The organism is Micromonospora sp. NPDC005172 (genome assembly GCF_040608555.1).
Taxonomy (GTDB): Bacteria; Actinomycetota; Actinomycetes; order Mycobacteriales; family Micromonosporaceae; genus Micromonospora.
In genome coordinates this window covers 1-57091 of sequence record NZ_JBEXIL010000017.1, presented here as the reverse complement: position 1 = coordinate 57091, position 57091 = coordinate 1, and the positions used below count along the sequence as shown (strand labels likewise).

The following is a 57091-nucleotide window of genomic DNA, read 5'->3' as shown; positions in this document are numbered from 1 at the left end:
CGTCGGGTCGTTGGCGACGATCAGGCACTCCACGCCCTCGACGACGCCGATGCCGGTGACCACGCTGGCGCCGACCGGGAAGTCCGTGCCGTAGGCGGCGACCGGCGACAGTTCGAGGAACGGGCTGTCCGCGTCGACAAGGAGTTCGATCCGCTCCCGGGGCAGCAGCTTGCCGCGCGCGTGGTGCCGGCTCACGTACTTTTCGCCGCCGCCGGCGCGCGCCTGATCGAGCGCGGCATCCAACTCGGCCAGCCGCTCCAGCAGGGCCGCCCGGTTCGCCGCACAGCCCGGCGCGGCCGGGTCGATCACGCTGTCCAGAATCGTCACCGTTCCTCCTTCGTTTGCGACTGCGGGGCTCGCAAACCCGGCTCACTCCTCGCGCTCACAGGCCCATGCCTTTTGCGATGATCTCGTTCATGATCTCGGTGGTGCCGCCGCCGATGCCGAGGATTCGCGCGTCGCGGTAGTGCCGCTCCACCTCGGCGTCGCGCAGGTAGCCGAAGCCACCGTGCAGTTGCAGCGCCTGGTCGACGACGTGGTCGCAGGCGGCCACGGCCACGTTCTTCGCCATGGCCACCTCGGTCACCACGGGCTCGCCGGCCGCTACCCGGGCGGCCACCTCGTGCACGTACGACCGGGCCGCCTCGGCCCGCGTGTGCATCTCGGCCAACCGGTGCCGGACCACCTGCCGGCCGACCAGCGGACGCCCGAAGGTCTCCCGGTCCCGACACCAGCGCACCGCCAGCTCCACGCAGCGCTGCGCGGTCGCGTACGCCTGCGTCGCCAGCGACAACCGTTCCGCCGCGAAGTGCTGCATGATCGCCAGGAAGCCGGTGTTCTCCGCGCCGATCCGGTTGGTCACCGGTACCCGCACGTCCACGAAGGACAGCTCGGCCGTGTCCGAGCAGTGCCAGCCCAGTTTCTCCAGCCGGCGTCCCACGGTGAACCCGGGCGAGTCCTTGTCGATCACGAGCAGGGTCAGCTCACCGCTGCCGGGGAAGTCGGTGCACACCGCCGTCGTCACGAAGTCGGCCCGGTGACCGCTGGTGATGTAGGTCTTCGACCCGTTCACCACGTAGTGGTCGCCGTCCCGGATGGCGGTCGTGCGGATGGCGGCCACGTCCGAGCCGCCGTCCGGCTCGGTGATGGCCAGGGCACCGATCATCGTGCCGGCCAGGGTGGGTCGGACGTACCGCTCGATCAGGCTGTCGTCACCCGGCGTCGAGGTGCCGGTGAGTCGACCGCCCAGCGATCCACCGGTACGGGCACCGGCGGCGGCGACCATGTGCGGCAGCGCGATGCCGTGCGTGAACAGGGCCGCGACCAGCCCGGACGACCCACCGGCGCGAATCAGCTCCTCGGTCACGATGATCGAGTCGAGCAGGTCGCCGCCGCTGCCGCCGACCGACTCGGGAAAGCCGATGCCGAGCAGGCCCAGCTTCGCGGCCGTGGCGTGCAGCGCCCGGGGGACCTCGCCGGCCCGCTCCCAGTCGTCCAGGTGCGGCAGCACCTCCCGGGTGACGAACGCCCGGGTCAACTCGCGAAGCTGTCGGCGCTCCGGGGTGTTCGCGATGCTCATGGCCTGACTCCTGCCGGCAGGTCGACGATCCGTGCGCGGAGCAGCTCGCCCAGCGCCTTGGCCTGCGGATCGAACCGGGTGGATGCGGCGACCCCGGCCCCGAGCAGGCCCTCGATCACGAAGTTCACCGCGCGCAGGTTCGGCAGCTCGTAGCGCCGGACGGTCAGGTTCGCCGTCTCGGGCAGCAGCTCGGCCAACCGTTCGACGGTCAACCAGGCGCGCAGCCAGACGTATCCGGCATCGGAGCGCGCCCAGACGCCGAGGTTGGCGTCCCCACCCTTGTCGCCCGAGCGCGCGCCGACCAGCTCACCGAGCGCTCCGCGCCGGGTCGGACCGGTGACCGCCGCGTCGCCGCCCGACGCCGTCTCGTCCGGCGTGATCGGTGCCGTGCGGACGGGCGGGGCGATCGGTACCCGCTCGCCACCGGGCAGGACCGCCACGTGCCCCACCTCGCCCTGCGGAACGGTGTCGGCCGTGAAGACGCCGTAGGGTGTCGCGTCGCCGGGCAGGGTGGTCAGCGTGCAACCCGGATACGAGGCCAGCGCCAGCTCCACGGCGGCGGCCGAGAACGCCCGCCCGGCCCGCGTCCGGTCGCTGTCGCGCAGGTGTACGTGCAGCAGGGCGCTGGCCGCCTCGGTGTCGGCGGCGTCCGGGTGATCGGTGCGGGCGAGGGTGAACTCCAGCCCGTCCGTGCCCACCGCCTCCTCGATCTGCCCGCGCACCAGGGACGCCTTCGCCTCGATGTCCAGGCCGCAGAGGACGAACGTCATCGAGTTCCGGAAGCCACCGAGGTTGTTGACGCCCACCTTGAGCGTGGGCGGCGGCGGTGTGCCCCGCGCACCGGTGACCCGTACCCGGTCCGGACCGTCGGCGTGCAGCGTCACCGTGTCCAGTCGGGTGACCACGTCCGGCCCCAGGTACGCGGGCCCGCCGACCTCGTACAACAGTTGAGCGGTGACGGTCTCCACGGTGACCGCGCCACCGGTGCCCGGATGCTTGGTGAGCACGGCCGAGCCGTCGGAATGCACCTCGGCGATCGGGAAGCCGGGCCGACGCCCTCCGTCGGGCAGCTCGGTGAAGAAGCTGAAGTTGCCGCCGGTGACCTGCGCGCCGCACTCGACGAGGTGCCCCGCGACGGTGGCCCCGGCCAGCTCGTCGAGATCGTCACGGCCCCACCCGTACCGCGCGATGGCCGGACCGACCACCAGCGACGCGTCGGTGACCCGCCCCGTCACCACGACGTCGGCGCCGGCGTCGAGGCAGGCGGCGATCCCGAACGCGCCCAGGTACGCGTTCGCGGTGAGCGCGTCGGCTCGTTGGAGGGCGTCGCCCTCGACGTACCCGATCTTCGCGGTCAGGCCCAGGCGGCCGACGATCGCCTCGATGGCGGCGGCCAGGCCGGCAGGGTTCAACCCGCCGGCGTTGGTCACGATCCGTACCCCCCGGTCGAGGGCCGTGCCGAGGCACGTCTCCACCTGCCGCAGGAACGTCTTCGCGTACCCGAGGTCGGCGTCACGCAGCCGGTCCCGGCCGAGGATCAGCATGGTCAGCTCGGCCAGGTAGTCGCCGGTCAGCACGTCCAACTCGCCGCCGTCGAGCATCTCCCGCCAGGCGGTGAACCGGTCGCCGTAGAAGCCGGAGGCGTTGCCGACGCGGATCACGCCGTGCCTCCGCCGCGGCCGGCCGGCTCGCGGCCGTCGCCCGGCGGCCCGGCGAAGGCCTGCGCCACGTCGAGCCATTCGTCGGCGACCGGGCCGGTGGCCAACAGGGCGAGGTCCGCCCGGTGTCGGCGCCGGGTGACCAGGAGACAGAAGTCCCGGGCCGGGCCGCTCAGCCGGTCGGCGGCGTCCTCCGGCCCCCAGGTCCAGGTGCCGCCGCCCGGCGCGACCAACTCGACCCGGACCGGCGTCGTCGGCGCCTCCCGGCCGTGGGCGGCGAAACCGTGCCCGAGGGTACGCACACCGAGGTGCGCCACGTGCCGGAGGCGATCACTGGGGGCGCGGGCGACACCGAGGGTGTCGGCCACGTCCTCGCCGTGTGCCCAGGTCTCCATGATCCGGGCGGTCGCCATCGAGGTGGCCGACATCCGGGTGCCGTACCAGGGCAGCTTCTCGCCGGTCGGGACCGCGACGAGCGCGTCGGTGAGCGCCGTCCGGCCGGTCCGCCAGCGGGTGAGCAGGTCGACGGGTGGGGCGAGGAACGCCTCGGCACCGGCGTCGACCATGCGGGTCGGGTCCGGCGCGGTCATCACCGTGGCGTAGAACGCCTCGGCGTCGGTGGCGGCCAGCAGCGCCACGTGGTCGGTCCAGGCGAGGTGGGCGATCTGGTGCGCGATGGTCCAGCCCACGGCCGGCGTCGGGCGGGCCCAGTCGGCCACCGACAGGGGTGCCACCAGCGCGTCCAGGTCCGCGGATTCGTCGGCCAGATCCGTGAGCAGGTCACTGAGGTCGACCATGGTGCCTCCGGTCGGTGCGGGCCGGTGTGGCCGCGGTCAGGGCGTGAGCAGGGTGGAGAGTTGGCGTTTCCAGGTGACGAGCAGGGCGGTACGGCGGGCCGAGTCGTCGCTGAGCAGGTTGGCCACCCCGAGGCCGCGCATCAGGTCGAGGGTGGCCTGCACCGCCTCGCGGACGCCGGGGCGGCGCTCGTCGACACCGAGCAGGGCGACGGTGAGCCGGTGCATCTCCCGGCCGACGGTCGCCTCCAGCGGCACCAGGGCGTCGCGAAGCTCCCGGTCGGTGCGGGCGGCCACCCACAGCTCGAGCGCGGCCACGAAGAGCGGCCCGGTGAACGCCGCCGCGAGCAGGTCGATCACCCGATCCAGCCGCTGCGGGCCGGCCGGTAACGCCTCGGCCTCGGTGCGCAGCTCGTCGGCCCGACGCTCCGCGAGGTGCTCGACGGCGGCCGTGACCATCGCGGCCTTCGTGGGGTAGTGGTGCAACTGTGCGCCCCGCGAGACGCCGGCCCGGGCGGCCACGACGGTGGTCGTGGTGCCGGACCAGCCGTGCTCGATCAGGCAGTCGACGGTCGCCTCCATCAGACGGGCCTGGGTGGCGCGACTGCGCTCCTGTTGGGGGACACGCGTCGATGCGGTGGACACGGGAACAGCCTGCGGGGCGCGAAACAAACAGTCAAGACTGACTTTTACCGTGTTGGTGACCGACGTGGGCCGCGCTCTCCTGCCGTCAGGCGAAGAAGTCCTGGTCGTCGCCCATCCAGTCGTACTCGGGACCACGCCGGCCATCGCGGGCCGCCGGCCGAGGTCGCGGTGGGTCGGCGGCCGCAGGTGGGGCCGACGGCGGAGCGTCCCTCTTCGGAGGCTGGGGCGCGGGCGGCGATGGGGTCGGCGTCGGAGGGCTGAGCCCCTGAAACCGCTCGCGGATATCCAGAATGTCCCGCTGGAGGTTGACGATCTGGGTCCGCAGCCTCTGCTGGGCCTGATCGGACTCCTGCCGGTACCGATCGAGTTCCTGGTAGCGGCGATCCGCGATGTCACGCGCATCCGCCAGATCGAGGCGCGTCTGCATCTCCCGCTGCTCGAGTTCCTGGTACTCGCGCTTCTTGTCCTCCAGAGCCGCCTGACTGTAGATCGCCTCTTCGTGGGCACTACGTACGCGTCGCTCAAGCGACTCCGCGGTCTCTTCGGCGGTGCGGACACGCTGCTGAAGCATGGCGACCAGACCGTCGAGTTCCTGCTTGGTCTGTCTGATGACCTGGTGGGTCGATTCGAGGGTGGTGTAGTCCTTCTGCAGCGAGTCGAGCTGACCCTGAAGACCGGCGACCTGATCACGAAGACGGGCGGAGAGCTCCTCGCCGCGTTCGAAGCTTTCCTGGAGCCGGCCGATCTCCTCCTGCAGCAGTAGTACACGAGTGGTGGGATCACGAGCCTCCTCCGGCGAGGAGATCGCGTCCTCCACTGTCGTCCCGTCGACGATCAGCTTGCCGGTGTAGCGAGGCGGCCTCTCCCGATGCACGACGTAGTAGATGCCGGCAAGGCGTTCGGCGTGGTGCTCGTGCCAGCCCTCCTCGGCGTCGTCCGGAGCGCAGTGAGCGAGCACCCACTCGACGAGCTGCCACTTGGGCCGACCTTCGAGCTGCCGACTGATTGCCTTGTACGGATCTGAGCCGTTGGTGGCTTCCCGGACCTTGTCCGCCAGGCGTCGCATCGAGCCGTATCCCTTGCCGTGTCGAATCTCCATCAGCTCGCGGAGGGCGTCGCTCAATGGGTTCGTCGACTGCCTGAGGGTACTCACGACCGTATGTTTACAGGGGGGATCCGGATAAAGGCAGTCAACTTCCGGCTGTTAGGAAGTGTGCCGGCGCGCCGATCGGTCCATAAGGGACAACTTCCGCCCTTGAAGGACCTGTCGTCGATGAGACGCTGACTGATCGGACGGCAGGGGTGACTTTCCCGACGATCGGAATTGAGTGATTCTCGAATATCCGCCCGGGGGTGAATTCGACCGCCCTGATCGATCGGTGTTCTTGCCAGCGGCGAGATCCCGGCAGGTCCGCGTCGAGTCCCGACGACAATTCCCGATCTTCCGACAGGCCGGAACTCCGGTCCGTCCAGAGGGAAGTCGGGAAGTCGGAATCGGCGAACTTACACGTCTTCTGGAGATCCACTTGGGCGTGGTGCCATCTCTAGGCCAGCCGCAAACGCGTCGGCAACGCTCAGGGGCGTCTACCGCCTCGCGCTCACGATCGAGGTAGACGCCCCTGCCGGAACCCCAAGGGGGCTCAGATGGCGAGTATGACGGAACCACCCGCGGGCACAGAAGACCTGTCCCCGCGCGACCGGGTGTCGGATCAGGTCGCGCCGGTCCAGCACAACGGCGGCACGTGGGCCGCCGTCGCCGTCGTCGTCCTGGTGCTCGGCGGTGCCGCCGGGCTCCTGGCGACCGGCCACACCCTGCACGAGTCACTGATCGGTGCCGGCGGCCTGGCGCTCATCGGCGGTCAGGTCGCGCGGCGCATCGTCGCCGACGCGGGGCCGCTGCCCACGATGATCGTGGCGTTCGCCGTCGCCGCGTTCGGCGGGGTGATCTGCGTGCAGGGCGCCACCCTCACGGAGGCCGTCGCGGGCGCCGGTCTCGGCGGCTTCGCCGCGGGCGAGGTCGCCGCCCGCATGTTCGGCACCGATCCGCGATCACGGCGTCGGGCATAGCGCCGATGACCGGCGACCCGGCTCCGGCCCTCCCGTCGCAATGTGGCGCAAGGGCCGGAGCCAGGTGGGCGCGGCCACTCGGGTCAGCGGCCGTCGCGGGGGCCGAAGACGGCGAGCGCGTCGGCGTCACTGTGCTGGGAGCGTAGGTATTCGTCCGCCCAGGCGGCGGCGTCCGGGAAGGTCGACTCGGTCGCCACCCGGGCACAGGCCGCGTCCACGTCGAAGGCGGTGCGGCGGAGCTGGACGCCCGGCCCGAGCATGGCCCACCACGCGCCCGCGCCCCCGTACGGCATGCCGAGGCTGCCCGCGTTGACGACCAGCCGCCGGTCGACCAGCCGCGTGAAGGGCATGTGGGTGTGGCCGCAGACGACCGTGGTGACCTCGGCCGGCAGGCCGGCGAACACCTCGGCCCAGCGAGCCATCCGGGAGTCGACGAGCACCAGTTCCTCGTCGTCGCGAGGCGTCGCGTGACAGAACAGCGTCGGGCCGAGGCCCTCGATCTCCAGCGTCACGGTCGCGGGCAACGCGGCGAGCCGGGCCACCTGGTCGTCCCGGAGCTGGTCGGCGGCCCAGTTCGACACCTCGATCGAGGCGGGTCGCCCGGCGCGGGCCTCGACGAGCTCACGTTCGCAGTTGCCGCCCACCCAGCAGGCACGGTCACCGAGGTCGGCGAGCAGATCCAGCACCTCGACCGGCTGTGGACCGGCCGCGATGTCGCCGGTCAGCACGAGCAGGTCGGCGGCGGCGACGTCCGGCTCGGCCAGGACGGCCTCCAGCGCGGGCAGCACGCCATGGATGTCGGAGAGTACGGCAACGCGCTTCAGCATGGCCCCACCCTCGCTGGCCCGGCACGGGTACGCCAGCGATTCTGCGCCGGGCAGACGTATCCCGGGCAGACGCAACATCAGGCGGACGACGACGTCCCCGCCTGCCGTCGGTGACGGCGGGCGGGGACGGGACGTACGGCTCAGACGCGGGCGCGGCGGGCGAGGCGCTCCGGGTCCAGGATGATGATGCTCTTACCGTCCAGTCGCAGCCAGCCGCGCGAGGCGAAGTCGGCCAGCGCCTTGTTGACCGTCTCCCGGGAGGCGCCGACGAGCTGGGCGATCTCCTCCTGGGTGAGGTCGTGGGTCACGCGCAGGACACCGCCGTCGCGGGTGCCGAACCGGCCGGCCATCTGGAGCAGGTTCTTCGCGACCCGGCCCGGCACGTCCGTGAAGATCAGGTCGGCGAGCGAGTCGTTGGTCCGACGCAGGCGCCGGGCGAGCACCCTGAGCAGCTGCTCGGCGATCTCCGGGCGGTTGTTGAGCCACGGCCGCAGCGCCTGCTTGCGCAGCCGCACCAGCCGGGTGTCGGTCACCGCGGTGGCGGTCGCCGTACGCGGACCCGGGTCGAAGAGCGACAGCTCACCGACCATGTCCGACGGCCCCATCACCGCGATCAGGTTCTGCCGGCCGTCCGCCGCCCGGCGGCCGACCTTGATCTTCCCGGACAGCAGGATATAGAGGCTGTCGCCGGGCTCGCCCTCATTGAAAACGATCTCGCCCTTGCGGACCTCGATCGTTTCCATCTCCTTGGCGAGCGCCTCGGCAGCTTCCGGGTCCACACCCTGGAAGATCCCGCTGCGGGCCAGTACCTCATCCATCGCGCACCTCCGGTTGCGCGTGCCGTCCGTCGGCCCGGGGCCGCCGTCCGCTGATCCCCTCGCGCGCCGCCAAGTCTAGGCGCACGTGAGCACGAATCAGAGGTCGCCCCTGGAATCTTGATCGGTGGGCGTAACCTGCCCGACGTGCTGAGGGCCCCGATTCTGACCAGCCGCATCGAGGGCGGCCGGCCCGTGCCGCTGCTCGTCTGGCGGGCTGACGGCCCTCTGCGGGCGGTCAGCAGCGGCCCGCTGGGCGGCGGCGTCGGCGTCCGGCGGTGGGTGCTGAACGCGACGGTGCCCATGTCGTACGACCGGGACGACCCCGCCGCCCACCTGGCCGCGCTCGCCGCGGACCTGGCCCTGGACGGGCCCGGGGTGGGCCTGCTGACCGGCGTCGACGTGACCGAGGTGGTGGCCCGGACGGACACCGGTGTGCGGGCCTGGGCGACCGTCGGGCTCGGCACGCCGGTGCCCGCCGCCGCACCGGCCGCGGGCGCGCTCACGCAGCGGGTGGGCACGGTCAACATCGTGGTGTACGTGCCGGCCCGGCTCGCCGACTCGGCGCTCGTCAACGCCGTCGCCACCGCCACCGAGGCGAAGACCCAGGCGATCGGCGAACTGGGGTTGCCGGGCACGGGCACCCCCACCGACGCGGTCACCGTGCTCTGCCCGGTGGACGGGCCGGACGCGGCGTACGGCGGGCCGCGCTCGACGTGGGGCGCCCCGCTGGCCCGTGCCGTGCACGCCGCGGTGCGGGCGGGCGGCGAGCGGCCGGTCGTGCCCTGGTCAGACCGACTGACCGGCTGAAACTCCGACCGATCGGCCCTCGTCGGCGCGTTCCGGGCTCGATAAGGTCGCGAGCGATGTACGCTGCCGCCCCCCTCGCGCCCCGCCGCGTCGCCATCGGCCTCGTGGTGCTGCTGGCCGCCCTGCTCGCCGCAGGCTGCGCCGACAGTGGGGAGGCCTCGGTGTGGCAGCCCGGCGCCGGTGGTGGTGGCACGGGCGTGCCGCTGAGCACGGCCGGGCCGAAGGCCAGCGGCGGCGCGTCGACGTCCGGCGGGGACGACGCCATCTCGCTCTCCGCGACCGGCGACATCATCATGGGCAACGCGCCGAGCCGGCTGCCCGCCGCCGGCGGCAAGGGGTTCTTCGACCCGGTCACCGGGGCACTCAGGGCCGACCTGGTCATGGGCAACCTGGAGGAGCCGCTGACGGTGGACACCGGCACCGGCAAGTGCGGGCCCAACTCCACCCGCTGCTTCCAGTTCCGAGCCCCGCCGGAGTACGCCGCGCACCTGCGCGACGCCGGCTTCCGGCTGCTCAACCAGGCCAACAACCACGGCTACGACTACGGGCCGAAGGGCTACCAGAACACGCGTAAGGCGTTGGAGAAGTACGACCTGGAGCACACCGGCGCGCCGGACGAGATCACCGTGGTCGACGTCAAGGGCGTCAAGGTCGCCGTGGCCGGCTTCTCGTCGTACGTCTGGTCCAACAGCCTGGTCGACATCGCCAAGGCCAGGACGGTCGTCGCCAAGGCCACCACCATGGCCGACGTGGTCGTGGTGCAGGTGCACATGGGCGGCGAGGGAGCGGACAAGACCCGGGTGAAGCCGGGCACCGAGCTGTTCCTCGGCGAGAACCGGGGCGATCCGGTCAGGTTCTCGCACGCGATGATCGACGCCGGCGCGGATCTGATCGTCGGGCACGGGCCGCACGTGCTGCGCGGGATGGAGTTCTACCGGGGGCGCCTGATCGCGTACAGCCTCGGCAACTTCGCCGGCGGCGGCAACTCGTTGAGCAACGCCGGGCGGCTGGGCTGGGGCGGCGTCCTGAAGGTGTCGCTCAAGCCCGACGGCGCGTGGGCCGGTGGCTCGTTCACCTCGACGTACATGAACTCGGCCGGCAGGCCGACGATGGACCCGGACGGCCGGGGCCTGGGCCTCGTCATGGAGCTGAGCCGTACCGACTTCCCCAGGAACGGGGCCCGGATCGACGGGCAGGGCAGGATCACCGCGCCGACCGGCGGTTGACCCGACGAGGAACGTCCGGGGTGCGACGTAGGCTGACCGTCGTGACCAGTAGCCCTCCCGGTGCCAGCGAGACCGACCTCGGGCGCACACGCCGCGCCCGCAAGATCGGCCGGGTGCTGACCGAGACGCACCCCGACGCGCACTGTGAGCTGGACCACTCCAACGCGCTGGAGCTGTCCGTCGCCACGATCCTGTCCGCGCAGTGCACCGACAAGAAGGTCAACGAGGTCACCCCGAAGCTCTTCGCCCGCTACCCGAGCGCCGCCGCGTACGCCGGGGCTGACCGGGGCGAGATGGAGGAGCTGATCCGGCCCACCGGCTTCTACCGCAACAAGACCGACTCGCTGCTCAAGCTCGGGCAGGCCCTCCTCGACCGGTACGACGGTCAGGTCCCCGGCCGGCTCACCGACCTGGTGACGCTACCCGGGATCGGTCGCAAGACCGCCAACGTCATCCTCGGCAACGCCTTCGACGTCCCCGGCATCACCGTCGACACGCACTTCCAGCGGCTGGTCCACCGGTGGCGGCTGACCGCCGAGACCGATCCGGTCAAGATCGAGCACGCGATCGGCGCGCTCTACCCCAGGCGCGACTGGACCATGCTGTCGCACCGGATCATCTTCCACGGGCGGCGGGTCTGCCACGCCCGTAAACCCGCCTGTGGTGCGTGCACGCTCGCGAAGCTCTGCCCCTCGTACGGCACCGGCCCCACCGAGCCGTCCGCCGCCGCCAAGCTGCTCAAGGGCCCTCGGGCGCGTGACCTGGCCGTGGCGGCTGGGATCGACCCGGAGCTGGTGCCGCCGCAGGCGGTCGCCGCGGAGGTGCCGTGAACCGCCTTCTGACGGGTGCGCTCCACCGGCGGATCGCCCTGCTCGCTCTGCCGCTGGCGCTGCTCGTGGGTGGCTGCACCACCAGCCCGACCGACGACGCCGCGCCGCGGTCGGCCGCAGCCGAGCGTCCGTCGCCCTTCAAGGACTGCGCCGCGTTGGGAGCGCCTCCGGCGTCGTCCAGCCCTGCTGCTGCCTCGACCGGTGCTGGCGCTGCCTCCGGCACGCCCAGCCCCGGTGCTGCCGGTTCGCCCGACGCCGGCGCGACCGGGACGGCTGCGGGTGGGCAGGAGCTGCCGGCGCTGACCCTGGCCTGCTTCACCGGTGGTGCGCCGGTCGCGCTGCGAGACCTGGCCGGACCGGCCGTGATCAACGTCTGGGCCTCCTGGTGCGGGCCGTGCCGCAAGGAACTGCCCGCGTTCCAACGGCTGAGCGAGCGGACCGGCGGCCAGCTCCGGGTGGTCGGGGTCAACACCCGCGACAGTCGCAGCGGCGCCCAGTCCATCGGCGAGGACTTCGGCGTACGGTTTCCGGTCCTGGTCGACCAGGGCGACGCGCTGCAACGGGAGCTGAGGCGCAACGCCTTCCCGCTGACCCTCTTCGTCGACGCGCGGGGCCGCATCCGACACATCGACTCCACCGGTGCGCTCGACGACGCCCAGCTCGCCGCGCTGGTCCGCCAGCACCTGGGCGTGGCGGTGCCGGCGTGACCCGTCGACCTCCGGACTGGATCGACCCCCTGCTGAGCCGGCTGGGCACCGCCCGCGTCGAGGACTTCACCCGCCTCACCACCCCGGCCGAGGGTGGGCGGGAGAGCGCCGTGCTGGTGCTGCTCGGTGAGCAGGCCGACACCGGGCCCGACGTACTGATCCTGCAACGGGCCGCGACCCTGCGAAACCACGCCGGTCAGCCGGCCTTCCCCGGCGGCGCGGCCGACCCGGAGGACGCCAACACGCGTGCCACCGCGCTCCGCGAGGCGAACGAGGAGGTCGGCCTCGATCCGGCCAGCGTGACCGTGCTGGCCGAGTTGCCGAAACTGTGGATTCCGGTCAGCGATTTCGTGGTCACCCCGGTGCTGGCCTGGTGGCACGACCCGCATCCGGTGCATCCCCGGGAGCCCGCCGAGGTGGCGCACGTGGCACGACTGCCGATCCGCGAGCTGGTCGACCCGGCGAACCGGCTCCGGGTCCGTCACCCGAGCGGCTGGGTGGGTCCGGCGTTCTCCTCGCGCGGCATGCTCGTCTGGGGCTTCACCGCCGGAGTGTTGGCGGCTCTGCTCGAGATGGGCGGCTGGGCCCGCCCGTGGTCGCCCGGTCGGCTGGTCGACCTGCCGCCCACGGGTGCCGCTCCCGCGCCCTCGGCAGGCACCGACGAGGTCGACGAGACCGCCCTGCGCTGACCACGCGGTCACCTTCCGCAAGCGATGGTCATCCGCTGGGCGCGGTGCCCGTACGCTGGACCCCGTGTCCGTCGTGGATCTCGTACTGCTGCTGCTCATGCTCGTGTTCGCGATCAGCGGATACCGTCAGGGTTTCGTCATCGGCATCACGTCACTGTCCGGCTTCTTCCTGGGCCTCCTGCTCGGCCTGCAACTCGGGCCGCTGTTCGCCCGGCAGTTCGTCGACGCCGGCACCCGCGTGCTCATCTCACTGGTGGCCATCTTCGGATTGGCGGTGATCGGGCAGGCGCTCGCCGGCTGGCTCGGCTCGCACCTGCGCAAGACGATCACCAGCGACGTGGGCCGGCGGATCGACGACATCGGTGGCGCCTTCGTCTCGCTGTTCGCGGTGCTCCTGCTGGCCTGGCTGGTCGCCGTACCGCTCGGGTCGTCGTCGGTGCCCTGGCTCGCCGCCTCGGTGCGCAACAGCGCGCTGATCAGTGTGGTGAACGGGGTTCTGCCGGAGGAGGCGCACCGGCTCTCGACCGCGTTGGAGGACACCGTCGACACCGACGGTTTCCCGGACGTCTTCGGCGGCCTCGCGCCCACCCGGGCCCGGCAGGTGGACCCGCCCGACCCGGCGCTGGCGGGTTCCCAGGTGGTGGTCAACGGTCAGCGTTCGGTGGTCAAGGTGCTCGGCTCCGCGCCCAGTTGCTCGCGCCGCATCGAGGGCTCCGGCTTCGTGTACGCCGACGACCGGGTCATGACCAACGCCCACGTGGTCGCCGGTACGCGCTCGGTGGCCGTGGAGTTGGGCGGCGAGCGGTACGACGGTCAGGTGGTGGTGTACGACCCCAACCGGGACCTGGCGGTGCTGCTGGTCCCGGGGCTCCCCGGCCCGTCGCTGCGGTTCGCCGCCGGCAACGCGGGCAGTGGCTCGGACGCCATCGTGCTCGGCTTCCCGCTCGACGGCCCGTACAACGCGCAGTCCGCCCGGGTTCGTGACGTCGACCGGATCAAGGGGCCGGACATCTACTCCTCCGGCGATGTCACCCGGGAGATCTACACGATCCGGGCGCTGGTACGCAGTGGTAACTCCGGCGGGCCGCTGCTCTCCGCCAACGGCCTCGTGCTCGGCGTCATCTTCGCGGCGGCGGCCGACGATCCCAACACCGGCTTCGCGGTGACCGCCGCCGAGGCCCGTCCGGTGGCGTTGGCCGGCGCCGAGCGCAACCGGGCCGTCGCCACCGGCGAGTGCACCTGAGCGCCGCTCCGGATCAGGTGCGGGCCGGGGCGGCGGCCGGCAGCTTCGCGCGCCCCCAGTGCAGTCCCCGGTCCAGGACCGCCCGGGCCATGATCGCCACGCAGGTGCCGCCGTTGAGGAAGGACGCCGTCACGTCGCTCGGGTGGTGCATCCCCCGGTACATGCGGGTCAGCGCCACACCCACCGGCACCATCAGCAGCAGCGTCCACCAGGCGACCTTCGCGCCGGTGCTGCGCGCCCGCAGGGCCATCAGCACCGCGATGCCGACGTAGAGGGCGACCGCTGCCGACGTGTGCCCGGACGGGAAGCTCGACGTGGGCGGTGAGACGTCCATGTGCTCCACCGCGGGTCGCTGCCGGTCGATCACCAGGGTGGTCAGCAGGAACACCAGCGCCTGGGCGGTGACGGCCGCGCACAGGAACAGGGGCTCCCGCCAGCGCTTCAGCCAGAGTCGCAGCGCCAGCGCCACCAGCACGGTGACCACGACGATCATCTGAGTGCTGGCGAGCGTGCTGAACACCAACGAGACGTTGTTCCAGCCGCCGGTGCGGTCACCGGCGAACTCCCGATTGACCGCGTCCTCGACGGTGAACGGCCAGGTTCGGTTCAACACCCGAGTGACAAGCACCCCGAGCAGCACCATGACGCCGAAAAGGAGGGAGACCGGCAGCAGCACCCGCCGGACGATCTGGACCACGGTGTCGGACATGAGCCGGCCAATACCCGGTCGGCGTCCCCGTCACGCCTCAGGTCGCTTCGGGCTGCCGCTCGACCTCGGGCGCAACACCGTCACGGGTCGGCCGGACCGGCCGGAGACCCGTGTGCGCTCGCCAACTGGTGAACGCGGCAGTGGTCGCCGCGACCACCGCCACGCCGAGCAGCCAGCCACCGAGCACGTCGCTGGTGAAGTGCACGCCGAGCACGACCCTGCTGAGCCCGGTGACCAGCGCGAGCAGCAGCGCGGCGACCCAGAGCGTGACCCGCGCCGCCCCGCGTCGGACGTACGGCAGGAACACCAGCAGCAGCACGCCCGCGGCCAGGGTGGCGTTCAGCGCGTGCCCGGAGGGGAACGAGTAGCCGGCGGCCCGGGCCACCGGGTCGAGCAGTTCCGGACGGTGCCGGCCGACGAGCAACTTGAGCAGCGGACCCATCAACCCGCCGACCACCATCGTGGTGGTCGCCCAGAGGGCCAGTCGCCGGGCGTGCCGGCGCACCAGCCAGATCACCGCCAGCAGCACGACGACCCGCAGCGGCATCGGCGCGAACACCTCGCTCCAGACCCGCATGAGCATGACCCAGGCCGGGTGGTTCACCGCGTGGTCGTGCAGCGCGTCGGTGATCGTCGTGTCCAGCCGGTGCAGCGGCGCCCACGCCCCGAGCACCAACAGCGCGAGCAGGGCGAACGGCACCAGCACCAGGAACGCCGCCGTCGCCGCCAGGGTCAGCCGCAAGCCCAGCGAGTGGTCCGGGTCGAGGCGACGTCGCCGCCAGGACGGGCGGCGGGTGGGGTCGAGGGTACGTGCGGCCGGCGTGCTCATGAGGTCGGTTCTACCCCGCCGGCGGGGCAATCAGGCCTGTCGTCCAGCCGTTCAGCGAGTGCGCTGGCGGAACCGGCGCACCATCAGCGCCGCGCCGGTGACCAGAGCGGCGAAGAGCACGGCGCCTGTCCAGAGTCGCTCCGGTGCGGAATCGGCCGGTACGCCCGCCGGTCGGGCCGTCCACCCCGTCTGCTGCCGGGGAGCGGTGAAACCGAGGTCACTGCCCGCACCGCTCACCGGGTCGTCGTCGCCCGAGCCGGGGGCCGCACCGAAGCCGACCACCCCCGGCGAGGTCAGATCGTCCAGCGGGTTGGCGCTGACGGGGGCGACATCCGCCGTCAGCGCGGCCACCGGGTCGACCACCCCGTACCCGAAACGGTCGTCCCGGCCGGTCGGGCCGATGTCCCGGGCGGTGGACACGAGCCGGTTGACCACCTGCCCCGCGGGCATGTCCGGGTAGCGGGACCGGACCAGCGCGGCCGTGGCGGCCACCAGCGGTGCGGCGAAGCTGGTGCCCTGCACCCGCCAGTACCCGTCGGTCGGACGGGCGCCGACCAGGTTGGTCGCGGGAGCGGTGAGCACCGTCGCCCGACCGGTGATCGACCCGGACCACAGGTTGTCGCTGTTGCGCTCCAACCCGGCGACCGCGATCACGCCCGGTTCACGGGCCGGGTACCAGGGCTTGGAGTCGGGCGACGTGGCCAGGTTGCCGGTGCAGGCGACCACCACCACGTCGCGGGCGAACGCGTAGTCCAGGGCCGCCGCCAGGGCAGGGCTGTCGCCGCTGCCGCCCAGCGACAGGTTGATCACCCGGGCGCCGTGGTCGACCGCCCACCGGACACCCTTCGCGACGATCAACGCGTCGTCGTACTTGTTGCGCTCGTCCAGCACGCGGACCGGAAGGATCCGCGAGTCCGGCGCCAGGCCGACCACGCCCCGCTTGTCGTCGTTGCGCCCGGCGATCAGCCCGGCGACCGTGGTGCCGTGGCCCACCGGGTCCGGACCGGCGCCGCCGGCCGGCCCGACCAGGTCGAGGCCGGGGAGCACCTGACCGGCCAGGTCGGGATGGTTGGCGTCCACACCGGAGTCGACCACGGCGACGACCACACCGCGGCCGGTCGAGGTGCGCCAGGCCGAGTCGGCACGCAACTCGTCGAGCTGCCACTGCTCGTCACGTACCTGGTCGGTGCGGGCGATGCTGTCAGCGGGCGCGAACGCGGCCGGCGCGCCGGCGAGCTGCCCGCCGCTGCTTGGCGCGGTGACAGGTGCGGTGCTCGGGACCGCGACAGCGACCAGCGCCGCCGCACCGAGCAGCGCCCGGCCGGCCCGTCTGGCCACTGCCGGACCGCTGTGCCGAACCCCAGTCACATCCTCTGCCATTCATCCCGACGGAACCTCGACGATCGGAGATTACCGGTTTCCCCACCCGTCACGGGAGGAACCGCGAAGACAGGTCACGGTGACGGCAGATGTGCGAGCTGCACGAGGCGTACGCCCTCCCGTCGGGTGACCAGCCGACCACGGCCCGGTGGCAGCGGCCCGGGCCGCACCGGCCCGACGAGCGCGCCCTCCTCGGGGCTGCCCGCCATCACCAGTCCGGCCGTGGAGAGTTCCCGTAGCCGCTGCACGATGGACTCGTACTGGGACCGGCCCGCACCTCCGGAACGGCGGGCCAGCACCAGGTGCAGGCCGACATCGCGGGCGTGCGGCAGGTGCTCCTCCAGCGCCCGCAACGGGTTCGCCGGCCCGGTGGCCACCAGGTCGTAGTCGTCGACCAGCACGAACAGTTCCGGCCCCGACCACCACGAGCGGTCACGTAACTGCTGCGGAGTGACCTCCGGCCCGGGAGCCCGCCGCTCCAGGTAACCGGCGGCCGACTCGACCAGGTCGGCGGTGTGCGCGGCGGCAGTGCCGTACCCGATGAGGTGCGGCGTCTCGATGGCACCCAGGAGGCTTCGCCGGTAGTCGACGAGGATGACCCGGGCCTCCTCCGGCGTGAACCGGGTGGTGATCGAGGCGGCCAGCGCCCGCAGGAACGACGACTTGCCGCACTCGGCGTCCCCGAAGACCACGAAGTGCGGCTCGGCGGCGAAGTCGAGCTGCACCGGCCGCAGATCGGCCTCGGCGACTCCGATCGGCAGCCGCAGCCCCGTCGTCGCGGTGAGATCCAGATCGGCGTACGGCAGCACCGGTGGGAGGAGCCGGACCCGAGGCGCCGCCGGTCCGGCCCAGGCGTCGGCGATCCGTCCGACCAGCTCGGCGGTGCCATCGCTCGAACCGGCGAGCCGTGGGAGCGCGGTGAGGAAGTGCAGGCTCTGGGCCGTCACACCCCGGCCGGGGTGCTCCGGCACGTTCGCCGCTGCCCGCCGGGCCACCAGGGAGTCGGACGGGTCGCCGAGGCGCAGCTCCAGCCGGGAGCCGAACAGGTCCCGGATCGCCGGGCGGAAATCCAACCAACGCAACGCCGTGGCGACCACGTGCAACCCGTACGACAGGCCGCGGGTGGCCAGGTCGGTGACCAGTGGTTCCAGGTCGTCGTACTCGTTGCGCAGCGTGCTCCACCCGTCGACCACCAGGAAGACGTCGCCGAACGGGTCGACGTCCGGCTGGTCGGTGGTCGCCGTCGCGGCCCGCCGCTGCCGGTACGTGGCCATCGACTCCACGCCCAGCTCGGCGAAGCGGCGCTCCCGCTCGGCCAACAGAGTCGTGACCTCGCCGACGCTGCGGCGTACGGCGGTCGGGTCGGCACGACCGGTCACTCCGCCCACGTGCGGCAGGTCGCGCAGCGCCGCGAGACCGCCACCGCCGAAGTCGAGACAGTAGACCTGCACCTCGGCCGGGGTGTGGGTGAGCGCCAACGCGCAGATCAGCGTGCGTAGCGCGGTGGACTTGCCGCTCTGCGGCGCGCCGACCACCGCCACGTGCCCGGACGCGCCATCCAGGGCCAGCCAGAGCAGGTCCCGCCGCTGTTCCAACGGCCGGTCCACCACGGCCACCGGCACACTCAGCGCCCCGTGCAGCTCCGGGTTGCCCACGGTGAGCCCGCGCGCCGGATCCACCTCGACCGTGCCGACCAGCTCGTCCAGGGCCGGAGGGTCACCGAGCGGCGCGAGCCATACCTGGTGTGCGGGCGGGCCCTGCCCGACGAGCCGGTCGACCAGCAGGTCCAGCAGGGTCTCGCGGCTGCTCTCGTCCTCGGCCACCATGGGCAGGGCCGGGGTCGCCGGCTCCGGCAGCGGTACGACGTGAGTGGTGAACGTGAGCAGGCGGGCCCCCTCGCCAGCCGTGACGCCGCTCGTGTCGGCCCGGCGGCGTACGACCCCGGAGACGTACGCAGCCTTGAACCGCGCCAGCGGATCGGTGCCGGCGCGCAGGTAGCCGTGGCCCGGCGAGCGGGGCAGCTCGTGCGCGTCCGGCACCCCGAGCACCGTGCGGGACTCCAGGGCGGAGAAGGTGCGCAACCCGATCCGGTACGACAGGTGCGTGTCCAGCCCGCGCAGCCGGCCCTCCTCGAGGCGCTGGCTGGCGAGCAGCAGGTGCACGCCGAGCGACCGACCCAGCCGGCCGATCTGCACGAACAGGTCGATGAAGTCGGGCTTGGCGGAGAGCAGTTCGGAGAACTCGTCGCAGATCAGCAGCAGCGACGGTAGCGGGGCGAGTGGGCTGCCGGCGGCCCGCGCCCGCTCGTAGTCCCGCACGCTGGCGAAGTTGCCAGCCCGGCGCAGCAGCTCCTGCCGGCGGACCAGTTCCCCGTTGATCGCGTCCACCATCCGGTCGACCAGGGGCAGTGCGTCGGCCAGGTTGGTGATCACGGCGGCGGTGTGCGGCAGCCGGTCGAACGGCGCGAAGGTGGCGCCTCCCTTGAAGTCGACCAGGACGAAGTTGAGCTGCTCGGAGCTGTGTGTCGCGGCCAGCCCCAGCACCAGCGTGCGGAGCAGTTCGGACTTGCCCGAGCCGGTGGCCCCGATCAGCAGACCGTGCGGGCCCATCCCGTCCTGGGCGGACTCCTTCAGGTCCAACTCGATGGCCCCTCCGTCGACACCCACCCCGATCGGGACCCGCAGCCGGTCCCGGGCCGAGCGCGGCGCCCAACCCTGCTCGGCGGTGAAGCTCTCCGGATCGCCGAGGCCGAGCAGCTCCGGCAGGCCCAGATCGACGTCGAGTGGGGCGTCCGGGCCGCGGGCCGTACCGGCCAGCCGCAGCGGCGCCAACCGCCGGGCGACCGCCTCCGCGTCGGCGATGTCGAGGTGGTCGGCGCGGCCCACCTCGGCGTGCCCCTCGACCGACCACGAGTGCAGCCGCCGGCCGCGCAGTTCCAGCAGCAGCACGTACCGGTCGAGCAGGCGGGGCGGCGGTGTGTCCAGGTCCAGCACGGTGACCGCGTCGATGCCGCCGTCGCCGGTCAGGTCGGTCGCACCGGTCAGGTCGCCGCCGTCGAGGACCACCACCACGTGTGGACCGTCGGTGGCCGGCCCGGCCGGGCTGAACCGGGGCCGGCTGCCGAACACGTCCCCGAGCAGCAGTTCCAGCTCCGCAGCCGACGAGGTCACCAGCCGTACCGGCCCGAGCGCGTCCGTACGCCCGGGGTGGTGGGCGTGCGGCAGCCACTTCACCCACTCCCAGGCGGCTCGACGCTCCGGCCCGGCGCAGACCGCGATCAGCAGCTCGTCGGGGGCGTGGAACACGGCCAGCTGGGTCAGCGCGGCCCGGACCAGGGCCTGCGCCGCCGGGTCACCGGTGGACGGGCCGCCGGTGGACGGGCCGCCGGTGGACGGGCCGCCGGTGGACGGGCCGCCGGTGGCGGTCCGCACGTGCACGCGGGCGAAGCTGCGCAGGGACAGGGCCACCGGCAGCTCCGGCACCACGGAGTACGCGTCCAGGAAGCGGCGCAGCGCGCCGGCGGTCATCGGCTCCAGCTCCTCCAACGGCCGGGTGACCGGCGGCACGAGCGGGGTGGCCAGCGTCTGCGGGCCGACGGCGACGCGTACCACCGCGAAGTCGGGGTCGGCGGGGCGGCGTTCCCAGACCCGACGGCTGTCCACGGTGGACCACAGGCGGGCGGGGTCGGGGTGCCGGTAGTAGAGCCCGGCCCGCTGCTGCCCGGCGGTCTGCCGGACCCGGCGGCGCAGCGTCGCCAGATGGCGCAGGTACTCGCGGCGGGCCGCCATCATCTCGGACTTCTTCGGGGTGCCCGACGCGCTGCCCCACGTGGTGACGAGCATCGCCAGCGACGAGAGCCCGAACATCCCGCCCACCACGTACGAGTACGCCCCGCCACCACGGCCGAACATCATCGCCATCGCCACCGTGCCACCGAGCATGGGCAGGACCATCAACATCTGCTGCCACCGCCCGCCGGCCACCGCCGGGATCTCCGGCGGTGCCTCGACGGGCAGCTCGCCGACGGGGATCTCCGGCGCTGGCCGCCGCGGTGGGCGCTTGATGACGACGGTGGACACTCGGCCTCCTGACTGCGCTGGGTAACCCGAGCCTGGCTCATGGTAGGTAAAGTCCTGTCGTCCCCGCAGCCTCCGACACCGCTCGATATGGAGACCGGTCGATGACAACCGGACTGGCCCGCGTCACCATCAGCGCGCCCCAACGGCGGGTGGACGTCGCCCTGCCGGAGCAGGTGCCCCTGGCCGAGCTGCTGCCCGACGTACTGCGGCACGCCGGTGAGGGGCTGGCCGACGATGGCGAGCGGCACGGCGGCTGGGTGTTGCGCCGTACCGACGGGGCGGTGCTGGCGAGCGCTCAGGCGCTGCTGCCGCAGGGGGTCCGCGACGGTGAGGTGCTGCACCTGGTGCCGGCCCGCGCCCACTGGCCCGAGTTGGAGTACGACGACGTCGTGGAGGCGATCGCCGACGGCGCCCGTCGACGGGGCGGCGCCTGGTCGCCCGCCGCCACCCGGATCGCCGCTCTGGCCGGTGCCGGCGTGCCGCTCGCAGTCGGGCTGCTCGCCCTGTTCGCCAGTGGCCCGACCTCGGGGAGCCGCTGGGTCGCGGCGGCGGCCGTGGCGCTGCTGCTCACCGTGGGCGGCACCGTCGCCTCCCGCGCCAACGGCGACGGCGCGGCCGGAGCGACGCTCGGCGGGTACGCCCTGCCGTACGCCTTCGTGGCCGGTGCCCTCGCGGTCGGCTCGGGCGACCCGGTCGGCCCGCTCGGGCCGGTGCGCTGGGTCGGCGCGCCCGAACTGCTGGCCGGTTCGGTGGCGCTGCTGCTCGTTGCGCTGACCGGTCTGCTGACAGTAGCGAGCCGACTGCGCGTCTTCGTGGCCGGTGTCACGGTCGGCCTGCTCGGTGCCGGCGCGGCGCTCGGGGCGCTGCTGCTGACCCCCGCCGGCACGGCGGCGGTGGTGCTCAGCGCGCTGGTCTTCGCCATCGGGGCGATTCCGCTGTTGGCCATCCGGCTGGGCAAGCTGCCGCTGCCGCCGATCACCCTGCCGACCACCGCCTCGGGTGCCGAGTCGGAACGGCCCGGGGACCTACCGGACCGGGGCAAGGTGAACGCTGCCGTCACCCGTACCGAGGAGATGCTCACCGGGATGCTGCTCGGGCACGCCGTGCTGGCGGTCGGCGCCGCGGTCGTACTCGGGGTCGCCGGTGGGCTGGCCGGGCCGGTGCTGGTGGCGGTGGTCGCGTCCGTGCTGCTGCTGCGGTCGCGGCTGTTCGTGGCGCTGCGGCACCGGGTGCCGACGGTGCTGGCCGGGCTGGCCGGCTACGCGGTGCTCGGCGCGGTGCTGGTCGAGCGGACCGACGACGCGGGCCGGCTGGCGCTGGTCCTCGGTGGGGCGGCGCTGGGCCTGGTGACCGTGGCCGCCGGCACCGGGTATGCCCGGCGACCGGTCTCGCCGTACCCCGGGCGGGTCGCGGACCTCACCGACACGGCCCTGGTGGTCGCCGTGGTGCCGGTCGCCTGCGCGGTGCTCGACCTGTACGACAGGGCCCGGGGGCTGCTCGGATGAGCGGCTCCCGGGCCCTGTCGGTGGTCGTACGTCAGTGGTTGGACTCGCCGCGCGCCTCGGCGTCCCGCGCACGCTGGTAGGAGGCGTGGATCTCGGCCTCGGCCTCGGTGCGGCCGACCCAGGTCGCGCCCTCGACCGACTTGCCGGGCTCCAGGTCCTTGTACACCTCGAAGAAGTGCTGGATCTCCAGGCGGTCGAACTCGCCCAGGTGGTGGATGTCGCGCAGGTGCTCCTGGCGGGGGTCCTCGTAGGGCACGCAGAGGACCTTGTCGTCCCCGCCCTTCTCGTCGGTCATCCGGAACATGCCGATGGTCCGGCAGCGGATGAGGCAGCCCGGGAAGGTGGGTTCGGGGACCAGCACCAGCGCGTCCAGCGGGTCGCCGTCCTCGCCCAGCGTGTCCTCGATGAACCCGTAGTCGGCCGGGTACTGGGTGGACGTGAACAGGGTGCGGTCCAGCCGGATCCGGCCGGTCTTGTGGTCCACCTCGTACTTGTTTCGGTGACCCTTGGGGATCTCAACCGTCACGTCGAAATCCATCTGCACGCTCCCTCGTCTGCCCACGCTGGCTAACGGAACCACTGGCGCCCTCCGGACGGGTGAATGCCCACCCGCCGACTCCGGCCGCCGCATAGTCTTCGGACCGAAGTAGTGTCACCCAAGCCGATTTTCGCTGGGGGAGGAGGGGGTCGTGGGGAGGGAAGATTCACACTACCGCCCGGACGGGGGCGCCGCGCGTGGTACCGGACGATCCGGTGCCGGTGGGGCGAGCGGGCGGGTTCCGGTGCCCGACGCGCACCTTCCCCGGCCGCCGGAGGAGTCGGTTCCCGAGCGGCCGCCGCCGCTGCCGTGGCGTCCGTCAGGTTCGACGCCGGCCGGAGGACCCAACAACGGGCGCTTCCCGGTCCTCGGCGCGAACCACCCCACGAGCGGCCCGCGACCCACGGGTGCCGCACCTGTCCGACCGGCCCCGACCAGCCCGGCGCGGGGCGGCCGGGTGTCCGGTGACGGACCCACCGTCCGCTTCCCGACCGGCGTGCCACCGCTCGGTCCGCCGATCTCCGCGTTGCCGGCCCCGGCCGGCGCCGAACCGCCGGTAGCGCCGTCGAGCTCGCCGCGCCGTCGAGGTCGACTGGTGACCGTGCTGGCCGTGGTGGTGCTGTTGGTGCTGGCCGGCGTGGGTGTCGTCGTGACCCGACCCGGCCCGGTCGCCGCCTGGCTGGGCGAGGACGCGGCCTCCGGTCCGGCCGGTGCCGCCCCCGCCTCCGAACCCGACCCCTCGGACGTGTTGGGCGGCCCCGACCCGAACGCTCCGCTGCCCTCTGCCGACGGGGTACGCGCCGCGCTCGACCCGCTGGTCGGCGTGCCCGCCCTGGGTGACCGGGTGAACGTCTCGGTTGCCGACGTGACCACCGGCCAGACGCTGTACGCCAGGGGGGCGGACGACGGCACGGTGCCCGCCTCGGTGACCAAGCTGGCGACCGCGGTGACCGTGCTGGCCGCCCGTGGCCCCGGATTCCGTATCCCGACCCGGGCGGTGGCCGGTGCCAAGCCCGGCGAGGTGGTGATCGTCGGTGGCGGCGACCCCACCCTCGCGGTGAACAAGAAGGGTTACTACCCGGGCGCGGCACGCCTGGACGACCTGGCCGCGCAGGTACGTGCCGCCCTCGGCGGCACCGCGCCGACCAGCGTCACCATCGACGGCTCCCTCTACTCCGGTCCGCGGTACGGCCCCGGCTGGGACGACGACATCCCCACCGGGGGGTACGGCGGCGCGGTGACCGCGCTGATGACCGACGGCGCACGCACGGACCCGGGCGCCGCGCCCGGGGGCGCCGAGCGCGTCGCCGAGCCCGACCTGGCCGCCGGCAAGTCGTTCGCCCGGCTGCTCGGCGTACCGACCAGCGCCGTCAAGCGGGGTACGGCCCCGGCCCTGGCCACCGCCGCCGGTGGCACCCCGCCGGCCGGTACGGAGCTGGGCGTGGTGCAGTCGCCGCCGCTGATCCGGCTGGTCGACATCATGATCAGCGAGAGCGACAACCTGCTGGCCGAGGCGCTGGCCCGGCAGGTGGCGCTGGCCCGCAGCCAGAAGGCATCGTTCGATGGCGCGGCCGCCGCGATGGACGCCGAGGTGGCGGCGCTGGGCCTGCCCGCCGAGGAGATCATCCTCTCCGACGGCAGCGGGCTGTCGCGCCGCAACCGGATCAGCCCGTCCCTGCTCACCGACCTGATCCGGCTGGCCGCGAGCACGGACCATCCGGAGCTGGCCGGCGTCTTCGGCGGCCTGCCGGTGGGCGGCTGGTCCGGCACGCTGGGCGAGCGTTACCGGGGTGCCCCCGGAACCGCCGCCGGCGCCGGCGCCGTACGCGCCAAGACCGGCACGCTGACCGGGGTGCACGCCATCGCCGGCCTGGTCACCACGGCCGACGGTCGGCTGCTCACCTTCGCGGTGCTCACCGACAAGGTGCCCGGTGGGACGGACACGGCCCAGCCGGCGCTGGACCGTATCGCCGCCGCGCTGGCCGGCTGCGGCTGCCGCTGACCGCCGTCGGGGCGGGCTCGGGAGGCGTCGTATGGGCGGCGACCGGCGTCGATCGCCGACGCGAGCCCGGGCCGGGGTGTCGCGACGCGGGTACGGTGGGTTCATGGCGCAGTTCGTGGACTGGGATCTGGCCGCCGCCACCGCGGGGGCGTTGAGCAAGTCGGGCCCTCGGGTGTCGTACGCCGAGGCCACCGACGTGGTCGGCGACCTGCGTCGGCTGACCGACGAGGCGGCCGGGCACGTGGCCGACTACACCGGGCTGCGGGCGCAGGTGTCGCACCCGCCGGTGCGGGTCGTCGACCGCCGCGACTGGGCGGCCGCCAACATCGCCGGGCTGCGTGAGGTGATCACTCCGCTGGTCAGCCGGCTGTCCGGCGACAAGCAGCCCGGCGCGCTCACCGAGGCGATCGGGTCGCGGCTGACCGGGGTGCAGGCCGGCACGGTCCTGGCCTACCTGTCCGGTCGGGTGCTCGGCCAGTACGAGGTCTTCTCCGCCGACCCGGGGCAACTGCTGCTGGTGGCGCCGAACATCGTCGAGGTGGAGCGCAAGCTGAACGCCGACTCCCGGGACTTCCGGCTGTGGGTCTGCCTGCACGAGGTCACCCACCGCACCCAGTTCACCGCCGTGCCCTGGATGCGGGCGTACTTCCTGGGGGAGGTGCAGGCGTTCGTCGACGCGTCGTCCAACGGCGGTGAACATCTCGTCGAGCGGCTGCGGCGCGGTGTCGCGACGCTGTCCGAGGCGGTCCGCGACCCGGAGAGCCGCACGAGCGTCCTGGACATCGTGCAGACCCCGGCGCAGCGTGCCGTCCTCGACCGGCTCACCGCGCTGATGACCCTGCTGGAGGGGCACGCCGAGTTCGTGATGGACGGCGTCGGCCCGCAGGTGATCCCGAGCGTGGAGCGCATCCGGGCGTCGTTCAACCGTCGGCGCGAGGCGGGCAACCCGTTGGAGAAGGCGATCCGCCGGCTGCTCGGGGTGGACGTCAAGATGCGTCAGTACGCCGAGGGCCGCAAGTTCGTCCACGGCGTGGTCGAGCGGGTCGGCATGGAGGGCTTCAACTCGATCTTCAACTCACCGCTCACCCTGCCCCGGCTGTCGGAGTTGGGCGATCCGGACGCCTGGGTGGCACGCGTGCACGGCCCGGCCGGCACCGTCCCGTCCGCCGGCTGACCGTCCGTCGGTGGCCGCGCTCGCCCCTTCGGTGGCCGCGATCCGGGTGGCGGTCCGTCGCGCGCTGACTGACCTGCCGTCCGGTGGTCCGGTGCTGGTGGCCTGCTCCGGCGGCGCCGATTCGCTGGCCCTGGCGGCGGCGACGGTGTTCGTGGCACCCCGGCTGGCTCGGCCCGCCGGCCTGGTAACCGTGGACCACGGCCTGCAGGACGGTTCGGCGCAGCGCGCGGAGGTGGTGGCCGCGTGGGCCCGGGAAGCCGGATTCGCCCCGGTGGTGGCGGTGCCGGTGGAGGTGGCCGGGCGACCGGGTGGACCGGAGGCGGCCGCCCGGGAGGCCCGCTACGAGGCGTTGACGGAGGCGGCCCGGCGGTACGCGGCGGTCGCGGTGCTCACCGGGCACACGCGCGACGACCAGGCGGAGACGGTGCTGCTCGCGCTCGCCCGTGGGGCCGGCCCACGCGGACTGGCCGGAATGCCGGGCCGGCGGGATCTCTCCGGGGTGCCGCTGCTGCGGCCGTTGCTGGGGATCGGCCGGGAGCAGACCCGCGCCGCCTGTGCCGCCCTCGGGCTCGACCCGTGGCAGGACCCGCACAACACCGACCCGTCGTACGCCCGCTCCCGGGTGCGGGCCGACGTGCTGCCGGCGTTGGTGCGGACGCTCGGGCCGGGGGTGGTGGACAACCTGGCGCGTACCGCCCGGCTGGTGGCGGCGGACAACGCCGCTCTCGACGAGATCGCGGCGACGGCGCTCGTGGCGGCGCGGCACCCCGCCGGTGGCCTCGCGGTGGCGGAGCTGGTCAATCTGGCCGTCGCCGTACGCGGCCGGGTGCTGCACGCCTGGGCGCGGGAGCTGGGCGCGGTGGCCGGCGCGCTGTCGCACCGGCACGTCGACGCCCTGGACGCCCTGGTGACCGACTGGCACGGTCAGGGCCCGACCGACCTGCCCGGGGGTGCCCGCGTCCTGCGGCGGGGCGACCGACTGGCGGCCCTCAGCCCGGGCTGAGAGCTGCCGCGCCGTCCGCCCGGTCCCGGAAGGTGGTCCGGTAGCTGTGCGGGGTGGCGCCGACCCGGCGGCTGAAGTGGTGGCGCAGCGCCGCCGCGTCACCGAAGCCGGCCTGGTCGGCGACGGCCTCCACGCTCAACGGGGTCTCCTCCAGCAGGCGTCGGGCGAGCAGCACCCGCTGGTTGGTGAGCCAGTCGTGGGGCGTGGTGCCGGTCTCGGCCCGGAAACGCCGGGCGAACGTCCGTGGCGCCATGCCGGCGCGAGCGGCCAACTCCTCCACCGTGATCGTCCGGTCCAGTTGCCCCATCAGCCACTTCAGCACCGGTTCGAGGGTGGGTGCCTCGGGCGCCTTCGGGATCGGCGCCTCGATGTACTGGGACTGGCCGCCGTCGCGGTGCGGCGGGACCACCATCCGCCGGGCCAGCCGGGTCGCGGTGGCCGAGCCGTGTTCCTGGCGTACCAGGTGCAGGCAAGCGTCGATGCCGGCCGCCGTGCCGGCGCTGGTGAGCAGCCGGCCGTCCTGGACGTACAGCGAGTTGCAGCGGACCCGGGCCCGGGGGTGCCGGCGTTGCAGCTCGTCGGTGTACCGCCAGTGGGTGGTGCACTCCCGGTCGTCGAGCAGCCCGGCCTCGCCGAGCAGGAAGGCCCCGGAGCAGACGCTGATCAGGTGTGCTCCGCGCGCGTCGGCGCGGCGCAGCGCGTCGAGCACCGGCTCGGGGACGACGGTGCCCTGCCTGTGTGCGGGGACGGCGACCAGATCCGCCTCTTCGAGCGGGGCGAGGTCGGCGTTCGGGGTGAGGTGGAAGCCGGCGGAGGTGCGCACGGCAGCGCCGTCGGGGCTGCACACGTCGAAGCGGTACGCGGGGAAGCCGTCGGCCGTCCGGTCGGTGCCGAAGACCTCCGCGAGGACACCGAGCTCGAAGGGAGCGACCTGGTCCAGGGCGAGAACGGCGACGGATCGGAGCATGTGACGAGGGTAACCCGAGAGGTGGCAGTAAATCGATGCCCAGTGGCATCTCTGCCACTGTCCGGGCGGTGGGAGTCGGCGCAGACTGGTCTCAGTCCGGTGCGCACCGGCGGCGAAACCGACAGCAACCATGCGAAAGTGAGCGCCGCCATGGAGTTCCTGCTCTTCCTCCTGTTCCTCGTCCTGCTCGTCGCCGCCTCCGCGGCCGGCCTCACCGTGGACACCCACGACTCGGCCGACTGGAAGCCCAGCGAGGACGGCCGCCGCTGGCGGTCCCGTACCAGCTGATGCCTTTGATGCCCTTTGCGCCGAAAATCCCGGGCGGGACCGCGCCAAAAGGTGCGGCCCCGCCGACGGAGGCCATCGGACGTACGGCAGGCTAGGAGTCATGGCTGACGGCTCCTGGTACGACGCCGACATCGACCACGTGATCATCTCCGAGGCGCAGATCCGCGAGAAGACAGCGGAACTGGCCAAGCAAGTGTCCGCCGACTACGCCCACGTGGGCGACGGACTGTTGCTGGTCTGCGTGCTCAAGGGCGCGGTGATGTTCATGGCGGACTTCGCCCGAGCGTTGGGCCGCAACGGCCCCCCGGCCGAACTCGACTTCATGGCCATCTCCTCGTACGGCCAGGGCACCACCTCCTCCGGGGTGGTCCGCATCCTCAAGGATCTCGACCGGGACATCGCCGGTCGGCACGTCATGGTCGTCGAGGACATCGTCGACTCCGGCCTGACGCTCTCCTGGCTGCTGCGCTACCTCGAGTCGCGCTCGGCGGCGAGCGTCGAGGTCGTCGCGCTCTTCCGTAAGCCCGAGGCGGTCAAGGTGCCGGTGCCGGTGAAGTACGTCGGCTTCGACATCCCCACCGAGTTCGTGGTCGGGTACGGCCTCGACTTCGCTGAGCGCTACCGGGAGCTGCCCTACGTCGGGGTGCTGAAGCCCGAGGTCTACGCCCGCTCCTGAGCCTGCCCGCCGGGTCGCGCCGCCAAAGCCCGAGGGCGACTCGCATCGGTATTCGTCAAGCCGACGTTCAGCGGGCTCTCAGCTGTAGCGGCTAACGTGGAGCCCGGTGGCGTGGAGGTTGCTCCGCGTTCGACCCCTCGACCGCGCGACCGGGCGTTCGGGGTGGCCGGGCCGGACTCCCCGCCACGCCGGTTCCTCCCCGGACCCGCCGTGCGTTGGATTCGGGCTGGTGGGCTACCCAACACGCGTGCCGTCGATACTCAATGTGCACCGGGTGCGGGGGCCCGCGAGCTCACTCCTCGCGTTCACGCGGATTTGATGGTGCACGACTGCGGGGCTCGCAAGCTCACTCCTCGCGTACACGGTGTACCGTCGAATGACCGCGGCGCGGCAGTTTCGGCGCCTCGGGGTCGAGGCCGGCCCGCACGGCGGCTCCGGCCGCCGCCCAGTGCGGCGACACCATCAGACGGTCAGGACGTCGATCAGGAGGATGCGGGCGCTCCGGCGCTCGACAACAGTATGGAACGTACGCGTTTCTTCCGCCGACCGGTGGTCTGGATCATCCTGGTCATCCTCGGCGCCGTTGTGCTCAGTCAGCTGTTCACCGCTGGTCCCAGCTACCACCGCGTGGACACTTCCGTTGCGCTCGACCAGCTCCACACCGCGCAGATCAACAAGGTCGTGTTCCAGGACAAGGAGCAGACGCTCCAGCTGGACCTGAAGAACAAGACCAAGTTCGGTGGTACCACCACCGACCGCATCGAGGCCCAGTTCCCGTACCAGGTGGGCGACGAGGTCTGGAACGAGGTGCTGGCGGCCAAGGCGGCCAACCGGGTCACCGGGCCGGCCGACGCCAAGGTCTCCTCGGACAGCATCTGGGTGAGCCTGCTGGTCAACCTGCTGCCGATCGCGCTGCTCGTGCTCCTGCTGCTGTTCTTCATGTCGCAGATGCAGGGCGGCGGCTCACGGGTGCTCAACTTCGGCAAGTCCAAGGCGAAGATGATCACCAAGGACACCCCGAAGACGACCTTCGCGGACGTCGCGGGTGCCGAGGAGGCCGTCGAGGAGCTGTACGAGATCAAGGACTTCCTCCAGAACCCGGCCAAGTACCAGGCCCTTGGTGCCAAGATCCCGAAGGGCGTGCTGCTGTTCGGCCCGCCCGGAACCGGCAAGACGCTGCTGGCCCGCGCGGTCGCCGGCGAGGCCGGGGTGCCCTTCTACTCCATCTCCGGCTCCGACTTCGTGGAGATGTTCGTCGGCGTCGGCGCCAGCCGGGTCCGTGACCTGTTCGAGCAGGCCAAGACGAACGCCCCGGCGATCGTCTTCGTCGACGAGATCGACGCCGTCGGCCGGCACCGCGGCGCCGGCATGGGCGGCGGCCACGACGAGCGGGAGCAGACGCTCAACCAGCTGCTCGTCGAGATGGACGGCTTCGACACCAAGGGCGGGGTCATCCTGATCGCGGCCACCAACCGGCCGGACATCCTCGACCCGGCGCTGCTGCGCCCGGGCCGGTTCGACCGGCAGATCCCGGTGGATGCCCCCGACATGGAGGGCCGCAAGGCCATCCTTCGGGTGCACGCCAAGGGCAAGCCGTTCACGCCCGACGTCGACCTCGACGCGGTGGCCCGTCGTACGCCGGGCTTCAGCGGCGCCGACCTGGCCAACGTGATCAACGAGTCGGCCCTGCTCACCGCTCGTAAGGAGCAGCGCGCCATCTCCAACGACTCCCTCGAGGAGTCGATCGACCGGGTGGTCGCCGGTCCGCAGCGACGGACCCGCGTGATGAGCGACAACGAAAAGAAGATCACCGCGTACCACGAGGGTGGCCACGCGCTGGTCGCCTGGGCGCTGCCGCACGCCGCGCCGGTGCACAAGGTGACGATCCTGTCCCGTGGCCGCTCGCTGGGCCACACCCTGGTGCTCCCGACCGAGGACAAGTACACCCAGACGCGCGCCGAGATGATCGACACCCTGGCGTACGCGCTGGGCGGCCGCGCCGCCGAGGAACTGGTCTTCCACGAGCCGACCACCGGCGCAGGCAACGACATCGAGAAGGCCACCCAGTTGGCCCGCGCGATGATCACCCAGTACGGCATGAGCTCCAAGCTCGGCGCGATCAAGTACGGCACCAGCGGGGACGAGCCGTTCCTCGGCCGCAACATGGGCCACGAGCGGGACTACTCGGACTCGGTGGCCGCCGAGATCGACGGCGAGATGCGGGCACTGGTCGAGCTGGCGCACGACGAGGCCTGGGAGATCCTGGTGGAATACCGGGACGTCCTGGACAACATCGTGCTCGAGCTGATGGAGAAGGAGACCCTCTCCACGGCCGACATGGCGCGGATCTGCTCCCGGGTGGTGAAGCGGCCGCCGCTGGCGCCGTACAACGGCTTCGGCAAGCGCCAGCCGTCCACCGAGCCGCCCGTGCTCACCCCTGCGGAGAAGGACAAGCTCAAGGCGCAGGCCCAGGCCGACGGCGCGCAGGCGTCCGTCGGTGGCGGGTCGCCGTCCAGCAACAACTCGGACGGTACGCACTGAGCAACGAGCCGACGGCCAGCTCCCCTCACCGGGAGCTGGCCGTTTCCGCGACCGAACCCGACGGCGACGACGAGCTGGACTACGTCGCCGCGCGGCTGATCAGCGGCAGGCTGACCGGCCGTCCCGTCGAGGACGCCGTCGACCTCGGGCGGATCGAGAAGGCGGTCCGCGAGATCCTGATCGCGGTCGGCGAGGACCCGGACCGGGACGGCCTCCAGCAGACGCCGGCCCGCGTCGCCCGCGCGTACGCCGAACTCTTCGCCGGTCTGCGCGTCGACCCCGCGCAGGTGCTCAGCACCACCTTCGAGGCCAACCACGAAGAGCTGGTGATCGTCCGCGACATCGACGTGATGAGCCTCTGCGAGCACCACCTGCTGCCGTTCCGGGGCAGCGCACACATCGGCTACATCCCCGGCCCGGACGGACGGATCACCGGCCTGTCCAAGCTGGCCCGCCTCGTCGAGGTCTTCGCCCGCCGACCCCAGGTGCAGGAGCGGCTCACCTCCCAGGTCGCCGACCTGCTGATGAGCAAGCTGGCCCCGCGTGGCGTCGTGGTCGTGCTGGAATGCGAGCACATGTGCATGGCCATGCGGGGCATCCAGAAGTCCGGGGCCAAGACGATCACCTCCGCGGTGCGCGGCATCCTGCAGACCGACTCGAAGTCGCGGGCCGAGGCGATGGCCCTGATCCTTCCCCGTTGACTCACCCGGCCGCCCCTCGGGGACGGCCGGCCGCCCGTCACCGGGTGGGTCGTCAGGCGAGCAGGGCCAGCAGCAGACCGGCCGTGACCAGCACCGCGGGCACCAGGCAGACCAGCACACCGAAGCGCACCGTGCGGTCCACCGGCGTCTCGACGCCGGCGCGGAAGACCCGGCCGACACCCACCCAGCCGACGACGAACGCGACCGCCGGCATCGGCAGGCCGCCGACCAGGGCCGTCACGCTGGCCGGCCCACTCCCTGTCGTCGCGTACACGATGACCTGAATCAGCGGCACCAGCAGTGCCAGCGGCCCGTACACCAGGACGTTGCGGGCCCGCGCGGGCCAAGAGGTCGGTCGGAGGCCGCGCCGCGCGGCCAACGCCGCGTCCGCCGCCTCGGCCCGACCCCGCGCGGTCCGCAGCGCCGCCAGCACGGCGGCCGGGCCGCCAGCCATCGACCGGGCGGCCTCCGTCAGCTCCGGCGGCGACGGCACCAGCGAGATCGCCGGTACGCCCCGCTCCCGCAACCGCTCCTGCTGAGTCGCCAGCCCGGCGCGCACCACCGTCAGCTCCTCCCGGGCGGCTTCCGCCGAGCGGGCCTGCTCACCGGCGGCGGTGGCCGCGCCACGCCGGACCGCGTCCAGTTGACGCGCTGCCGCCAGGTACTCGGCCCAGGCGTCCGCCGGCGCCGCGACATCGCCGTCCGTGCCAGCGGTCCGCTGCCGCCCCGGACCGGTCACCGTCGCGTCCACCTCGACGTCTCCCGTACGCATCGTCAGCTCACCCCGCCTCGTCGGCGAACGGGATCAGGACCGTGCCCCGCTCGTCCGGACCGTCCCACAGCGTCGCCCGGTCCGGGTGCGCCCGCCACTGGATCGGCCGGCCGAACACCGCGGCGAGCTGCGCCGCCGGCACGTCCAGCACCACGACGGCGGCCAGCTTGTCGACGTCGCCGTCCGGCTCCAGCAGCGCGGCGAACGGCGGCACCGCCCGCCACCAGCCCAGGAGGTGCCGGCCCGCCGGGGGACCGTCCCGCAGCAGCGCGCGCAGCCGATCCGCCGGCAGCTCCCGCGGCCCGGGCCGATCCAACCCGAAGATCACCAGGTACGTCGGCAGTGCCTCGTCAGGGTCGGCGGTGCTGCCGGCGTTGGTGTCGATGTCGGTTCCGCCATGGGCGTCCGCGACCAGCGTCGACAGGTCCACCAGCCGGGCCGGATGGCGGGCGGCCAGCTCGGCCGTCAACGCCTCTGCCAGCGCGCGTGCTCCCTGGTCCGGCGCGGACACGAGGAACCGGGCGGTGCCCGGCGCGTGATGGGCGGCGGTGCTGCGAGCGGCCGTCGCCAGCAGACCACCCGCCGCCGCGCCCGAGCCCAGCACCGCGAGGTTACGTCCGGGCGCCGGCCCCATCGGAACGGCAACCGTCGTACGGGCCACGTCCACCGCTCGGCCCAGCAGAGCCGCCGACCCGCGTGCCTGCCCCGCCAGGGCCGCCCGGTGACGGGGGTCGTTGGCCAGCAGCGGACGGGCATACCCGGCGAACACCACCGGTGGCGTCGCGTCGGACGGTCGGGCCGCCCACAGCTCGTGCCGCAGCCGCTCGACCACCTCCGGGTCGTCCAACGGGTCGGGGTGGCGAATCAACCGCTCGTGACCACGGATCGCGCCCCGGGGGCCGCCGAGCCCGCCGGCGGTGTTCACCACCGCGCTGCCCACCGGCAGTCCGGCGGCCGAGTCGTTGGTCGGCTCCAGCACCGGGCCGCCGCCCGGCAATGCCACCCGCACCGGGAACTGCCCCAGCACCGAATCCCGGTGTCCGGCGTCCGCGCGCGCACTCAGCCCCAGCTCACCCGCACCGGCCAGGACCAGGTGCACGCCGTACGCCCGACCGGACCGGGCCAGCCCGTCGACCTGCGCGGCCACCTCGGTGGCCAGCCGATCCCGCTCGGCGAAGAGCAGCGGCACGTTGTCGACCACGCAGACGATGCGCGGCAGCGGGCGGTGCTGGCGCAACTCGGCGAAGCGCTGCCCACCGGCCCGCCCCGCCGCCTCCGCGCGGCGCTGCACCTCGGCTGTCAACTGGTCGAACAGGTCTCGGACGTACTCCCGGTCGGCCGCGATGGCCGCAGCCCGCACCTGCGGAATCCAGGAGCGGTCCCGCTCGGTCTGCAGAAACTCCACGAACGACTCACCGTCGCCCAGGTCCACCAGGTAGAGCGCCAGATCGTCCGGGCCGTACCGGGCGGCCAGGCCCAGCAGGGCAGTGGTCAGGAACGCCGCACGACCTGCCCCGGACCGGCCACTAACCAGCCAGTGCGGGGTCAGCTCGGTGAAGCCCAGCGGCACCGGCCGACCGCCCGCGTCACCCACCATCGTGGTGAGGCTGTCCGCGGAATCCGCAGCCCAGAGGTCATCGCCCGTCTCCGGCAGCAGATCCGCCAACGCCAACCGGGAACCCGCCTCCACCTGGGCGGCGAGCCGCCGACAGACCGCCTCGACGAGCTCCGCCGGAGGGTCCGTCTCCACGAAGATCGGCGAATTCAACCCGCTCGGCGGCTCGGCCCCGGGGCTCGCGAACGACGCCCCCGGCGGGTCGCCGAGCAGCGCGTACGCATTGCGCAGCACCAACGAGGTGGCCTGCGGCAAGGGTGCCCGGGACGAGTACGGGCCGGGCGGCGGCCAGCCGGCCACCATCAGGTGCAGCCCCGCCGCCGGCCCCTGCTCAGCCAGCGCCTCGATCCGCGCCAGGTCGGTCGGACCGGTCAACTCCGGCAACGCGGCGACCACCAGCAGCAGCGTCCGGTCATGACGACGTCGCCCGCTCGCACCCGGAGTAACCCACTGCTCGGCCTCGGTCAACACCGCGCGCAGACCCGCCACGTCCACCGCCGGCGGGGGCAGCAGCCCGGCATCGGCAAGCGCGCCGAACGGCGTGAGCACGGCACCCGTGGCGTCCACCGCCCGTACCAACAGCGCACCAGCGGGCGTCGCACCCAGCAGGCGCAACAGCACGGCACGCAACAGCCCCGCCACCCGCGGCTCGCGCCCATCGGCGTCAACGCTCAGATGGCCGGCACCGATCAGCGGCACCAGAGCGGGGAAACGGGCGTCATCCAACGGTGCCGCCGTACCCACCCGAACGAAGGGTGGCGGGCCGTCGCCTGCCGGAGAGTTCACGTCGAGCGAATCCAGAGTGGCACCCGACCAGCCCGGGGCCAGCCGCGCGGCAACCCCCCGCAGCCGGCCGGCCAACTCGTACTGGCGACGCTGATCAGCAGGGGCCGGCCGAATCTCGTCGAGGATCCCGGCGGCGGCGGTCACGACAGCGGCAGCCCGGCGGTGCAGCGCCGCGGCGCGGTTCGTGCGTGCCTTCGGACCGGCCACCGTGTCCACCCCCTCACCCGAGGTCGGCAACCCCTCCCCGAGCAGTGACGGTATCCCAGCCGGAGCTCCTCCTCCGGGAGGTACCACGGCGGTGCGGCGGTGTTGTCGTGGATCTCACCGGTGGGGAGGGGTCCGTCACGATCCGCTGGATCTGGGGCATTGGCTCCGAGCCGTCCAGCCGTTAACGTCAGGAGGTGGAATCAGTGCAGCCCCCCGCCGGTTCCCAGGTCTCCCGCGTACCGGCGCAACGGACTCCGTCCGAGCAGCTGCCGCCGGCCCCACCAGCGCCGGCACCACAGCCACGACGCCGACGCCTGCGAACCGTGCTCATCGTGGTCGGTGGGGTGCTCGGCCTGCTCCTGCTCGGCGGGGTGGCGACGGGTTTCGTGCTGTACAACCGCGCCGCCGCACCGGACCGCAGCGCCCCCGACGTGGTCGTCGACAACTACCTACGTGCGTTTCTGGTCGACCGCAACGACGCCCGAGCCAACCTGTACACCTGCGAAGGTGAAACGCAACTGGACTCAGTTCGTTCGCTGCGAAGTGACCTTCTCGCACGCGAGCAGGAACTAGACGTCACGATCTTGGTCAGTTGGGGCAGCCTAGAGGTTGAGGACCACGGAAAAGCCGCCTCCGTCGTAACTACCGTTCGACGCAGCGCCACGGTGGACGGAATTCAACAAAGCCTGACCGACACCTGGCAATTCGACGTCAAAGACCAGGAGGGTTGGCGGGTATGCGGCGGGGTGAAGGTCAGCTGAGGGTTACTCAATCCAGAGTAGGTGGACGGGTACTTCCAGGGTGGTGGGTGACTGGCCGCGCCAGGCCCAGCGGTACCACTCCACCTCGGGCGTGATGCGTACGCAGATGTCGCCCTCGGCTCCCGAGTAGGTCTCGGTCACTGCCCGCATGTCCCGGTGTTCGCGTCCGTCCTCGACGTGTACCACTCGGCGGCCGGTGACCGCGTCCGCTTCGAACACGGGTGTGGGAGAGCGGTGGGACGGGCCGTCCAGCGAGACCAACCGGATAGCGGTGTCCCGGGCGCCATCCGACGTGGGCCGTTCACCGACCGTCTCCACCCAGACCCGCTCCACGGGAACCAGGGGTGCGAACACCTCGACCTGGTCGGCCTCGGCCCGGTACCAATCGTGCTCGGGTATGACCGGCACATAGGTCCGGGCACCCTGCACGACCCGGTCGTCCGCTCGCAGGTCACCTCGCCAGCCCAGCCCTGGCAGCCCCACGAGCACCCGCTGCCCGCGCAACTCCACGCGTTCGGTGGCGGGCACGATGGTCAGGGGACGGGGTGGCCGAGGCGCCCAGTCGGGTTGGTCGGCGAACGGGTCCGGCAGTGGTCCGGTCATGCCAGTGACGGCCTCACTCCGCAGCGCGCAGCGGAGCGCCCCGCACGCGCATGAAGGGAATCGGGTCGGTCGCACCCCGGCTGGACCGGTCGCTGCGCAGGTGCACCTCGAAGTGCAGGTGCGGACCCGACGAATTGCCGCTGCTGCCGACCTGCCCGATCACCTGTCCGGCCTGGACGATTTGGTCCGGCGACACCCGGGGCTGGACCACCATGTGGCAGTACCGCGTGATGTAGCCACCGGCGTGCAGGATGTCGACGAACCAGCCGCAGCCGCCCTTGCCCGGATACCCGTCCACGTCGCAGCTCCGGCGTCCTCGGTTGTCCGGGTCGCAGCGGGCGACCAGTACGCGACCAGCGGCCGCGGCACGGATCTCGGTGCCCTTCGACGCCCCGATGTCGACGCCGTTGTGGCTGGGTCGATCGGCGGTCTGGAAGCCGGAGCCGACGTCGCCGGAGATCGGCGCAGTCCAGCCGGAGGCGGCGATCTGGCCGCGCTCGGCCGCGTCGCACACGGCCTTGCCGTTGATCTGGACGGTGCGTGCCGCACCACCGGCCAATGCGTCCACGATGTTGCTGGCCAGCTCCTCGTGCTTGGCGTATGCGTCTGGATAGGCGCTGACCTGGACCTGCTGTGCCACGACCGTCAGCGGCCGGCGCTGCCAGCTGCGGACCTTGACGAGCTTTTCGTAGAACTTCCGGGCCGTGTACGCGGGTGTCATCCGTTCGGCGATCGAGCCCCATCCCGGACGCTGTTGGAAGAGGCCGAGCGAGTCGTGGTCGGCACCGACGCCCTCGTGCGGCAGAGCCAGGGACTCCGGCACGTCACTGTTGGCCAGGTTACGCAGGGCTGACTCCTGCATCGCGGTGGCCAGGGCGATGACCCAGCCGCGCGAGGGCACGCCCAGGTCCTGACCGACTTTGATGATGATCGCGGCGTTGCGGACCTGCGCGTCGCCGTACTCGGTGAACCGGGGTAGTTCGCCGGTGATGTCGACGGGACGTACCGGCCCGCAGCCCCAGCCGGCCAGGGCGTCCCCGTCCTCCGCGTCACCGCCGAGGCCACTGAGAAAGAACGCAGCGGTCCCGCCGGTGCAGCAGAGCAGGAGCAGGATGCCGGTGAGCACCGAGGCGACCACGCCGGCCCGGATCGGCCGACGGAGGACGCGGCCCGCTCGGCCGGCGGTCACTGTCGCTCCCAGTCGACCACGTCGACCAGCCAACTCTTGTCCGCCAACACCAGCTCCAGCCGGAGCCGCCCGGTGTCGAGCGGTAGCAGCACCTCCACGAAGGTCTCGGTGCGCGACCGCACTGCCGCTGGGCCGGTCACCTGCTCGGCCGGCACCCCGCCGGGCTCGGCGCCGGCCAACTTCTCGGTCAGGGCCGGCGTCGACATCGGCCGCAGGCCAGCCTGCCACTGCTCGGCTGTCATGCCGGGCCGGCCGAGCCAGGCCGAGGCGAATCGATCCGCGACTTGTTCAGGCGTGCGGGCACCGGACGGAGTGACCGGTGACGGCGGGGCCTCGCTGGCGGTCAGACCGTCGTCACCGGCCGTTGGGTCGACGGTGGTGATCGGCCGGTTGGGGCGGTTGCTCAACCCGTCCGCCGAGTCGGTCGGACCGGACGTCAGGCGGGCCGCCCCGATCACCCCGAGGACGAGTACCGCGATCACCGCGGCCACCCCCAGCCGGGACCGCAGCGCCCGGCTGAAGAGGAATTCCAGGGCCCGTCGCATCGCTGTCACCGAGCCTCGGAACGCACCCGCGGTCCGGTGCGGTCCGGCGCACGTTCGGTGGAGCCGGGCCGGTAGACCACGAACGACGGGTTCTCCGCCGGCACGTCCGGTTCGGTCCACGTCGCCGGCTGGCGGCGCCGAGGCTGCGGCGGCACGGGACGAGCCCGGCTGCCGGTCTCTCCAATCGGTGCCTCGTCGGCGCGTTCCCGACCATCCGGTCGGCCGTCGTCGGTGCGTCTGCCTCCCGCCGGAGTGGGCGGCGGCGTCGGGGCCGGGTCTTCCCGGCGTGCCTCCGGGCGTAGTCGGGTCTGCTCGGCGTCGGGCGACCGGCGGCGTCCGCCCACCGGTTCCACGGTGCCTCCGGGCTCGACGACGTCGAGTCGCGCCGCGACTCGCATGTCGCGAAAGAACCGGCGGTGCCAGGAGCCGGCCGAGCTGACCGCCTCGCTGCTGTCCTTACCGCCGAGCTGGGTGATTCGCCGGTACGGCCGCAGCAGCAGCCAACCGACCACTCCGCACAACCACACCAGCACCACCTGGAGCCAACCGGGCAGCGTGGGCGTACTCATGATCAGATCGACCGCGAACAGGTAGATGGCAGCCCCGGTGCCGAAGATGGCGATGTTGAAGATCGCGGCGACGACGGCGTTCGCCAGCCGCCGCAGGCCGGCACTGGCCGGTCGGAGCAGTCCGACCGTACCCAGGATCGGTGCCGCGATCACCGCCCATCTGAAGATGAGGAAGCCCAGCAGGACCAGGAGTGATGCCGTCAGGTCGAACATGGCGAACAGCACCGAGGCCAGCACGGCGATGAACCCCGCCCCGACCCGGTCCATGTCCCGGACGCCCTGGAGGTACTCGTACGCCTCCGGGTCCTCGGTCTGGATCTGCTGAGCCACCCGCGCCCACTGCTGTTGCTTCGCCTTGATCGTCGCCTCCCGGGTGGCCGGGTTGGCGCGCAGCTTCTTAACCTCGTCCCACGACAGCGCCTTGGCGTCGTACAGCGCCGGCCCGTACTTGCGCGCCGTCTCGCTGTCCGCCGATCCGAGGACGCCTCGGACCCAGTTTCGGTAGAGCATCGTCTCGGTGGCGGTGTCACTTGCGCGAACGGCCGGCGTTCGCAGATCCTTGCAGCGTTCCGGATCGATGCATCGCCCCGGATCGGGTTCCTTCGCCTGCGGGCCTACCGCGTCATGGACCACACCGAGGCTGGTGACCAGCGCACCGTCCGCGATGTTCGCCGACTTCACCGGCCAGGCAGCCAGCGCCGTGACCGCGACCATCACGAGGAGAGCCCAGCCCGCGGTGGTCATCGCGTTGCTCATGTCCGATTGGCGGGATCGCCAGAGCAGGTAGAGCCCGACGACACACAGCGTGACGATCCCGAAGACGCTGAATACCTTCTCGTAGACGGCCTTGGTCGCCTTCTCGACCAGCGGATCGGCCCAGCCCCACATCGAGCCCGGGTCCCAGGCACGCTCTCTGAGCGCGTTCGAGGCACCGATGATCGCCGTGGCCGCCATGAACTCACCGTTCGCCACCGTGGTGGTGAACTTGTAGTCCGGGTGCAGCACGCTCGACGCGCACCCGCCGTCGATGTCGTAGGTGTTGTAGCTGTAACCCGCGTAGCCATAGAGGCTGTACCGACCGGCTATCCCGTTCGCCGCCTCAGCTGGTGGCGCCGCAGCGAACCAGCCGGCGAGGCCGGAGTCGGGAGTGCCCGGGGTCGGCGCGTTGCGACACTTGACCTCGTCCTCGCTGACCTCCTGGAGCTTTCCCACGCAGGCGCGGAAGTCGGCCTGCCACTCGGCCGTGGTGCAGAGGTCGGCTCGGGCCTGGGTGACCGGTGGGGCGGCTGCGGCAGCTTCCGCGCCGAGCAGCGGCCAGCTGAGGGTGGCCCCGGCCAGTACGCCGAGCGCGAGCAGGAACGACGCGATCCGAACCCGGGCCCCAGCCATGTCACGCCTCCAGATCGGGCAGGGAGATGCTCGGTAGGACTCCGGCTGCCGCGGCGATCGCGGCGGGCGTCGTGTCGAGGTGGTCCAGCAGGCCGTCGACGTACGAGACGTCGACCCGGACCTTCTGCACCCGGCCGTCGACGTCACGCATCACGAACTCCCGGAAGCCGAGGCGGGAGGCCGAGTTGCTGTCGGCGGCGGAGAGCGAGGCCAGGGTGGCCTCGTACCCGTCGTTGACCGGTACCCGCAGCAGGCGCAGCGCTTCGGAGGCGATCTCGGCGTCCTCGGCGATCCGGCCGACGAAGACGGTGGAGACCAGGTTCTGCACGTCGAGGCCGAGGATGTCGCGGGGGTTCTGCGAGGCGACAAGCGCGGCGAGGTTCCACTTGCGGGAGTCCCGGGCGAGCCGGACCAGGAAGGACCGCCCGGACCGCCAGCCCTCCATGAAGTGGGCCTCGTCGAGGCCGACGAGCTTGCGGGACGACATCGACCCGCCGTAGCAGCGGCGGACGGCGAGCCGGTGCGCGGTGTGCAGCATCGGCAGGGCGAGGGCCTCCTCGGCCGACCAGTACTCGCGTTCGATCTTGAGGTCGGGCAGTCGTAGCCCCGCCATGGTGATCACGGTGAGTGCCGCGTCGGCACCGAGCAGCCCTTCGGGTGGCCGGCCGAAGAACAGCATGGCCAGTGGCATCTCGGCGGTGTCCAGGAGAAGGTTCGCCAGCTCCTTGCCAGCGTCGTCGTCGAGCCGCCCGAGGCAGCTCACCACGTCGTCCAGGGTGGACGTCTCCTCGGCGGGGACCTGCCGTACGGCATGCCGGAACAGGGTGGCGGTGGACGCCTCCCGGGCCACCTGTGGCGGCACGAGCATCATGCAGATGTCCTGGACCAGCATCCGCCGCTCGGCCCGTGCGTTGGAGACGGCGATCTCGAACTCGCGGTCACCGCCGGCTCCGGTGGCGAACTCGCTGCGCAGGGGCGTGGGGATGAGGGAGTAGGGCGCCAGGGTGCCGTGCTCGGACCCGGTCAGGTTCAACACCCGGGAGTACGGCCGCAGTTCGGGCATGGCGCAGAGCCGGGCCAGCGGCCCGGACGGGTCGAGGAGGGTCACCTGCACACCCCGCCGGGCGGCGAGGTAGCCCAGCGCGCCGAGCAGGGTCGACTTGCCGCCGCCCGGCTCGGCCACGAACACCGCGAGCCCGGAGCGTTCGCGTACCTCCATGGGGAAGTGCAGGTCGAGGAAGACGGGTCGGCGGCAGGTGCCGGCGGTACGTCCGATCAGGTCGCCCCGCCGGTCGCCGACGGTGGAGGCGGCCTGGGGGAGCGCGGCGGCGAGCAGGGGGACCGGCATCCGCCGGACGTAGCCGGTGTTGGCGATGGGCTCGCCGGGGATGAACTCGCGGGCCAGCCAGTCCTGGTTCTTGGGGTGCTGCAGCGAGATGCGCAGCTCCCGGGAGTAGAGCTGGATGAGCCGCCGGGCCCGCTCCAGGCATTCCTCCCTGGTTCGGCCGCCGACCGCGATCCGGTGCCAGCCGTGCGCGCGCGCCGAGTCGACGGGTAGGCCGGTGGTCATCTCGTCGCCGATCACCAGCGCCCGCTTGGCGAGGCGTTCGAGCTCCGGGGGCGCGTCGATGCCGTGCTCGGCGTAGTCGAGCTGCTGGGAGCGGATCATCCGGAGCCGGTGTTCGAGGTTGCGGAACGAGTCGCCGGAACCGAGGATGTCGACCCGGGTGGAGATTTCCATCGGCCAGGGCAGTCGCTCGTGGAAGTGCAACCAGGGCTCGTGCCGCTCCGGGATCTCCAGCGGTTCCATCCGGCCGACGGCGAGTACCGCCACGTGCCGTTCCTCGCCGGTCATCCGGTTGACCAGTTTGACCGTCGACCCGTACGGGGTGCGGTAGCGCTCGACCTGTTCGGTCAGAGCGAGCAGGTCACCGCGTTCCCACTGCCCGTCGGTCACCGGCGAGAGCCGTCCCGGCGGCGCCATGCACAGCGCGACCGAGCGGTAGAGCAGCCACTCCAGTTCCTGTGCGGTGACCCGTCGGCCACGCATGCCGAACGCGCCGAGCACCTCGTCGAACTGCTCCACGGTGCGGCCCAGCTTGCGACGTTCGCCCTCGGCGGTGCCCCGGCCGAAGGTGCGGAGCAACCGTTCGGTCATGGAGTCGCCGAGGGAGCGTCGGGCGAAGGTGACGCCCAGGTAGGTCTGGCCCTCGGCGTGGTTGACGGCCATCAGGTGGCGCTGGGCGGCGACCAGATGGTCCGCCCAGCCGGTGGTGCCGGGGACGTCGGGCAGCGGCGCCGCCGTGTGCGTGTCGATGGTACGGGCCCACTCGTCGGCGGGGAACGGCCGGGTGGTCCGGCGCAGGTGCAGCCGGAAGCCGGCGAGGCCCGCGTACTGCTCGGAGATCGCCGACAGCAGCGCCTCGCGTTCGGCGTCCGGGCGGAAGGCCCAGCGCACCTCGGGTAGCCAGTACCAGGCGGTGACCGTGTTCGGGGTGAAGGTCAGGTGACCGGCGATCTCGGTGATCGCCAGCTCGACCGACGGGTCACGGTCACCGAACTTGATCTTCGGGGCACGTACCCGGACCGGCTTGATCGGCCGGTCCTGCTGGCTCGCGGCCCGCTGGCGTGGCGTGGCCACCTCTCTGCCGGCGTCCGTGGGCCGCTCCGACCGCGTGGCGCGCCGTGGCCCGCGTTCCAGAGCCGGCCGGTCGCCGGGGACGGTGCCGAGCGGCCGTGCCGCCGGCGCGCTCGGTTGCTCGGCCGGAGCGCCGGGGCGCTCGACCGGCGCCGGCGGTTGCCCGACGGACGTGGCGCTGGACGCCCGGGGTGCCGGCGCGGGGGCCGTCGACGCGGACACGGGCGCGACGGTCTGCTCGATCTCCGCCGTCGGGTGCAGTGTCGGCCGTCGGTCGCCCGCCTGGTGCGGCACCCGGGTTTCGCCGCCCGGAGAGGCGTCTCCCCGGTGGCTGGAGGATTCGCCGGGTGTCCACGGTGGCTCCACCTCCGGAGCCGGCCGGGCCGGCGTCGGCGGTTGCTGCGGGATCGCCGGCTGCTGCCGGCTGGCGGGAGCCGCTGTCACGGCACGGGGGCCACCGGGCCGGGCGCCACCGAACAGGTCCAGGAAGGGCGAGTCGATGTCGGCGTTCTCGCCGGCCGAGACCGCGCTGGGCTCGGCGGGAGGTGTCCGGCGGGTGACCGGTCGGGGTGCCTGGAAGACGCCGACCGCGCCGTGGCCGGGCGAGGTCACCAACGCGGGGTCGAGCGCGACCTCGCCCTCGGCGTCGGGGTAGTCGTACGACTGCGCACGGTGACCGGCCGGCACGGCCGGGCGGCCGGCCGGGGAACCCGGCGTGGAAGAGCGACTCATGCGACCGCCTCACCCGCGTCGTGCAGGAGACCGATCGGCGTACGCCCGGTCATGCCAGCTCCTCCCGAATCCTGATCCGGCTGCCGACCAGGCGCGGGTCGCGCTGCTCGACCGCCGGCTCCCGGGTACGTCGCCAGTCGGTCAGCGCGGTGCGGATGACCACCCGCGCCGGCCGGTCGGGGTCGACGTGCCGGAAGATGAACGACGTGGTCACGATGGCGAGCGCGATCTCCCAGGCTGGGAAGAGGTCGACCGTCAACGTGAACAGCCAGTGGATGAACATGTAGAGGGGAACGAGCAGCATGAAGAGCCCGTACTGGGCGTAGGGCAGGTGGACCGGAAGGGTGTAGCCGGGCGGCCCGAGGTAGACCAGGCGGGCCCGGTAGATGTCGTCGTCGGTGCGCAGCCGCATCTGGTGACCGCGCCTATTCGAAGATCAGGTCGATCAGGTAATCGCCGACGAAGAAGAGTGTTGCCGCGCCGGCGATGAAGGCCAGCCCGACGATGGCGATCGCGGAGCTCGTCAGGACCTTGGAAATCTCGCCCCGGCTGGCGCGACCGATGAAGATGACGCCCAGGACCGCCAGCAGGATCGGTGCGATCTTGCTGGCGAAGAAGGTGACGACGCTGTTGGTGTCGATCCCCTTCGGGGCCGGCTCGGCGAGCGGAGCCGACGCCAGGGTGGAGAGCGCGTGGGCGACGCCGGACGACGCCGTCTCCATGAGCTCGAAGGCGATCACTGGAACCTCCCCATAGCGCGGCCGGCGGTGCCGCGGCGGTGCAGTAGGCAAAGCCTGGCGGGAAATCTGCTGACAGGGCGCAGCGATCTCGACCCTGCGTTCGTTACTCACCACGGAGGGTGGCGAGCTTTGGGCGGTTTTTCCCCGCTTCGGCCCTCCCTCCAAGCTTCGCCATCTCAATGCTGGCCAATTCCAAAGCGTACGGGCCGCCCCGGATTGCGACAAGCCGCGAAGAGGCTGCCCGTTACTGCCCGGACGACCGATCGTACACCTGTTCTAACGCGCACGTCAGTGATGGTCGACCCGGGTCGCCGGGGGCCGTCGTCACGACCGGTACCGTCTAGTCGTGACCGATCTGGTACGGGCCCCGGGCCCGGTGGTGATGGGCGTCCTCAACGTCACGCCGGACTCCTTCTCCGACGGCGGACGGTACGCCGACCTCGACGCGGCCGTCGGACACGGCGTCCGTCTCCGCGAGGCCGGTGCGCACCTGGTGGACATCGGCGGTGAGTCGACCCGCCCGGGCGCCGACCGGATCGACGCGGCGACCGAGGCCGAGCGCGTCCTGCCGGTCATCCGCGAGCTGAGCGCCGCCGGGGTGCCGGTCAGCATCGACACCAGCCGCGCGCGGGTGGCCGAGGCGGCTCTGGACGCCGGCGCCCAGGTGGTCAACGACGTCTCCGGCGGCCTGGCCGACCCCGACATGGCCCGGGTCGTGCGGGACGCCGGCTGTCCCTGGGTGCTGATGCATTGGCGTGGCCATTCCCGGCAGATGCGCGACCTGGCCAGCTACACCGACGTGGTGACCGACGTACGCGAGGAACTCGGGCTACGGGTCGACGCGGCGTTGGCCGCCGGAGTGGCCGCGGACCGCATCGTCGTCGACCCCGGCCTCGGTTTCGCCAAGACGGCCGCCCACAACTGGGAACTCAGCGCCCGCCTACCGGAGCTGCTGGACCTCGGATACCCGCTGCTCTTCGGAGCCAGCCGCAAGTCCTACCTCGGCCGCCTGCTCGCCGACGCGGACGGCACGCCGCGACCCACCGCCGAGAGGGAGGCCGCCACCGTGGCCACGAGCGTGCTGGCCGTCGCGGCGGGCGCCTGGGGTGTACGCGTCCACGACGTGCGGGCCACCGTGGACGCGCTCGCCGTCTGGGCCGCCACCGGCAGCCCGCGCCTCACACCCGCCAAGGAGTGGGCCGGCCAGCGGGAGGCGGACCGATGAGCGACCGGATCCAGTTGACCGGCCTGCGGGCGCGCGGCCGGCACGGGGTGTACGACTTCGAGCGGGCGCAGGGGCAGGACTTCGTGGTCGACGCCGTCCTGGAGCTGGACCTCGCCCCGGCCGCCGCCAGCGACGACGTGACCGCCACGGTCCACTACGGCGAGCTGGCCGAGCGGCTGGTGGCGGTGGTGACCGGCGAGCCGGTCAACCTGATCGAGACCCTGGCCGACCGGCTGCTCGCGGTCTGCCTGGCCGACGATCGGGTCGTCGCCGCGACGGTCACCGTGCACAAGCCGGAGGCGCCGGTGCCGCACACGTTCACCGACGTAGCCGTCACGATGACCCGGACGCGTACCCGATGACCCGGGCCGTGCTGTCGCTCGGCAGCAACCTGGGCGACCGCCTGGAGCACCTCCGCACGGCCGTCGCGACGCTCGGCGACGCCGTGCTGGTGGTCTCCGGGGTGTACGAGACTCCACCGTGGGGGGACGCCGACCAGCCCGCGTACCTGAACGCGGTGGTGCTCGCCCACGACGCGAGCGCGACTCCGCGCGACTGGCTGGAGCGGGCCCGCGGCGCGGAGCGCGCGGCCGGTCGGGTCCGTGACCCGCAGCGGCGGTTCGGGCCGCGCACCCTCGACGTGGACGTGATCGCGGTCTGGGGCGACGACGACGAGCCGGTGCTCAGCGACGAGGAGGAGCTGACCCTGCCGCACCCCCGGGCGCACCTGCGCGCGTTCGTGCTGCGACCGTGGATCGACATCCAACCGTACGGACGGTTGCCCGGCCACGGTTGGCTGACCGACCTGCTCACCACCGGTCCGGCCGCCGACGACGCGTTGGAACTGCGTCCACGGCCGGAACTGGCGTTAGAGTCGACGGCATGACCCAGTGGAGCCGGCCGGCATGACCCAGGCGAAGTCCCCACCGCCGGGCCCGGACGGGTCGCGGATGGGTCCCACCCGGATCTCGACGCTGGTCGTGGCCGCCCTGGCTGCGGCGGCGGTGGCCTGGCTGCTGATCAGCACGTTCTACTACAGCGGCATTCCCCATCTGCCGTGGTTGCCGGTGGTGACGCTGGCCGCGCTCGCGGTGCTGGAGGCGTACGCGGCCGTCAACACGCGCGGCCGCATCGACCGTAAACCCGGCCGCGATCCGGTCAACCCCTTGCTGGTCGCGCGGTTCGTGGTGCTGGCCAAGGCGTCGGCGCTGGCGGGGTCCATCTTCGCCGGTTTCTACGCCGGGCTCAGCGGGTGGCTCTTGGTGGAGACCACCCGTGCCGCCACCGGGGACCGGCCGGCCGCCGGGGGCGGGTTGCTGGCGTCGCTGGCGCTGGTGGGCGCCGCGTTGTGGCTGGAACGCTCCTGCCGGGTCCCGGAGCGTCCGGACGACGAGCACGAGCAGGACCAGCGGGAGAGCCGCCCCGGCCAGCGCTGAGCAGGGGGTTACGTCCGGCTCCGGGCGCGGGTACGGTGCCTCCGATCGGAGAGCAACGGCCGCCCCCGATCCGTGCGTGTGCCGGCACGGGAGCGGCCGGCCACTGGGGAGGCGGTGCCATGGGGTACGAGGACACGGGCCGGGACCGGTCGGTCGACCCTTCGTCCGGGGTGCCTGCCGCCGTCCTGGAGAACGTCTTCGACGATCCCACCCACGGTGAGCCCGGCCGGGACCGGGTCGGCGTGCACGTGATCTGGGAACTCCTGCTGCTGGCCGGCCTGGCCGCTCTGGGCTGGCTGCTCTGGCGCGCCGACCCGGCCGCGCTGCGAGGGGCCGACCTGCGCACGTTGCTGGTCGACGCCGTCGGCCTCGGGCTGCTCGCCCTCGCCGCCGGGCTGAGCCTGCGTACCGCCGCCCCCCACCTGGCTATCGGGCCGGTGGCGGTCGCCGCCGCGCTGCACTACGCGGAGCAGGGCGACCGGGGGCTGGCCGTGTCCGTGGGGTCGGCCGTCGTGGTGGCCGCGCTGGGCGGTCTCGTGCTGGCACTGGCCGTGGTGGCGCTGCAGGTGCCCGCCTGGGCGGCGAGCCTGGCCGCCGCGGCCGGGGTGGTGGTGTACATCGAACGCCGGTCGGGGCCGGTGCTGGTGCAGGGCGACTACGACCCAGGGCGTACGGCCGGTTTCCTCTTCGCCGGGTTCGCCGCCGTCGCGGTGCTCGGCGGTCTGTTCGGCGCGATCCGGGCGATCCGCCGGCTGGTGGGTCGGTACCGGCCGGTCGCCGATCCGGCGCGCCGCCGGGGCACCCTGGCTGCCGTGATCACCGCGCTGGCGCTGGTCGGATCCACCGTGCTGGCGGCGCTCGGCGGGGTCCTGCTCACCGCCAACGGTCCCGGAGTCGTCACACCCACCTCCGGGCTGGACTGGACCGTGCTGGCCATCGGTGTGTCCCTGCTCGGGGGCACCAGCGCGTACGGCCGGCGGGGTGGGGTGTTCGGCACGGTGCTGGCGGTCGGCCTGGTCACCGTCTTCGAGGCGTACGCGCCGGAGCGCGACTGGTCGGTGAGCCGCTGGGCGGTGGGCGGGGTGGCGCTCGGCGTCGGGCTGCTGGTGACCCGGTTGGTCGAGACGCTCGGACGACCCCGGCCGGGTGGTGTGGAGAAGCCGGAGCCGGTCCGCGATGGCACGATCAGCTCGGGGTGGAGCGTCCCCCGGCCCCAGCCGGCCGACAACTGGCCTCCGACCCTGCCGACGCCGCCCGCGCCGGAACCGGCCGACCCGTGGCGTGACCCCCGCTGGGAGGACGGCCCGCGTCGCTGGGACGCCGGCGAGCGGTGAGCCGTGCCCCGTCCGTCGAGCCGGCGCTGATCTCGACCGTTAGGCTCGCCGCATGACCGACACACCAGCCGCCGCCCCCGGCGGAACCTCGTTCGAGGAACTCGACGCGCTGTCCACGGAGGAGCTGCGGGAGCGGGCGTTCGCCCGGGCCCGGGAGCGCCGCGACGTGGGGTTCTACTGGTCGGTGCTCCGGCACCTGCCGAACGCGGACGAGGCCACGGTGCTGGACGGCGCGCCGAACTCCATCGGCCCGACCATCGACGAGGCGAACGCCCTGTGGCGGGAGCTGACCGGGCACGGCTACGAGGAGTCGGCGCCGCTGCTGCGGGCCGCCTTCATCGACTACCTGCTGAAGCACTGAGCCGCCCGGGGCAGCCCAGGTCCGCCCGGCCGGCCGGCACGGGCCCTGGGCGGATCATGGGACTGGTCCGTACGGGCCCGGTCAGCCGCTACGGGACGGCCGCGGGTACCGGTGCGCTCGCCGTACTGCTGCTGGTCGGCATCTGCGGCAGCCCGGCGTACACCGGTTGGGCCGCCGCGACGCTTACCGACCCGGACTCGGCGGGCGGCTTCTACCTGCGCCTGCTCGCCTGGCCGGCCTGGCGACTGGACGCGGATGGGCAGGCCGGCGGCCTGTTCGCCGCCGACCTGCGGGCCGTCGCGCTGGTCCTCCTCGCGGTGGCCCTGCTCTATCTGCTGCCCGCCGCGCAGGTGGCCCGGGTGCCCGGCTCGGTCAGCCAGTTCTTCTCCGGCTGGGCCGCCTACGTGCTGGCCGGCGGCCTCGCCGCCGTGGTGGCGGCGCTGCTCGGCCCGGACCCGTCACTGCTGAAGGCGCTCTCCGATGCCAGCAGCGGCGCCGGCTACGGCTTCCTCACCGGCTGGATCATCGGCACCGCGAGCCTCGGCGAACGGGCCTAGCCGCCCAGCCCGAGCAGGCGCTGGCGGCTCAGTGCGCCCACCGGGCGGCCGTCGTCGGTCACCAGGAGCCGGTCCTGTCCCGACGTCAGCAGTGCCGCCAGAGCGTCGTACGCCGTGCCGTCCAGCGTCACGCTGGGCAGGTCGGCAGGGGCGTCGGCGGGCACGGGCTCCAGTGACTCGCGGTCGAGCGGAGTGACCGCCAACCGGCGGATTCCCCGGTCGGCGCCGACGAACTCACGGACGAACGCGGTGGCCGGCGCGCCGAGCAGAGCGGCCGGGGTGTCGTACTGCTCGAGATGCCCACCCTCGGACAGCACCGCGATCCGGTCACCGAGCCGGACGGCCTCGTCGAGGTCGTGGGTGACCAGCACGATCGTCTTGCGGACCTCGGCCTGGAGGCGGAGGAACTCCTCCTGCAGGCGGGCCCGGACGATCGGGTCCACGGCGGAGAACGGCTCGTCCATCAGCAGCACCACCGGGTCGGCGGCGAGCGCACGCGCGACACCGACACGCTGCCGTTGACCGCCCGACAGCTCGTGCGGATAACGGCGGCCGAACTGGGCCGGGTCCAGACCCACCAGGTCGAGCAGCTCGTCGACCCGGGCGCGGGTCCGGTCGCGGGACCAGCCGAGCAGACCCGGCACGGTGGCCACGTTCGCCCGGACCGTCTGGTGTGGGAAGAGGCCGACGTTCTGGATCACGTAGCCGATCCGGCGGCGTAGCCGCACCGGGTCGGTGTCCGTGACGTCCTCGTCGCCGAGCATGATCCGTCCGGCCGTGGGCTCGATCAAGCGGTTGATCATGCGGAGCACCGTCGACTTGCCGCAGCCGGACGGGCCGATGAGCACCACCAACTCGCCGGCCTTGACGTCCAGGCTCAGCTCCCGCACGGCCTCGGTGCCGTTCGGGTAGCGCTTATGGATGCCCTGCAGAGAGATCGATGCCGCGCGAGGGGACCCGACCGCGCCGGGGGTCTCCGGGGTAACGTCCACGTATGTCCTTCCGCCTGAGCTACCGGGCCGACCCGGGTAACCCCTGGTTCTCCTGGCAGTACGTGCGGGACAACTCTGACACGATCCTCGCCGCCTTGCGTGAACACGCCTCCCTGACCGGGCGCGCGGTGCTGATCGCGGTGTTGATCGCCCTGCCGTTGTCCGTGCTCGCGTACTGGGTCCGCCCGTTGGCCGGCCCGATCCTCGGTATCACCGGCGTGTTCTACACCATCCCGTCGCTGGCGTTGTTCGCGTTCATCGCGCCGTACCTGGGCACCGGCGCCACCACCGTACTGGTCGGGCTGGTCCTGTACGCGCTGCTGCTGATCGTCCGCAACGTGGTGGCTGGGCTCAATCAGGTGCCGCCGGAGGTGGGCGAGGCCGCCGAGGGCATGGGTTACGGCCGGTGGCGGCGGCTGTTCCGGATCGACCTCCCGCTCGCCATCCCCGGCATCCTGACCGGGCTGCGGTTGGCCACCGTGTCGACGGTCGCGCTGGTCACCGTCGGAGTGCTGGTGGGCCACGGCGGCCTCGGTCAACTGATCTTCGCGGGCTTCCAGAACAACCTCTACAAGGCCGAGATCATGACCGGGACCGTGCTCTGCGTGGCGCTGGCTGTGCTGCTGGACCTGCTGCTGGTGCTCGCGGGCCGGCTGGTCACCCCCTGGGCCGCCCGGGGCGTTCGATGAGCGCCGCCGCGAACCCCCTGCAGCAGGGGGTGCTCTGGCTCAACGACCCGCTGAACTGGACCAATCCGGGGGGCATCCTGGACCGCCTCGGCGAACACCTGACGATCTCCGCCCTGGCCGTGGCGCTCGGCTGCCTGGTGGCCTGGCCGGTCGGGCTCTGGCTCGGGCACGTTGGTCGGGGCGGCGGCCTGGCGGTGCTCGTGTCCAACGCCACCCTCGCCATCCCCACCCTGGCGCTGCTGACCATCCTGCCGCTGACGTTCCTCGGCTTCGGACGTACGCCGGTGGTGGTGGCGCTCGCCGTCTTCGCCGTACCGCCGCTGCTGGCCAACGCCTACACCGGCGTACGCCAGGTCGACCCGGAGGCACGCGACGCGGCCCGTGGGATGGGCCTGTCCGGCGGGCAGTTGCTGCGGCGGGTGGAGTTGCCGTTGGCGGTGCCCTACCTGGCCGCCGGATTCCGGACGGCGGCCGTGCAGGTCATCGCCACGGCCGCGCTGGCTTCGTTCGTCAACGGCGGCGGGCTCGGCGAGATCATCCGCACCGGGTTCGGTCTGAGCATCGCCGCCGGTGGCGGACAGATCGTGGCCGGCGGCGTACTGGTGGCCGGGCTGGCGCTGCTGGCCGAGCTGCTGCTCGGGCTCGTCGAACGCGTGGTGACCCCGCGTCCACTGCGTCGGGGCCGGCAGCGTGTGGGCCGTCCGCGACCCGCGGACGCCACCGGCCGGGCCTGACGTGGTGGCGGGCCGTGGCCCGTCCGGGTGAGCGGACGCCGAAGCGGCGGCCAGCAGTGGGCCGGTCGGTGACGATGCGGTGACGAAGCCCATCCCAGGTTGTCGGTCGGTCGCGGACCATGTTGGGTGGAGAGTCGCGGGCGACCGACATCCAGGATCGCCCGTCGGACACGCGGCCGGCCCGGGACGGGTCGCGCCGGGACACGGAAGGCGGGCGGCACATGCGCGCACGTACACGTCTCGCGATCGGCGCCATCGGCGTCGTGGCCGGGGCAGCACTTCTCACCGGGTGTGGCGACGCCGGCTCGTCCGGCACCGACGCCCCCCAGACCAACGCCTCCGGCGCTGGGTGCGCACCGGTCGCCGGCAAGCAGCTCATCGCGCTGACCGACGACAAGAAGCTCCAGAATTCCGACAACGTCCTCCCGGCGGTCAACAGCAAGGTGGCCAACCCGCAGCTGATCGCCGCGCTCGACAAGGTCTCCGCGGCGCTCGACACGCCGAAGCTGGTCCAGCTCAACAAGGCCGTCGACGCCGACCGTAAGACCCCCAAGGTGGCCGCCGAGGAGTTCAGCAGCGCCAACAACGTCACCGCGGGCATCGCCAAGGGCCCGGGCGGTGAGATCGTGGTCGGCGCCGGCAACTTCAGCGAGAGCCAGACGCTGGCCGAGCTGTACCGCATCGCGCTCACCGCGGCTGGTTACCAGGTCAAGGTGCAGCAGATCGGCAACCGGGAGCTGTACGAGCCGGCGCTGGAGAAGGGCGAGATCCAGGTCGTCCCGGAGTACGCGTCGACCATGGCCGAGTTCCTCAACGCCAAGGCCAACGGCCAGAACCCGCCGCCCGTCTCCTCGCCCGACATCAACAAGACGGTGACCGCGCTCAAGGCCGAGGGCGACAAGGCGGGCATCACCTTCGGTGCCCCGGCCGCCGCGCAGGACCAGAACGCCTTCGCGGTGACCCAGGAGTTCGCCGACAAGTACGGCGTGCGGACCCTCTCCGAGCTGGCCGCGAAGTGTTCCGGCAGCGCCACGGTGCTGGGCGGCCCGCCGGAGTGCCAGCAGCGGCCGTTCTGCAAGCCGGGCCTGGAGAAGACCTACGGTCTCTCGGTGGGTTCGTTCTCCTCCCTGGACCAGGGCGGGCCGCTGACCAAGAACGGGCTGCGTGAGGGCAAGATCAGCGTGGGCCTGGTCTTCTCCTCGGACGGCGCGTTCGCCACGAGCTGACGCTCCGCTACGGCGTGTCACGGACGCCCCTGCCCCCTGCGGGGCGGGGGCGTCCGTGCGTCCGGCAACCGTTCCCTCCGGTGCGGATCGTCGGTAGGCTGCTCTTCCATGCCAGCCCCGGCCACCCCCGACGCCCGGCGTCAACCGCTGCTGCTGACCGTGCTCTTCTGGGGCGGCGTGGCTCTGGCGCCCGTCGCGGCGCTGATACTCCTGGTGGCGGACGGTAACGGTCCACTGCGTCTCGCGGCGGTGCTTGCCATCGTGGCGGTGGTGCTGATCGGCCTCTCCATCGCGTTGCGCCCCGACGGTGACGGCGCCTCGGCGCGCGCCGACGAGCTGCTGGACGAGATCGAGGAGCTGCGCCGGGAGTTGCGCGCCGAGATCGTGGCCGCCGCGCAGCGCGGCAACCAGGCGCTGGACCAGGCGCAGCGAGCCCAGGAGGGTGTCGCCGCGGTGCGTCGCCGCCTCGACGCCACCGGCGCGGCCCTCGCCGGCGGTGCCCCGGCGGCCGAGCCGGCGGCTGCCAGCCGTGCCCGCGGGCCAGCCGCCGACCCCGTGGACGACACCCCGCCCGCCCGCAGCCGGGTCCCGGTCCCCGGCGACTCTCCGGCCGCCCGCGTGCGGGTGCCGGCCCCGGGCGAGGCCGCCGGGCGGGTGCCCGCTCCGGGCACCGACGAGGTGCCCCCCCGGACGCGGGTGCCGGCTCCGGACGACACGGCTGGTCGGTGGGGTCGGGACGAGCGCGACGACGACGAACCGGCGTACCGCCACCGTGCTGCGGACGCCCCCGAGCCCACCGCCGGCAGCGTGTACGGCGCCGCTCCCCGCCTCCCGGAGCACGACCGTGCGCGCGAGCACAGCCCTCAGCGCGAGCACGGCCCTCAGCGCGAGCACAGCCCTCAGCGCGAGTACGGCCGTCCGCGCGAACACGACCGTCCCGAGCCGGCGCACCGACCGGTCGGCGTGGTCCGCCACACCGAGACCGTGCACGTCACCACCCGGCACACGGTCGTCGACGGCGGCGGTCCGGCGGAGCCGGCCGGACGCTACGCCGGCCAGTGGACCCCGCCGGCCCAGGAGTGGACCCGGGGCGGTGGCGCCCAGGGGCGTGCCCGTTCCTGGGGTGACGCGGAGGAGTCCCGGTCCGGGTACGCCGACGACCGGGACCGCCGCCCCGACGACCGGACCTGGGGTGCGCAGCCCGGCCCGCGGGGCGAGTCGGCCCCAACGGGCCCCCGCGACGGCTCAGCCTGGGGCGGACCCGAGCGCGGCGACGAGGAGCCCCGTTGGGCGGCTCCCCGCGACGAGCCGGAGTGGACCGACCAGCGCGACGCGTACGCACCGGCCGAGGAGCCCGCCTGGGATGGCCGGGCGCAGCGCCGTGGCTGGTCGGAGCAGGTCGAGCCGGAGCGCGCCGGCGCCCCGCAGCCCGGTCCCGCGCTGCGGGCGGACGACACCGGCGAGTACTGGTCGCAGTTGCGGGCCGGCGACCGCTGGGCGGCGGCCCGCGACGACGAGAACGGCCGTGAGCTGCACGTCGGGGAACGTCGGGCCGAGGTGCACGCCGACGCCACGGGCACCGAGTACCGGATGGCGGACCGTTGGGCCTCCGTCCGCCACGAGGAAGCACGCCGCGAAGACCCGCGCCGGCACGAGGACCCGCGCCGGCACGAGGACCCGCGCCGGCACGAGGACCCGCGCCGCCACGACGACGCGCGGTGGCAGGACGAGCGCCGGCCGGCGTTGCCGGTCGGCGGGGTGCCCGTGCCGGACGAGTGGCGTCCGCCGCGCCAGCGCGGCCGCGAGCCGGAACCCGCCCCCGAGCAGCAGGGCGGCCGCCGCCGGGTCGAGGAGCGGTACGGCTACCCGCCGCAGGACGACGCGCCCCGCGCAGGCGGCGCCCCGGTCACCGACCGCTGGCGCTGACCGGCGGGCCGACCCCGGTCACTTGTCGATGTCGCCGACCACGAAGAACATCGAGCCGAGGATGGCGATCAGGTCCGGCACGAGGCAGCCGGGCAGCAGGGTGGCCAGGGCCTGCACGTTGGCGTACGACGCGGTGCGCAGCTTCAACCGCCAGGGCGTCTTCTCGCCCCGGGACACCAGGTAGTAGCCGTTGATGCCGAGCGGGTTCTCCGTCCAGGCGTACGTGTGCCCCTCCGGCGCCTTGAGCACCTTCGGCAGGCGGGTGTTGATCGGCCCGGTCAGCCGGTCCACCCGGTCGAGGCACTGCTCGGCGAGATCCAGCGAGACGTACACCTGGTCGAGGAGCACCTCGAAGCGGGCGTGGCAGTCCCCGGCGGTCTTGGTGACCACCGGAACGTCCAGCTCGTCGTACGCCAGGTAGGGGTCGTCGCGGCGCAGGTCCAGGTCGAGGCCGGAGGCGCGGGCCACCGGCCCGGACGCGCCGAACGCGGCGGCGTCGGCGGCGGACAGCACGCCCACCCCGACGGTGCGGGCCAGGAAGATCTCGTTGCGGCGGATCAGGTGGTCCAGGTCGGGCAGCCGTCTGCGTACCTCGCCGATCGCCGCGCGGGCCCGCCCGGTCCAGCCGTACGGCACCTCCTCCTTGAGGCCGCCCACCCGGTTGAACATGTAGTGGATCCGGCCTCCGGAGACCTCCTCCATCACCGCCTGGATGGTCTCCCGTTCCCGGAAGGCGTAGAAGACCGGGGTGATCGCGCCGATCTCCAGCGGGTAAGAGCCGAGGAACATCAGGTGGTTGAGTACCCGGTTCAGCTCGGCGAGGGCCATCCGCAGCCAGGTCGCCCGCTCCGGCACCTCCATGCCCATCAGGCGTTCCACCGCGAGCACCACACCCAGCTCGTTCGAGAACGCCGACAGCCAGTCGTGCCGGTTGGCCAGCACGATGATCTGGCGGTAGTCGCGTACCTCGAAGAGCTTCTCCGCCCCCCGGTGCATGTAGCCGACGATCGGCTCGCAGGCGATGACCCGCTCACCGTCGAGGACCAGCTTCAGCCGCAGGACCCCGTGCGTCGAGGGATGCTGCGGGCCGATGTTGAGCACCATGTCGGTGCCGAGCTGCTGACCGCCGGTGCCGGCGACCAGCCCGGCCCCGGTGCCGACGGTCAGTTCGCGGAGGTCCCCGGCGTCGGTGCTCATGCCCGTCATCGTGCCACGGCCGGCGATAGCGGGATGCCGACCGGTTGGCGCAGCCACCAGTGCCCGCCGAGTCCGGCCGGGTCGGTCAGCTCGGCCACCGCCGACGCCGTGGCCAGCGCCCGCACGTAGCCGGCCGGGTCGGTGCCGGCCAGGCTGAGCGGTGGTCGCCCACCGTCGGCCCCGAGCGCCCGCAGCGCCTCTCGCTGCGAGACCAGGGAGTACGCACACCGGGCGACCGCCGCGCCGGCGGAGGCGACGGAGTCCATGGCGACGTGTGCGGTGACATCACTCGACCCGTCCGGTACCGGAGGCACCTGCCGCCCAGCCCGGTAACCGGTCAACGTCCCGTCCACCGGTCGGTCGTTCCGCAGATGCCCGTAGTCGACCGTCACGGCCAGCCCTCGGCTGATCTTCCGGACCGCGTTGGCCCAGGCCTCGTCCCTTGGTCCGCCGATCTCTGCTCGGTGGTCGCTGTGGGGGGTTTCGGGGCAGCCCGGCCGGCTCGGTCCTTGGTGACGTCAGATTATGGTGAAGTCACCGGCGTGAGCCGGCTGTCTAAACCATCGATACGTCCTCATCACCGGGC

52 protein-coding genes and 1 pseudogene (1 of these 53 cut by a window edge) are annotated in these 57091 nt (G+C 72.8%); 27 read left to right on the top strand and 26 right to left on the bottom strand.

Features of this window, described 5'->3' with window-relative positions; translation table 11 throughout:
• The 6 genes from ABZV06_RS14580 to ABZV06_RS14555 form a co-directional block, all read right to left on the bottom strand.
• Positions 1–327, bottom strand: partial view of a carboxyl transferase domain-containing protein gene (locus tag ABZV06_RS14580; protein WP_355238635.1) — the start only. 1275 nt of this gene lie to the left of the window's left edge; the window shows 327 of its 1602 coding nt (coding positions 1–327); its start codon is at positions 325–327; its stop codon lies off the left edge, out of view.
• Positions 328–382: 55 nt separating this feature from the next.
• Complete coding sequence (locus ABZV06_RS14575) at positions 383–1579, bottom strand: acyl-CoA dehydrogenase family protein (protein ID WP_355621570.1); 1197 nt, start codon at positions 1577–1579, stop codon at positions 383–385.
• A complete protein-coding gene (locus tag ABZV06_RS14570; RefSeq protein WP_355621567.1) occupies positions 1576–3240 on the bottom strand; it encodes an acyclic terpene utilization AtuA family protein in 1665 nt (554 codons plus the stop codon). Before ABZV06_RS14570 ends, ABZV06_RS14575 begins: the two co-directional genes overlap by 4 nt.
• Positions 3237–4034, bottom strand: a complete 798-nt coding sequence (locus ABZV06_RS14565) for a TIGR03084 family metal-binding protein (protein ID WP_355238626.1) — start codon at positions 4032–4034, stop codon at positions 3237–3239. The genes ABZV06_RS14570 and ABZV06_RS14565 overlap by 4 nt, the downstream gene beginning before the upstream one ends.
• Before the next feature lie 36 nt (positions 4035–4070).
• Positions 4071–4676 carry a TetR/AcrR family transcriptional regulator gene (locus tag ABZV06_RS14560; protein ID WP_355621565.1) on the bottom strand — a complete coding sequence of 202 codons (606 nt, stop codon included), beginning with the start codon at positions 4674–4676 and terminating at the stop codon, positions 4071–4073.
• Positions 4677–4761: 85 nt separating this feature from the next.
• Entirely contained in the window at positions 4762–5829 is a 1068-nt protein-coding gene (locus tag ABZV06_RS14555; RefSeq protein ID WP_355621562.1) for a hypothetical protein, read from the bottom strand.
• A gap of 500 nt (positions 5830–6329) precedes the next feature.
• On the opposite strand from ABZV06_RS14555, the gene ABZV06_RS14550 reads away from it, so the two are divergent.
• Positions 6330–6743 (top strand): hypothetical protein, encoded by a 414-nt coding sequence (locus tag ABZV06_RS14550; protein ID WP_355621559.1) that lies wholly within the window; start codon positions 6330–6332, stop codon positions 6741–6743.
• An 83-nt stretch (positions 6744–6826) separates the two neighbouring features.
• On the opposite strand, the gene ABZV06_RS14545 is transcribed toward ABZV06_RS14550, so the two are convergent.
• Positions 6827–7570 (bottom strand): metallophosphoesterase family protein, encoded by a 744-nt coding sequence (locus tag ABZV06_RS14545; protein WP_355238614.1) that lies wholly within the window; start codon positions 7568–7570, stop codon positions 6827–6829.
• Positions 7571–7710: 140 nt separating this feature from the next.
• Positions 7711–8388, bottom strand: a complete 678-nt coding sequence (locus tag ABZV06_RS14540) for a Crp/Fnr family transcriptional regulator (RefSeq protein WP_007466162.1) — start codon at positions 8386–8388, stop codon at positions 7711–7713.
• 144 nt (positions 8389–8532) lie between these two features.
• On the opposite strand from ABZV06_RS14540, the gene ABZV06_RS14535 reads away from it, so the two are divergent.
• From ABZV06_RS14535 to ABZV06_RS14510, 6 genes are all read left to right on the top strand, one after another.
• Positions 8533–9195 (top strand): adenosylcobinamide amidohydrolase, encoded by a 663-nt coding sequence (locus tag ABZV06_RS14535; protein ID WP_355621556.1) that lies wholly within the window; start codon positions 8533–8535, stop codon positions 9193–9195.
• A gap of 56 nt (positions 9196–9251) precedes the next feature.
• Positions 9252–10421, top strand: a complete 1170-nt coding sequence (locus tag ABZV06_RS14530; protein ID WP_355621553.1) for a CapA family protein — start codon at positions 9252–9254, stop codon at positions 10419–10421.
• A gap of 41 nt (positions 10422–10462) precedes the next feature.
• The gene (nth, locus tag ABZV06_RS14525; protein WP_355621550.1) at positions 10463–11251 is read left to right on the top strand and encodes an endonuclease III; all 789 of its coding nucleotides are present in this window, start codon (positions 10463–10465) and stop codon (positions 11249–11251) included.
• Positions 11248–11958, top strand: coding sequence for a TlpA disulfide reductase family protein (locus ABZV06_RS14520; RefSeq protein WP_355621547.1), 711 nt, complete (start codon positions 11248–11250; stop codon positions 11956–11958). The genes nth and ABZV06_RS14520 overlap by 4 nt, the downstream gene beginning before the upstream one ends.
• On the top strand, positions 11955–12647 hold the full coding sequence (locus ABZV06_RS14515; RefSeq protein WP_355238599.1) for a CoA pyrophosphatase: 693 nt from the start codon (positions 11955–11957) through the stop codon (positions 12645–12647). The genes ABZV06_RS14520 and ABZV06_RS14515 overlap by 4 nt, the downstream gene beginning before the upstream one ends.
• 64 nt (positions 12648–12711) lie before the next feature.
• Entirely contained in the window at positions 12712–13890 is a 1179-nt protein-coding gene (locus tag ABZV06_RS14510) for a MarP family serine protease (RefSeq protein ID WP_355238596.1), read from the top strand.
• Between the two features lie 13 nt (positions 13891–13903).
• Here ABZV06_RS14510 and ABZV06_RS14505 read toward each other — a convergent pair whose 3' ends face one another.
• The 4 genes from ABZV06_RS14505 to eccCa form a co-directional block, all read right to left on the bottom strand.
• Complete coding sequence (locus ABZV06_RS14505) at positions 13904–14599, bottom strand: phosphatase PAP2 family protein (protein ID WP_355238593.1); 696 nt, start codon at positions 14597–14599, stop codon at positions 13904–13906.
• Positions 14600–14636: 37 nt separating this feature from the next.
• Entirely contained in the window at positions 14637–15428 is a 792-nt protein-coding gene (locus tag ABZV06_RS14500; protein ID WP_355621544.1) for a phosphatase PAP2 family protein, read from the bottom strand.
• A gap of 51 nt (positions 15429–15479) precedes the next feature.
• Positions 15480–16808, bottom strand: coding sequence for a type VII secretion-associated serine protease mycosin (gene mycP, locus ABZV06_RS14495; RefSeq protein ID WP_355621541.1), 1329 nt, complete (start codon positions 16806–16808; stop codon positions 15480–15482).
• 74 nt (positions 16809–16882) lie between these two features.
• Complete coding sequence (gene eccCa, locus ABZV06_RS14490) at positions 16883–20887, bottom strand: type VII secretion protein EccCa (protein WP_355621538.1); 4005 nt, start codon at positions 20885–20887, stop codon at positions 16883–16885.
• Positions 20888–20988: 101 nt separating this feature from the next.
• Between eccCa and eccD the strand changes: the two genes are divergently transcribed.
• A complete protein-coding gene (gene eccD, locus ABZV06_RS14485) occupies positions 20989–22392 on the top strand; it encodes a type VII secretion integral membrane protein EccD (protein WP_355621535.1) in 1404 nt (467 codons plus the stop codon).
• A gap of 31 nt (positions 22393–22423) precedes the next feature.
• Here the strand turns inward: eccD and ABZV06_RS14480 are convergent, their stop codons facing one another.
• Complete coding sequence (locus ABZV06_RS14480) at positions 22424–22930, bottom strand: inorganic diphosphatase (protein ID WP_355238578.1); 507 nt, start codon at positions 22928–22930, stop codon at positions 22424–22426.
• Positions 22931–23525: 595 nt separating this feature from the next.
• Between ABZV06_RS14480 and dacB the strand changes: the two genes are divergently transcribed.
• From dacB to tilS, 3 genes are all read left to right on the top strand, one after another.
• Positions 23526–24932, top strand: coding sequence for a D-alanyl-D-alanine carboxypeptidase/D-alanyl-D-alanine-endopeptidase (gene dacB / locus ABZV06_RS14475; RefSeq protein WP_355621666.1), 1407 nt, complete (start codon positions 23526–23528; stop codon positions 24930–24932).
• Between the two features lie 103 nt (positions 24933–25035).
• Complete coding sequence (locus tag ABZV06_RS14470; RefSeq protein WP_355238575.1) at positions 25036–26106, top strand: zinc-dependent metalloprotease; 1071 nt, start codon at positions 25036–25038, stop codon at positions 26104–26106.
• Between the two features lie 10 nt (positions 26107–26116).
• The gene (gene tilS, locus ABZV06_RS14465) at positions 26117–27109 is read left to right on the top strand and encodes a tRNA lysidine(34) synthetase TilS (RefSeq protein ID WP_355238572.1); all 993 of its coding nucleotides are present in this window, start codon (positions 26117–26119) and stop codon (positions 27107–27109) included.
• On the opposite strand, the gene ABZV06_RS14460 is transcribed toward tilS, so the two are convergent.
• A complete protein-coding gene (locus ABZV06_RS14460) occupies positions 27096–28076 on the bottom strand; it encodes a helix-turn-helix domain-containing protein (RefSeq protein ID WP_355621532.1) in 981 nt (326 codons plus the stop codon). The two genes, tilS and ABZV06_RS14460, sit on opposite strands and share 14 nt — an antisense overlap.
• 138 nt (positions 28077–28214) lie before the next feature.
• Between ABZV06_RS14460 and ABZV06_RS14455 the strand changes: the two genes are divergently transcribed.
• From ABZV06_RS14455 to folE, 4 genes are all read left to right on the top strand, one after another.
• Complete coding sequence (locus tag ABZV06_RS14455; RefSeq protein ID WP_355238867.1) at positions 28215–28364, top strand: hypothetical protein; 150 nt, start codon at positions 28215–28217, stop codon at positions 28362–28364.
• 100 nt (positions 28365–28464) lie between these two features.
• Positions 28465–29040, top strand: a complete 576-nt coding sequence (gene hpt, locus ABZV06_RS14450) for a hypoxanthine phosphoribosyltransferase (RefSeq protein ID WP_355238566.1) — start codon at positions 28465–28467, stop codon at positions 29038–29040.
• Between the two features lie 519 nt (positions 29041–29559).
• Positions 29560–31581: an ATP-dependent zinc metalloprotease FtsH gene (gene ftsH / locus ABZV06_RS14445; RefSeq protein WP_355238563.1), complete on the top strand. Its 2022-nt coding sequence runs from the start codon at positions 29560–29562 to the stop codon at positions 31579–31581.
• Between the two features lie 35 nt (positions 31582–31616).
• Positions 31617–32282 carry a GTP cyclohydrolase I FolE gene (gene folE, locus ABZV06_RS14440; RefSeq protein ID WP_355238838.1) on the top strand — a complete coding sequence of 222 codons (666 nt, stop codon included), beginning with the start codon at positions 31617–31619 and terminating at the stop codon, positions 32280–32282.
• Positions 32283–32334: 52 nt separating this feature from the next.
• Here the strand turns inward: folE and ABZV06_RS14435 are convergent, their stop codons facing one another.
• The gene (locus tag ABZV06_RS14435; protein WP_355238560.1) at positions 32335–33054 is read right to left on the bottom strand and encodes a hypothetical protein; all 720 of its coding nucleotides are present in this window, start codon (positions 33052–33054) and stop codon (positions 32335–32337) included.
• Positions 33055–33061: 7 nt separating this feature from the next.
• On the bottom strand, positions 33062–35671 hold the full coding sequence (locus ABZV06_RS14430; protein ID WP_355621529.1) for an FtsK/SpoIIIE domain-containing protein: 2610 nt from the start codon (positions 35669–35671) through the stop codon (positions 33062–33064).
• 194 nt (positions 35672–35865) lie between these two features.
• Between ABZV06_RS14430 and ABZV06_RS14425 the strand changes: the two genes are divergently transcribed.
• Positions 35866–36423, top strand: coding sequence for a hypothetical protein (locus tag ABZV06_RS14425; protein WP_355621663.1), 558 nt, complete (start codon positions 35866–35868; stop codon positions 36421–36423).
• A 3-nt stretch (positions 36424–36426) separates the two neighbouring features.
• Here ABZV06_RS14425 and ABZV06_RS14420 read toward each other — a convergent pair whose 3' ends face one another.
• From ABZV06_RS14420 to ABZV06_RS14390, 7 genes are read right to left on the bottom strand one after another with little or no spacing between them, the layout of a single operon-like run.
• On the bottom strand, positions 36427–37026 hold the full coding sequence (locus ABZV06_RS14420; protein ID WP_355621526.1) for a hypothetical protein: 600 nt from the start codon (positions 37024–37026) through the stop codon (positions 36427–36429).
• 13 nt (positions 37027–37039) lie between these two features.
• The gene (locus ABZV06_RS14415) at positions 37040–38215 is read right to left on the bottom strand and encodes a M23 family metallopeptidase (RefSeq protein ID WP_355238553.1); all 1176 of its coding nucleotides are present in this window, start codon (positions 38213–38215) and stop codon (positions 37040–37042) included.
• Positions 38212–38769 (bottom strand): hypothetical protein, encoded by a 558-nt coding sequence (locus tag ABZV06_RS14410; RefSeq protein ID WP_355621523.1) that lies wholly within the window; start codon positions 38767–38769, stop codon positions 38212–38214. The genes ABZV06_RS14415 and ABZV06_RS14410 overlap by 4 nt, the downstream gene beginning before the upstream one ends.
• Positions 38766–40718, bottom strand: coding sequence for an MFS transporter (locus ABZV06_RS14405; RefSeq protein ID WP_355621520.1), 1953 nt, complete (start codon positions 40716–40718; stop codon positions 38766–38768). The genes ABZV06_RS14410 and ABZV06_RS14405 overlap by 4 nt, the downstream gene beginning before the upstream one ends.
• A 1-nt stretch (position 40719) precedes the next feature.
• Positions 40720–44088, bottom strand: coding sequence for an ATP-binding protein (locus tag ABZV06_RS14400; RefSeq protein WP_355621517.1), 3369 nt, complete (start codon positions 44086–44088; stop codon positions 40720–40722).
• Between the two features lie 49 nt (positions 44089–44137).
• Positions 44138–44500: a hypothetical protein gene (locus tag ABZV06_RS14395; RefSeq protein WP_355238541.1), complete on the bottom strand. Its 363-nt coding sequence runs from the start codon at positions 44498–44500 to the stop codon at positions 44138–44140.
• A 13-nt stretch (positions 44501–44513) separates the two neighbouring features.
• Positions 44514–44828 carry a hypothetical protein gene (locus ABZV06_RS14390; protein WP_030327982.1) on the bottom strand — a complete coding sequence of 105 codons (315 nt, stop codon included), beginning with the start codon at positions 44826–44828 and terminating at the stop codon, positions 44514–44516.
• A 346-nt stretch (positions 44829–45174) separates the two neighbouring features.
• Here ABZV06_RS14390 and folP point away from each other — a divergent pair, with 346 nt between their 5' ends.
• The 7 genes from folP to ABZV06_RS14355 all read left to right on the top strand — a co-directional run bounded on the left by folP (position 45175) and on the right by ABZV06_RS14355 (position 49741).
• Positions 45175–46053: a dihydropteroate synthase gene (folP, locus tag ABZV06_RS14385; RefSeq protein ID WP_355621514.1), complete on the top strand. Its 879-nt coding sequence runs from the start codon at positions 45175–45177 to the stop codon at positions 46051–46053.
• Entirely contained in the window at positions 46050–46415 is a 366-nt protein-coding gene (gene folB, locus ABZV06_RS14380; RefSeq protein WP_355238535.1) for a dihydroneopterin aldolase, read from the top strand. Before folP ends, folB begins: the two co-directional genes overlap by 4 nt.
• Positions 46412–46939, top strand: coding sequence for a 2-amino-4-hydroxy-6-hydroxymethyldihydropteridine diphosphokinase (folK, locus tag ABZV06_RS14375; RefSeq protein WP_355238532.1), 528 nt, complete (start codon positions 46412–46414; stop codon positions 46937–46939). Before folB ends, folK begins: the two co-directional genes overlap by 4 nt.
• Positions 46940–46958: 19 nt before the next feature.
• Complete coding sequence (locus ABZV06_RS14370; RefSeq protein WP_355621511.1) at positions 46959–47489, top strand: DUF3180 domain-containing protein; 531 nt, start codon at positions 46959–46961, stop codon at positions 47487–47489.
• Between the two features lie 119 nt (positions 47490–47608).
• Positions 47609–48823 carry an ABC transporter permease gene (locus ABZV06_RS14365; protein WP_355238526.1) on the top strand — a complete coding sequence of 405 codons (1215 nt, stop codon included), beginning with the start codon at positions 47609–47611 and terminating at the stop codon, positions 48821–48823.
• A gap of 52 nt (positions 48824–48875) precedes the next feature.
• On the top strand, positions 48876–49184 hold the full coding sequence (locus ABZV06_RS14360) for a hypothetical protein (protein ID WP_355238523.1): 309 nt from the start codon (positions 48876–48878) through the stop codon (positions 49182–49184).
• Positions 49185–49240: 56 nt separating this feature from the next.
• The gene (locus tag ABZV06_RS14355; protein WP_355238520.1) at positions 49241–49741 is read left to right on the top strand and encodes a hypothetical protein; all 501 of its coding nucleotides are present in this window, start codon (positions 49241–49243) and stop codon (positions 49739–49741) included.
• Here ABZV06_RS14355 and ABZV06_RS14350 read toward each other — a convergent pair.
• Positions 49738–50733 (bottom strand): ATP-binding cassette domain-containing protein, encoded by a 996-nt coding sequence (locus ABZV06_RS14350; protein WP_355238517.1) that lies wholly within the window; start codon positions 50731–50733, stop codon positions 49738–49740. The two genes, ABZV06_RS14355 and ABZV06_RS14350, sit on opposite strands and share 4 nt — an antisense overlap.
• A gap of 2 nt (positions 50734–50735) precedes the next feature.
• Between ABZV06_RS14350 and ABZV06_RS14345 the strand changes: the two genes are divergently transcribed.
• The 4 genes from ABZV06_RS14345 (at position 50736) to ABZV06_RS14330 (ending at position 55308) form a co-directional block, all read left to right on the top strand.
• The gene (locus ABZV06_RS14345) at positions 50736–51422 is read left to right on the top strand and encodes an ABC transporter permease (protein WP_355238514.1); all 687 of its coding nucleotides are present in this window, start codon (positions 50736–50738) and stop codon (positions 51420–51422) included.
• The gene (locus tag ABZV06_RS14340; protein WP_355621508.1) at positions 51419–52156 is read left to right on the top strand and encodes an ABC transporter permease; all 738 of its coding nucleotides are present in this window, start codon (positions 51419–51421) and stop codon (positions 52154–52156) included. Before ABZV06_RS14345 ends, ABZV06_RS14340 begins: the two co-directional genes overlap by 4 nt.
• A gap of 221 nt (positions 52157–52377) precedes the next feature.
• Positions 52378–53382, top strand: a complete 1005-nt coding sequence (locus tag ABZV06_RS14335) for a glycine betaine ABC transporter substrate-binding protein (RefSeq protein WP_355238508.1) — start codon at positions 52378–52380, stop codon at positions 53380–53382.
• A 108-nt stretch (positions 53383–53490) separates the two neighbouring features.
• Complete coding sequence (locus tag ABZV06_RS14330) at positions 53491–55308, top strand: hypothetical protein (RefSeq protein ID WP_355621505.1); 1818 nt, start codon at positions 53491–53493, stop codon at positions 55306–55308.
• An 18-nt stretch (positions 55309–55326) separates the two neighbouring features.
• Here the strand turns inward: ABZV06_RS14330 and ABZV06_RS14325 are convergent, their stop codons facing one another.
• Both ABZV06_RS14325 and ABZV06_RS14320 read right to left on the bottom strand, forming a co-directional pair.
• Positions 55327–56514 (bottom strand): NADH-quinone oxidoreductase subunit D, encoded by a 1188-nt coding sequence (locus ABZV06_RS14325; protein WP_355238502.1) that lies wholly within the window; start codon positions 56512–56514, stop codon positions 55327–55329.
• A pseudogene (locus tag ABZV06_RS14320) lies at positions 56511–56969 on the bottom strand (SAM-dependent methyltransferase); the annotation flags it as partial. The gene ABZV06_RS14325 and the pseudogene ABZV06_RS14320, both read right to left, overlap by 4 nt.
• Positions 56970–57091 lie beyond the last annotated feature (122 nt).

Coding starts and splice junctions, on each gene's coding strand:
- ABZV06_RS14575 (WP_355621570.1), bottom strand. CDS start 1,579: ATGAGCATCGCGAACACCCCGGAGCGCCGACAGCTTCGCGAGTTGACC.
- ABZV06_RS14565 (WP_355238626.1), bottom strand. CDS start 4,034: ATGGTCGACCTCAGTGACCTGCTCACGGATCTGGCCGACGAATCCGCG.
- ABZV06_RS14550 (WP_355621559.1), top strand. CDS start 6,330: ATGACGGAACCACCCGCGGGCACAGAAGACCTGTCCCCGCGCGACCGG.
- ABZV06_RS14545 (WP_355238614.1), bottom strand. CDS start 7,570: ATGCTGAAGCGCGTTGCCGTACTCTCCGACATCCATGGCGTGCTGCCC.
- ABZV06_RS14540 (WP_007466162.1), bottom strand. CDS start 8,388: ATGGATGAGGTACTGGCCCGCAGCGGGATCTTCCAGGGTGTGGACCCG.
- ABZV06_RS14530 (WP_355621553.1), top strand. CDS start 9,252: ATGTACGCTGCCGCCCCCCTCGCGCCCCGCCGCGTCGCCATCGGCCTC.
- ABZV06_RS14505 (WP_355238593.1), bottom strand. CDS start 14,599: ATGTCCGACACCGTGGTCCAGATCGTCCGGCGGGTGCTGCTGCCGGTC.
- ABZV06_RS14500 (WP_355621544.1), bottom strand. CDS start 15,428: ATGAGCACGCCGGCCGCACGTACCCTCGACCCCACCCGCCGCCCGTCC.
- mycP (WP_355621541.1), bottom strand. CDS start 16,808: ATGGCAGAGGATGTGACTGGGGTTCGGCACAGCGGTCCGGCAGTGGCC.
- eccD (WP_355621535.1), top strand. CDS start 20,989: ATGACAACCGGACTGGCCCGCGTCACCATCAGCGCGCCCCAACGGCGG.
- ABZV06_RS14480 (WP_355238578.1), bottom strand. CDS start 22,930: ATGGATTTCGACGTGACGGTTGAGATCCCCAAGGGTCACCGAAACAAG.
- ABZV06_RS14470 (WP_355238575.1), top strand. CDS start 25,036: ATGGCGCAGTTCGTGGACTGGGATCTGGCCGCCGCCACCGCGGGGGCG.
- ABZV06_RS14460 (WP_355621532.1), bottom strand. CDS start 28,076: ATGCTCCGATCCGTCGCCGTTCTCGCCCTGGACCAGGTCGCTCCCTTC.
- hpt (WP_355238566.1), top strand. CDS start 28,465: ATGGCTGACGGCTCCTGGTACGACGCCGACATCGACCACGTGATCATC.
- ftsH (WP_355238563.1), top strand. CDS start 29,560: ATGGAACGTACGCGTTTCTTCCGCCGACCGGTGGTCTGGATCATCCTG.
- ABZV06_RS14435 (WP_355238560.1), bottom strand. CDS start 33,054: ATGCGTACGGGAGACGTCGAGGTGGACGCGACGGTGACCGGTCCGGGG.
- ABZV06_RS14420 (WP_355621526.1), bottom strand. CDS start 37,026: ATGACCGGACCACTGCCGGACCCGTTCGCCGACCAACCCGACTGGGCG.
- ABZV06_RS14405 (WP_355621520.1), bottom strand. CDS start 40,718: ATGGCTGGGGCCCGGGTTCGGATCGCGTCGTTCCTGCTCGCGCTCGGC.
- ABZV06_RS14400 (WP_355621517.1), bottom strand. CDS start 44,088: ATGAGTCGCTCTTCCACGCCGGGTTCCCCGGCCGGCCGCCCGGCCGTG.
- ABZV06_RS14395 (WP_355238541.1), bottom strand. CDS start 44,500: ATGCGGCTGCGCACCGACGACGACATCTACCGGGCCCGCCTGGTCTAC.
- folB (WP_355238535.1), top strand. CDS start 46,050: ATGAGCGACCGGATCCAGTTGACCGGCCTGCGGGCGCGCGGCCGGCAC.
- folK (WP_355238532.1), top strand. CDS start 46,412: ATGACCCGGGCCGTGCTGTCGCTCGGCAGCAACCTGGGCGACCGCCTG.
- ABZV06_RS14370 (WP_355621511.1), top strand. CDS start 46,959: ATGACCCAGGCGAAGTCCCCACCGCCGGGCCCGGACGGGTCGCGGATG.
- ABZV06_RS14365 (WP_355238526.1), top strand. CDS start 47,609: ATGGGGTACGAGGACACGGGCCGGGACCGGTCGGTCGACCCTTCGTCC.
- ABZV06_RS14360 (WP_355238523.1), top strand. CDS start 48,876: ATGACCGACACACCAGCCGCCGCCCCCGGCGGAACCTCGTTCGAGGAA.
- ABZV06_RS14355 (WP_355238520.1), top strand. CDS start 49,241: ATGGGACTGGTCCGTACGGGCCCGGTCAGCCGCTACGGGACGGCCGCG.
- ABZV06_RS14345 (WP_355238514.1), top strand. CDS start 50,736: ATGTCCTTCCGCCTGAGCTACCGGGCCGACCCGGGTAACCCCTGGTTC.
- ABZV06_RS14340 (WP_355621508.1), top strand. CDS start 51,419: ATGAGCGCCGCCGCGAACCCCCTGCAGCAGGGGGTGCTCTGGCTCAAC.
- ABZV06_RS14335 (WP_355238508.1), top strand. CDS start 52,378: ATGCGCGCACGTACACGTCTCGCGATCGGCGCCATCGGCGTCGTGGCC.
- ABZV06_RS14330 (WP_355621505.1), top strand. CDS start 53,491: ATGCCAGCCCCGGCCACCCCCGACGCCCGGCGTCAACCGCTGCTGCTG.
- ABZV06_RS14325 (WP_355238502.1), bottom strand. CDS start 56,514: ATGACGGGCATGAGCACCGACGCCGGGGACCTCCGCGAACTGACCGTC.